The sequence below is a fragment of the Clavibacter michiganensis genome, assembly GCF_016907085.1.
Taxonomy (GTDB): domain Bacteria; phylum Actinomycetota; class Actinomycetes; order Actinomycetales; family Microbacteriaceae; genus Clavibacter; species Clavibacter michiganensis_O.
In genome coordinates this window covers 1,655,353-1,710,892 of record NZ_JAFBBJ010000001.1, presented here as the reverse complement: position 1 = coordinate 1,710,892, position 55,540 = coordinate 1,655,353, and the positions used below count along the sequence as shown (strand labels likewise).

General features: G+C 72.7%; 53 protein-coding genes and 2 tRNA genes (3 of these 55 only partly in view). 26 read left to right on the top strand and 29 right to left on the bottom strand.

Annotated elements, in window-relative coordinates; all coding sequences use genetic code 11:
- Window positions 1-8, top strand: partial view of an FABP family protein gene (locus JOE38_RS07845; RefSeq protein ID WP_204575623.1) — the 3' portion only. The gene continues 592 nt to the left of window position 1, outside the view; 8 of the gene's 600 nt are visible here — the last part of the coding sequence; its start codon lies beyond the left edge, outside the window; it ends in the stop codon at window positions 6-8.
- Window positions 1-1,152, top strand: the 3' portion of a protein-coding gene (ygfZ, locus tag JOE38_RS07840) for a CAF17-like 4Fe-4S cluster assembly/insertion protein YgfZ (RefSeq protein ID WP_204575622.1). 3 nt of this gene lie to the left of the window's left edge; only the last 1,152 of its 1,155 coding nucleotides appear in the window; its start codon lies off the left edge, out of view; its stop codon occupies window positions 1,150-1,152. The genes JOE38_RS07845 and ygfZ overlap by 11 nt, the downstream gene beginning before the upstream one ends.
- Window positions 1,136-2,257, top strand: a complete 1,122-nt coding sequence (locus JOE38_RS07835) for an FUSC family protein (RefSeq protein WP_204575621.1) — start codon at window positions 1,136-1,138, stop codon at window positions 2,255-2,257. The genes ygfZ and JOE38_RS07835 overlap by 17 nt, the downstream gene beginning before the upstream one ends.
- On the opposite strand, the gene JOE38_RS07830 is transcribed toward JOE38_RS07835, so the two are convergent.
- On the bottom strand, window positions 2,254-3,066 hold the full coding sequence (locus JOE38_RS07830) for a class I SAM-dependent methyltransferase (protein WP_204575620.1): 813 nt from the start codon (window positions 3,064-3,066) through the stop codon (window positions 2,254-2,256). The genes JOE38_RS07835 and JOE38_RS07830 overlap by 4 nt on opposite strands.
- A gap of 35 nt (window positions 3,067-3,101) precedes the next feature.
- Between JOE38_RS07830 and JOE38_RS07825 the strand changes: the two genes are divergently transcribed.
- Window positions 3,102-3,857 (top strand): phosphoglyceromutase, encoded by a 756-nt coding sequence (locus JOE38_RS07825; protein WP_104294518.1) that lies wholly within the window; start codon window positions 3,102-3,104, stop codon window positions 3,855-3,857.
- 103 nt (window positions 3,858-3,960) lie between these two features.
- On the opposite strand, the gene phoU is transcribed toward JOE38_RS07825, so the two are convergent.
- Window positions 3,961-4,614 (bottom strand): phosphate signaling complex protein PhoU, encoded by a 654-nt coding sequence (phoU, locus tag JOE38_RS07820; protein ID WP_012039182.1) that lies wholly within the window; start codon window positions 4,612-4,614, stop codon window positions 3,961-3,963.
- Window positions 4,615-4,818: 204 nt separating this feature from the next.
- On the opposite strand from phoU, the gene JOE38_RS07815 reads away from it, so the two are divergent.
- Both JOE38_RS07815 and JOE38_RS07810 read left to right on the top strand, forming a co-directional pair.
- Window positions 4,819-5,982, top strand: a complete 1,164-nt coding sequence (locus tag JOE38_RS07815; RefSeq protein WP_204575619.1) for a sensor histidine kinase — start codon at window positions 4,819-4,821, stop codon at window positions 5,980-5,982.
- Complete coding sequence (locus tag JOE38_RS07810) at window positions 5,979-6,659, top strand: response regulator transcription factor (RefSeq protein ID WP_086514252.1); 681 nt, start codon at window positions 5,979-5,981, stop codon at window positions 6,657-6,659. Before JOE38_RS07815 ends, JOE38_RS07810 begins: the two co-directional genes overlap by 4 nt.
- A gap of 81 nt (window positions 6,660-6,740) precedes the next feature.
- On the opposite strand, the gene JOE38_RS07805 is transcribed toward JOE38_RS07810, so the two are convergent.
- Window positions 6,741-7,307, bottom strand: a complete 567-nt coding sequence (locus JOE38_RS07805; protein ID WP_204575618.1) for a hypothetical protein — start codon at window positions 7,305-7,307, stop codon at window positions 6,741-6,743.
- A gap of 165 nt (window positions 7,308-7,472) precedes the next feature.
- On the opposite strand from JOE38_RS07805, the gene JOE38_RS07800 reads away from it, so the two are divergent.
- The 4 genes from JOE38_RS07800 (at window position 7,473) to rlmB (ending at window position 11,829) form a co-directional block, all read left to right on the top strand.
- Window positions 7,473-7,955 (top strand): CarD family transcriptional regulator, encoded by a 483-nt coding sequence (locus JOE38_RS07800; protein ID WP_012039178.1) that lies wholly within the window; start codon window positions 7,473-7,475, stop codon window positions 7,953-7,955.
- Between the two features lie 43 nt (window positions 7,956-7,998).
- Complete coding sequence (ispD, locus tag JOE38_RS07795) at window positions 7,999-9,231, top strand: 2-C-methyl-D-erythritol 4-phosphate cytidylyltransferase (RefSeq protein ID WP_204575617.1); 1,233 nt, start codon at window positions 7,999-8,001, stop codon at window positions 9,229-9,231.
- Between the two features lie 83 nt (window positions 9,232-9,314).
- The gene (gene cysS / locus JOE38_RS07790; protein ID WP_204575616.1) at window positions 9,315-10,769 is read left to right on the top strand and encodes a cysteine--tRNA ligase; all 1,455 of its coding nucleotides are present in this window, start codon (window positions 9,315-9,317) and stop codon (window positions 10,767-10,769) included.
- Complete coding sequence (rlmB, locus tag JOE38_RS07785; protein ID WP_204575615.1) at window positions 10,759-11,829, top strand: 23S rRNA (guanosine(2251)-2'-O)-methyltransferase RlmB; 1,071 nt, start codon at window positions 10,759-10,761, stop codon at window positions 11,827-11,829. The genes cysS and rlmB overlap by 11 nt, the downstream gene beginning before the upstream one ends.
- Before the next feature lie 70 nt (window positions 11,830-11,899).
- Here the strand turns inward: rlmB and JOE38_RS07780 are convergent, their stop codons facing one another.
- Window positions 11,900-13,204: a DUF4032 domain-containing protein gene (locus JOE38_RS07780; protein WP_204575614.1), complete on the bottom strand. Its 1,305-nt coding sequence runs from the start codon at window positions 13,202-13,204 to the stop codon at window positions 11,900-11,902.
- Between the two features lie 100 nt (window positions 13,205-13,304).
- Window positions 13,305-14,405 (bottom strand): ABC transporter ATP-binding protein, encoded by a 1,101-nt coding sequence (locus JOE38_RS07775; RefSeq protein WP_012039173.1) that lies wholly within the window; start codon window positions 14,403-14,405, stop codon window positions 13,305-13,307.
- Between the two features lie 316 nt (window positions 14,406-14,721).
- On the opposite strand from JOE38_RS07775, the gene JOE38_RS07770 reads away from it, so the two are divergent.
- Entirely contained in the window at window positions 14,722-15,639 is a 918-nt protein-coding gene (locus JOE38_RS07770) for a DsbA family protein (RefSeq protein ID WP_204575613.1), read from the top strand.
- 41 nt (window positions 15,640-15,680) lie between these two features.
- Window positions 15,681-15,753 (top strand) — tRNA-Thr (locus JOE38_RS07765).
- Between the two features lie 15 nt (window positions 15,754-15,768).
- Here the strand turns inward: JOE38_RS07765 and JOE38_RS07760 are convergent.
- Window positions 15,769-16,371, bottom strand: coding sequence for a nitroreductase family protein (locus JOE38_RS07760; RefSeq protein ID WP_204577153.1), 603 nt, complete (start codon window positions 16,369-16,371; stop codon window positions 15,769-15,771).
- 5 nt (window positions 16,372-16,376) lie between these two features.
- Window positions 16,377-16,778: a peptide-methionine (R)-S-oxide reductase MsrB gene (gene msrB, locus JOE38_RS07755; protein WP_012039170.1), complete on the bottom strand. Its 402-nt coding sequence runs from the start codon at window positions 16,776-16,778 to the stop codon at window positions 16,377-16,379.
- 236 nt (window positions 16,779-17,014) lie between these two features.
- Here msrB and JOE38_RS07750 point away from each other — a divergent pair, with 236 nt between their 5' ends.
- From JOE38_RS07750 to groL, 4 genes are all read left to right on the top strand, one after another.
- A complete protein-coding gene (locus JOE38_RS07750; RefSeq protein WP_204575612.1) occupies window positions 17,015-17,344 on the top strand; it encodes a DUF3263 domain-containing protein in 330 nt (109 codons plus the stop codon).
- 32 nt (window positions 17,345-17,376) lie between these two features.
- Window positions 17,377-17,949 carry a LytR C-terminal domain-containing protein gene (locus JOE38_RS07745; RefSeq protein ID WP_204575611.1) on the top strand — a complete coding sequence of 191 codons (573 nt, stop codon included), beginning with the start codon at window positions 17,377-17,379 and terminating at the stop codon, window positions 17,947-17,949.
- Between the two features lie 221 nt (window positions 17,950-18,170).
- The gene (locus tag JOE38_RS07740; RefSeq protein ID WP_012039167.1) at window positions 18,171-18,389 is read left to right on the top strand and encodes a cold-shock protein; all 219 of its coding nucleotides are present in this window, start codon (window positions 18,171-18,173) and stop codon (window positions 18,387-18,389) included.
- Between the two features lie 191 nt (window positions 18,390-18,580).
- Window positions 18,581-20,200, top strand: coding sequence for a chaperonin GroEL (gene groL / locus JOE38_RS07735; RefSeq protein ID WP_204575610.1), 1,620 nt, complete (start codon window positions 18,581-18,583; stop codon window positions 20,198-20,200).
- Between the two features lie 133 nt (window positions 20,201-20,333).
- Here the strand turns inward: groL and JOE38_RS07730 are convergent, their stop codons facing one another.
- The 6 genes from JOE38_RS07730 to JOE38_RS07705 form a co-directional block, all read right to left on the bottom strand.
- Window positions 20,334-20,624 carry a WXG100 family type VII secretion target gene (locus JOE38_RS07730; protein WP_015491075.1) on the bottom strand — a complete coding sequence of 97 codons (291 nt, stop codon included), beginning with the start codon at window positions 20,622-20,624 and terminating at the stop codon, window positions 20,334-20,336.
- A 46-nt stretch (window positions 20,625-20,670) separates the two neighbouring features.
- Window positions 20,671-22,431: a sensor histidine kinase gene (locus JOE38_RS07725; protein ID WP_204575609.1), complete on the bottom strand. Its 1,761-nt coding sequence runs from the start codon at window positions 22,429-22,431 to the stop codon at window positions 20,671-20,673.
- Between the two features lie 123 nt (window positions 22,432-22,554).
- The gene (locus JOE38_RS07720; protein ID WP_012039163.1) at window positions 22,555-23,247 is read right to left on the bottom strand and encodes a response regulator transcription factor; all 693 of its coding nucleotides are present in this window, start codon (window positions 23,245-23,247) and stop codon (window positions 22,555-22,557) included.
- 77 nt (window positions 23,248-23,324) lie between these two features.
- On the bottom strand, window positions 23,325-24,965 hold the full coding sequence (locus tag JOE38_RS07715) for a DNA repair helicase XPB (RefSeq protein ID WP_204575608.1): 1,641 nt from the start codon (window positions 24,963-24,965) through the stop codon (window positions 23,325-23,327).
- 20 nt (window positions 24,966-24,985) lie between these two features.
- The gene (locus JOE38_RS07710) at window positions 24,986-26,872 is read right to left on the bottom strand and encodes a helicase-associated domain-containing protein (protein ID WP_204575607.1); all 1,887 of its coding nucleotides are present in this window, start codon (window positions 26,870-26,872) and stop codon (window positions 24,986-24,988) included.
- Between the two features lie 10 nt (window positions 26,873-26,882).
- A complete protein-coding gene (locus tag JOE38_RS07705) occupies window positions 26,883-27,152 on the bottom strand; it encodes a hypothetical protein (RefSeq protein ID WP_063071391.1) in 270 nt (89 codons plus the stop codon).
- A 157-nt stretch (window positions 27,153-27,309) separates the two neighbouring features.
- On the opposite strand from JOE38_RS07705, the gene JOE38_RS07700 reads away from it, so the two are divergent.
- Both JOE38_RS07700 and JOE38_RS07695 read left to right on the top strand, forming a co-directional pair.
- Window positions 27,310-27,693: a cold-shock protein gene (locus tag JOE38_RS07700; RefSeq protein ID WP_194636117.1), complete on the top strand. Its 384-nt coding sequence runs from the start codon at window positions 27,310-27,312 to the stop codon at window positions 27,691-27,693.
- Window positions 27,686-28,351: a DUF3027 domain-containing protein gene (locus tag JOE38_RS07695; RefSeq protein WP_204575606.1), complete on the top strand. Its 666-nt coding sequence runs from the start codon at window positions 27,686-27,688 to the stop codon at window positions 28,349-28,351. The genes JOE38_RS07700 and JOE38_RS07695 overlap by 8 nt, the downstream gene beginning before the upstream one ends.
- Window positions 28,352-28,420: 69 nt before the next feature.
- Here JOE38_RS07695 and serC read toward each other — a convergent pair whose 3' ends face one another.
- Complete coding sequence (serC, locus tag JOE38_RS07690) at window positions 28,421-29,539, bottom strand: phosphoserine transaminase (RefSeq protein ID WP_204575605.1); 1,119 nt, start codon at window positions 29,537-29,539, stop codon at window positions 28,421-28,423.
- A 110-nt stretch (window positions 29,540-29,649) separates the two neighbouring features.
- On the opposite strand from serC, the gene JOE38_RS07685 reads away from it, so the two are divergent.
- The 4 genes from JOE38_RS07685 (at window position 29,650) to JOE38_RS07670 (ending at window position 34,558) form a co-directional block, all read left to right on the top strand.
- On the top strand, window positions 29,650-30,348 hold the full coding sequence (locus JOE38_RS07685) for a metal-dependent transcriptional regulator (protein ID WP_204575604.1): 699 nt from the start codon (window positions 29,650-29,652) through the stop codon (window positions 30,346-30,348).
- Window positions 30,349-30,749: 401 nt separating this feature from the next.
- Complete coding sequence (locus tag JOE38_RS15915) at window positions 30,750-31,595, top strand: C40 family peptidase (protein WP_275577768.1); 846 nt, start codon at window positions 30,750-30,752, stop codon at window positions 31,593-31,595.
- A gap of 359 nt (window positions 31,596-31,954) precedes the next feature.
- Complete coding sequence (locus JOE38_RS07675) at window positions 31,955-32,452, top strand: HNH endonuclease (protein ID WP_053775155.1); 498 nt, start codon at window positions 31,955-31,957, stop codon at window positions 32,450-32,452.
- Window positions 32,453-32,485: 33 nt separating this feature from the next.
- Window positions 32,486-34,558, top strand: a complete 2,073-nt coding sequence (locus tag JOE38_RS07670; RefSeq protein WP_204575602.1) for a prolyl oligopeptidase family serine peptidase — start codon at window positions 32,486-32,488, stop codon at window positions 34,556-34,558.
- Between the two features lie 36 nt (window positions 34,559-34,594).
- On the opposite strand, the gene JOE38_RS07665 is transcribed toward JOE38_RS07670, so the two are convergent.
- The 4 genes from JOE38_RS07665 to JOE38_RS07650 all read right to left on the bottom strand — a co-directional run bounded on the left by JOE38_RS07665 (window position 34,595) and on the right by JOE38_RS07650 (window position 38,626).
- A complete protein-coding gene (locus tag JOE38_RS07665; protein WP_204575601.1) occupies window positions 34,595-35,359 on the bottom strand; it encodes an AfsR/SARP family transcriptional regulator in 765 nt (254 codons plus the stop codon).
- Window positions 35,360-35,592: 233 nt separating this feature from the next.
- Entirely contained in the window at window positions 35,593-36,906 is a 1,314-nt protein-coding gene (locus tag JOE38_RS07660) for a hypothetical protein (RefSeq protein WP_204575600.1), read from the bottom strand.
- A gap of 221 nt (window positions 36,907-37,127) precedes the next feature.
- Window positions 37,128-37,478 carry a histone-like nucleoid-structuring protein Lsr2 gene (locus tag JOE38_RS07655; RefSeq protein ID WP_204575599.1) on the bottom strand — a complete coding sequence of 117 codons (351 nt, stop codon included), beginning with the start codon at window positions 37,476-37,478 and terminating at the stop codon, window positions 37,128-37,130.
- 365 nt (window positions 37,479-37,843) lie between these two features.
- On the bottom strand, window positions 37,844-38,626 hold the full coding sequence (locus tag JOE38_RS07650) for an L-threonylcarbamoyladenylate synthase (RefSeq protein ID WP_204575598.1): 783 nt from the start codon (window positions 38,624-38,626) through the stop codon (window positions 37,844-37,846).
- Between the two features lie 210 nt (window positions 38,627-38,836).
- On the opposite strand from JOE38_RS07650, the gene JOE38_RS07645 reads away from it, so the two are divergent.
- Window positions 38,837-40,438 (top strand): DUF4041 domain-containing protein, encoded by a 1,602-nt coding sequence (locus JOE38_RS07645; RefSeq protein WP_204575597.1) that lies wholly within the window; start codon window positions 38,837-38,839, stop codon window positions 40,436-40,438.
- A gap of 9 nt (window positions 40,439-40,447) precedes the next feature.
- Here JOE38_RS07645 and JOE38_RS07640 read toward each other — a convergent pair whose 3' ends face one another.
- From JOE38_RS07640 to JOE38_RS07620, 5 genes are read right to left on the bottom strand one after another with little or no spacing between them, the layout of a single operon-like run.
- Complete coding sequence (locus tag JOE38_RS07640; protein ID WP_204575596.1) at window positions 40,448-42,016, bottom strand: PucR family transcriptional regulator; 1,569 nt, start codon at window positions 42,014-42,016, stop codon at window positions 40,448-40,450.
- Window positions 42,013-43,107 carry a DUF917 domain-containing protein gene (locus JOE38_RS07635; protein WP_307838845.1) on the bottom strand — a complete coding sequence of 365 codons (1,095 nt, stop codon included), beginning with the start codon at window positions 43,105-43,107 and terminating at the stop codon, window positions 42,013-42,015. Before JOE38_RS07635 ends, JOE38_RS07640 begins: the two co-directional genes overlap by 4 nt.
- 35 nt (window positions 43,108-43,142) lie before the next feature.
- Window positions 43,143-44,258 (bottom strand): DUF917 domain-containing protein, encoded by a 1,116-nt coding sequence (locus tag JOE38_RS07630; protein WP_204575594.1) that lies wholly within the window; start codon window positions 44,256-44,258, stop codon window positions 43,143-43,145.
- Entirely contained in the window at window positions 44,251-45,810 is a 1,560-nt protein-coding gene (locus JOE38_RS07625) for a hydantoinase/oxoprolinase N-terminal domain-containing protein (RefSeq protein WP_204575593.1), read from the bottom strand. The genes JOE38_RS07630 and JOE38_RS07625 overlap by 8 nt, the downstream gene beginning before the upstream one ends.
- Window positions 45,807-47,174, bottom strand: a complete 1,368-nt coding sequence (locus JOE38_RS07620; protein WP_204575592.1) for a purine-cytosine permease family protein — start codon at window positions 47,172-47,174, stop codon at window positions 45,807-45,809. Before JOE38_RS07620 ends, JOE38_RS07625 begins: the two co-directional genes overlap by 4 nt.
- A gap of 160 nt (window positions 47,175-47,334) precedes the next feature.
- Here JOE38_RS07620 and JOE38_RS07615 point away from each other — a divergent pair, with 160 nt between their 5' ends.
- Complete coding sequence (locus JOE38_RS07615) at window positions 47,335-47,937, top strand: hypothetical protein (RefSeq protein ID WP_204575591.1); 603 nt, start codon at window positions 47,335-47,337, stop codon at window positions 47,935-47,937.
- Between the two features lie 24 nt (window positions 47,938-47,961).
- Here the strand turns inward: JOE38_RS07615 and JOE38_RS07610 are convergent, their stop codons facing one another.
- The 3 genes from JOE38_RS07610 to JOE38_RS07600 all read right to left on the bottom strand — a co-directional run bounded on the left by JOE38_RS07610 (window position 47,962) and on the right by JOE38_RS07600 (window position 51,366).
- Window positions 47,962-49,092: an LLM class flavin-dependent oxidoreductase gene (locus JOE38_RS07610; protein ID WP_204575590.1), complete on the bottom strand. Its 1,131-nt coding sequence runs from the start codon at window positions 49,090-49,092 to the stop codon at window positions 47,962-47,964.
- Window positions 49,093-49,280: 188 nt separating this feature from the next.
- Window positions 49,281-50,819, bottom strand: a complete 1,539-nt coding sequence (locus JOE38_RS07605) for a DNA/RNA helicase domain-containing protein (protein ID WP_374191160.1) — start codon at window positions 50,817-50,819, stop codon at window positions 49,281-49,283.
- A 226-nt stretch (window positions 50,820-51,045) separates the two neighbouring features.
- On the bottom strand, window positions 51,046-51,366 hold the full coding sequence (locus JOE38_RS07600) for a nucleotide pyrophosphohydrolase (protein WP_204575588.1): 321 nt from the start codon (window positions 51,364-51,366) through the stop codon (window positions 51,046-51,048).
- A 108-nt stretch (window positions 51,367-51,474) separates the two neighbouring features.
- Between JOE38_RS07600 and JOE38_RS07595 the strand changes: the two genes are divergently transcribed.
- Window positions 51,475-52,587, top strand: a complete 1,113-nt coding sequence (locus JOE38_RS07595) for a type I restriction endonuclease (RefSeq protein WP_204575587.1) — start codon at window positions 51,475-51,477, stop codon at window positions 52,585-52,587.
- Between the two features lie 10 nt (window positions 52,588-52,597).
- Here the strand turns inward: JOE38_RS07595 and JOE38_RS07590 are convergent, their stop codons facing one another.
- The 3 genes from JOE38_RS07590 to JOE38_RS07580 all read right to left on the bottom strand — a co-directional run bounded on the left by JOE38_RS07590 (window position 52,598) and on the right by JOE38_RS07580 (window position 53,502).
- Window positions 52,598-52,930: a HepT-like ribonuclease domain-containing protein gene (locus JOE38_RS07590; RefSeq protein ID WP_043583298.1), complete on the bottom strand. Its 333-nt coding sequence runs from the start codon at window positions 52,928-52,930 to the stop codon at window positions 52,598-52,600.
- Window positions 52,930-53,391, bottom strand: coding sequence for an XRE family transcriptional regulator (locus JOE38_RS07585; RefSeq protein WP_043583301.1), 462 nt, complete (start codon window positions 53,389-53,391; stop codon window positions 52,930-52,932). Before JOE38_RS07585 ends, JOE38_RS07590 begins: the two co-directional genes overlap by 1 nt.
- 39 nt (window positions 53,392-53,430) lie before the next feature.
- Window positions 53,431-53,502: transfer RNA gene (locus JOE38_RS07580), tRNA-Arg, on the bottom strand.
- Between the two features lie 234 nt (window positions 53,503-53,736).
- Between JOE38_RS07580 and JOE38_RS07575 the strand changes: the two genes are divergently transcribed.
- Window positions 53,737-55,540, top strand: partial view of a DUF4011 domain-containing protein gene (locus JOE38_RS07575; RefSeq protein ID WP_204575586.1) — the 5' portion only. It continues 1,922 nt past the right edge of the window; 1,804 of the gene's 3,726 nt are visible here — the first part of the coding sequence; its start codon is at window positions 53,737-53,739; its stop codon lies beyond the right edge, outside the window.

Sequence of the window (55,540 nt, the reverse complement as noted above, 5' to 3'; positions counted from 1 at the left end):
TCGACTGACCCGGATCCCGCCGTCGCCCGCTCGCCCTTCCTCGACCTTCCCGGCGCCGTCGCCGCCGACGGACCGGACGCCGGGGTTCCCGCGCACCTCGGATCCCTCGTGCAGGAGCAGCGTGCGCTCGCCGCGGGGACCGCCATCGTCGACCTCTCGCACCGCGCCGTCCTCTCCGTCACGGGGGAGGACCGGCTGACCTGGCTCGACTCCATCACCAGCCAGTCGCTCCGCGGCCTCGCGCCGGGCGACTCGGCCGAGACGCTCTTCCTCGACCAGAACGGGCGCCTCGAGCACGCGGTCGGCGTGCTCGACGACGGCGTCACCACGTGGCTCCTGCTCGGCGCGGGCGACGCGGACGCGCTGCTCGCCTACCTGCAGCGCATGCGCTTCATGCTCCGGGTGGAGCCCGCGGATCGCACGGCCGAGATGGCCGTCATCGGCACGATGGGCGAGCCCGACCTCCCCGTCGCGGCCCCTGTGGGCGTCCCGCTCGTGTGGCGGGACCCGTGGACGCATGTCGTCCCCGGCGGCCACCAGTACGCGGCCGCCGCGCCGCACCCGGGTGAGGGCTGGACCTGGAGCGAGCGCCTCGTGCCGCGCTCCGAGCTGCCGGGCGTCGTCGCGCGGGCCGCATCCGGCGACCTGCCCGTCGCGGGCGTCCTCGCGGCCGAGGCCCTGCGGATCGCCGCGTGGCGCCCGCGGTTCGCCACGGAGGTCGACGACCGCACCATCCCGCACGAGCTCGACTGGCTCCGCAGCGCCGTCCACCTCAGCAAGGGCTGCTACCGCGGCCAGGAGACGGTCGCCAAGGTGCACAACCTCGGACGGCCGCCGCGCCGCCTCGTGCTGCTCCAGCTCGACGGATCCGACGCGGTCCTGCCCGGCGCGGGATCCGAGGTGCGGCTCCCCGCCGCCGCCGATGGCGCCGCGGGCGAGGTCGTGGGGGCCGTCACCTCCAGCGCGCTGCACCACGAGCTCGGCCCGGTCGCGCTCGCGGTCGTCCGGCGCAACGTCGACCCCGCCCTCCAGCTCGAGGTCGTCGCCGACGACGTGCGCGTGCAGGCCATGCAGGACGTCATCGTGCCCACCGACGCCGGCCGCTCCGCCGACGTCCCCCGCCTCCCTCGGCTCGGTGCGGTCCGCCGCTGAGCGCGCGCGGGAGCGGTCGGCCCGTGCCGCCCGCACCCTGAGGCACCGGGCGGATCCGCGCGCCGCGCTCCTGCGCCTGTGGGGATCCGCGCCGGCCGCCCTGCAGATCGCCATCGCCGCGACGGGCGGCTGGGCCTTCGCGCACCACGTGCTCGGCCACGACACCCCGCTGCTCGCGACGACCGTCACGATCACGAGCCTCGGCTTCGTCCGCGACGCGCGGCCCGTCCGGGTGCTCGAGACCGCGATCGGCATGACCGTCGGGATCACGCTCAGCGAGGTGCTCCTGCTCGGCATCGGCCGCGGCGCGTGGCAGCTGTTCGTCATCATCCTGGCGACGCTGCTGGTGGCGCGGCTCCTGTCGTCGAACGCCGCGTTCGCGGTCGCCGCCGGGGTGCAGGCCGTGCTCGTCGCGCTGCTCCCCGCGCCGCCCGGCGGCGTCTTCGTGCGCAGCGTCGACGGGCTCGTCGGCGGCGCGGTGGCGCTGCTCGCGACCGCGCTCATCCCGCGGGATCCCCGGCGGCAGGCCCTGCGCGAGGCCCGCCGCGTCTTCTCCGAGTGCTCGTACGCGCTCACCTCGCTCGTCACGGCGCTGCGGCTCGGCGACGCGACCGCCGCCGACCGCGCGCTCGACCGGCTCCGGCGCACGCAGCCGCTCATCGACGCGTGGAGCGCCGCCGCCGACTCGGCCCTCTCCATCGCGCGGATCTCCCCGTTCCTCCGCCGCCACGTGCCGGAGCTGCGCGAGCAGCGGCGCGTGCTCGACGGCATGGACCTCGCGGTGCGGAACCTGCGCGTGATCTCGCGGCGCATCGACTTCCTTGTGGTCGACGGGGTGCGCCGTCCGGTGCTCGCCGAGCTGCTCGCCACCGTCTCGAACGGCGTGAACCTGCTCGGCCAGAGCCTCTCGGATCCCTCGGCCGCGCCCCTCGCGCAGCAGAACCTCGTGCTCGTGGCGGTGCGGCTGGATCCGCGCGAGCTCATCCCCGGCGCCCCCGTCGGCGAGGTGATGCTCGTGATGCTGCTGCGGCCTCTGCTCGTCGACCTCCAGGTGGCGGCGGGCGTCGACGCGGCGACCGCACGTGCCGCGCTGCCCGAGGTCTAGGCCGGCGCCACCGCCGACCACGGCACCGTCAGCTCGCCCAGCCGCCATCGTGCCGAGCCGCCCTGGACCGGGACGCCGGCGTCGCGCAACCGGGCGACCGCGCCCAGCCACTGCTGCCGGGGGCCGTACACGCCGAGCGGGGCGCTGAGGATCCAGCTGCGGTCGAGGAGGGCGAGCACCTCGTGCACGCGCTCGCCGGGGACGTTGCGGTGGATGAGCGCCTTCGGCAGCCGCTCGGCGACGATCGACGGGAGCTCCAATCCCGCCAGCCGCAGCGAGATCGTCAGGCTGCGCGGCCCGTCCGCCCGCACGTCGATCCAGCTCGCGACCCGGCCGATCTCGTCGCACGTGCCCTCCACCACGGATCCGCCGGGGGCGAGCCGCGCGGCCATGCGCGCCCACGCGGCGGGCACCTCGGCCTCGTCGTACTGCCGCAGCACGTTGAAGGCGCGGATCACGGTCGCGCGCTCGCCGCCGGGCAGCGGCACCTCGAACCCGCCGCGCACGAAGGAGATCCGCTCCCGGGCCTCCGCGTCGGGCCACGCCGCGAGCTGCTCCCGGGCGCGCGCCACGCGCCCCGGCTCGATCTCGACGCCCACCACGCGCACGTCGGGCCGCGTCGCGCGCAGCCGCCGGTGCATCTCCAGCGCCGTGATCCCGCTCGCCCCGTAGCCGAGGTCGACCACGAGCGGGTCGGCCGCGGTGCGCAGGCAGTCGAGGGTCGCGATCCACCTGTCGACGCGCCGGAGGCGGTTCGTGTTGGTCGTCCCGCGCGTCACGGAGCCGACGGGGGAGGCGGGGGCCGGCATGGGATCAGTCTCCCATCGCTCGATAGGCTGATCGCATGGCTGAACCCCGCACCCTCGTCCTGCTGCGTCACGGCAACAGCGACTGGAACCAGAAGAACCTGTTCACCGGATGGGTGGACGTCGAGCTGAGCGAGCAGGGCGTCGCGGAGGGGCAGCGCGCCGGCGAGCTCCTCGCCGAGTCCGGCATCCTCCCCGACGTGCTGCACACCTCCGTCCTCATCCGCGCCATCGACACCGCCAACATCGCGCTCAAGCGCGCCGGCCGCTCGTGGATCCCCGTCCAGCGCACCTGGCGCCTCAACGAGCGCCACTACGGCGCGCTGCAGGGCAAGGACAAGGCGCAGACCCTCGCCGAGTACGGCCCCGAGCAGTTCGCCACGTGGCGCCGCTCGTTCGACGTGCCGCCGCCCCCCATCGCCGACGACGACGAGTACTCGCAGTCGCGCGACCCCCGCTACGCGGACCTCGGCGACGCCCTGCCCCGCACGGAGTGCCTCAAGGACGTCATCGAGCGGATGCTGCCCTACTGGGAGTCCGACATCCAGCCCGACCTCGCCTCCGGCCGCACGGTGCTGGTCACGGCGCACGGCAACTCGCTCCGCGCGCTCGTGAAGCACCTCGACGGGATCTCCGACGCGGACATCGCGGAGCTCAACATCCCCACCGGCATCCCGCTCGTGTACCGCCTCGACGAGGACTTCCGCCCGATCGTCCCCGGCGGCGAGTACCTCGACCCGGAGGCCGCAGCAGCGGGCGCCGCCGCCGTCGCCGCGCAGGGCAGCAAGAAGTAGGTCCACCCGCGCGTACGACGAGAGCCCGACCGGATCATCCGGTCGGGCTCTCGTCATGTCACCGCCATGCGGCGGGCCGGCGCGATGACGGCGGGGACGCGGATCAGGCGTCGGCCTGCACCCAGTCGCCGGTCGCGAGGTACTGCACGGTCTTCGCGATGGACACCGCGTGGTCGGCGAAGCGCTCGTGGTAGCGGCTGGCGAGCGTGGAGTCGACCGTGTCGACGGCCGCGCCCTTCCAGGTCTCGCCGAGCACCTTGTCGAAGACGCTGAGGTGCAGCTCGTCGATGCGGTCGTCGTCGTTGCGGATCTCCTCGGCGAGCTTCGGGTCCTCGGTGGTGAGGAGGTCGGTGAGCTTGCGGGCGATGGCCACGTCGAGCTGGCCGAGCTCGAGGAAGGTGGGGCGCAGCGACTTCGGGACCACCTTGTCCGGGAAGCGGTAGCGCGACAGCTGGGCGATGTGCTCGGCGAGGTCGCCCATGCGCTCGAGGGACGCGCTGATGCGGAGCGCGCTCACGACGATGCGGAGGTCGCGCGCCACCGGCTGCTGGCGGGCGAGGATGTTGATCGCGAGCTCGTCGAGGCTCGTGGCGAGCTCGTCGATGCGGCGGTCCTGCTCGATGACGGTCTCGGCGAGGCTGACGTTCGACTCGTTGAACGCGCGGGTCGCGTTCTCGATGGAGATGGCGACGAGCGCGGAGATCTCGATGAGACGCTCCTGGACCTCGTGGAGCTCCTGCTGGAACACTTCGCGCATGGGGGACGTCCTTTCAGGCCGCCCCGCTGCGAGGGGCGGGGTGGTTCTCGGGCACGGCGGACCCCGGGTGACGGGCCCACATCCTCCGACTCTGGTCATGCGAGGTTAACGCACGGTGCCGGCGAGCTGAATTCGCGGCCCCGTGGCGCGGATGTCGGGGCCGGACGGCCGGGACGCTCCGACGCCGTCTCCTAGTGTGGGCGCATGGACACCGGTGCGTTGGTGCTCGTCTGCCTCCTCATCGGATTGGCGGTCGGCGCGGGATTCGTGTGGCTGCTGAACCACGCGGCGGACCGCGGCGACCGTGCCGTCGAGATCACGAACCCGGTCGTCCCCGACGGCGTCGACCAGGTGCTCGAGGCGCTCGAGTCCGCGGGCATCGTGCTGGACCCCTCCAACAACGTCATGAAGGCGTCGCCCGGCGCCATCTCCTCCGGCCTCGTCTTCCACCAGGCGCTCGTCCACCCCGAGCTCGTCTCGATGGTCGACCGCGTGCGTCGGTCCGGCGAGCCGCTGGCGGAGGAGGTGTCGCTCGCGCGCGGCCCGTTCGGCGCCGCCGAGTTCCAGATGCACGTGCGCGTCGCCCGCCTCGGCACCCGCTACGTGCTCCTCCTCGCGCAGGACCGCACCGAGTCCCACCGCCTCGACCAGGTGCGCCGCGACTTCGTCGCGAACATCAGCCACGAGCTGAAGACGCCCATCGGCGCGGTCGGGCTCCTCGCGGAGGCGCTCGACTCGTGCGCCGACGACGCCGTGCAGGTGCGGCGGTTCGCCGCACGGCTCACCACGGAGTCGGCCCGGCTCGCGCGCATCACGCAGGAGATCATCGAGCTCTCGCGGCTCGAGGCGGCCAACGCGCTGGAGAAGGCGGAGCCCGTCGACGTCGACCACGTGATCAGCGTCGCGCTCGACCAGGTGCGCCTCGGCGCGGAGCTCCGCGGCATCGAGCTCGCGCGCGGCAAGCGGTCGCGCTCCACCGTCTACGGCGACGAGGCGCTCCTCGTGGTCGCGGTCGCCAACCTCCTGAGCAACGCCGTGAACTACTCGCCCGACGGATCGCGCGTCGGGATCGGCGTCATGGTCGACGACGGCGCCGTCGAGGTCGTCGTCACCGACCAGGGCATCGGCATCCCCGAGGACGAGCAGAGCCGGATCTTCGAGCGCTTCTTCCGCGTCGACCAGGCCCGCGCCCGCGACACCGGCGGCACCGGCCTCGGGCTCAGCATCGTCAAGCACGTCGTGCAGAATCATGGCGGCGACGTGCGCGTCTGGTCCCGACCGGGCCGCGGCTCCACCTTCACCATCCGCCTCCCCGAGGCATCGCAGACGCCGGCGCTCGCCGGTACGGACATCGGAGAACCCACGTGACACGCATCATGCTCGTCGAGGACGAGGCGTCGCTCAGCGAGCCGCTCGCCTTCCTGCTCCAGCGCGAGGGATACGAGGTGGACGTCGTCGAGGACGGCCCCGCCGCGGTGGCCGCGTTCGACAAGGACGGCGCCGACCTGATCCTGCTCGACCTCATGCTCCCCGGCCTCCCCGGCACCGAGGTGTGCCGGGAGATCCGCACGCGATCGGCCGTGCCGATCATCATGCTCACGGCCAAGGACTCCGAGGTGGACATCGTCGTGGGCCTCGAGCTCGGCGCCGACGACTACGTCACGAAGCCGTACTCGACGCGCGAGCTGCTGGCGCGGATCCGCGCGGTGCTGCGCCGCCGCGTGGAGGTGGACGACGAGCCGCTCAACGTGCTCGAGGTCGGCTCCGTGCGCATGGACGTCGAGCGGCACACCGTCGAGGTCGACGGCCGCGAGATCGCGATGCCGCTCAAGGAGTTCGAGCTGCTCGAGCTGCTGCTGCGCAACGCGGGGCGGGTGCTCACGCGCGGCCAGCTCATCGACCGGGTGTGGGGATCCGACTACTTCGGCGACACCAAGACCCTCGACGTGCACATCAAGCGGATCCGCTCCAAGATCGAGCGCGAGCCGTCCGACCCCGTGCTCCTCGTCACCGTCCGCGGGCTGGGCTACCGCTTCGAGGCGTAGCGGCCCGCCGGCACGACGAAGGCCCCGTCCCCCCGAGGGGCGGGGCCTTCGTCGTGCGGGGTCGCGAGCGCGAACCGCGGCCTAGTTCGTGCTGTCCCCGAGGCCCTCGTCGCCCTCGGTGGTGCCCGGGGTGGTGGTGACCGTGGTGTCCGGGGTGGATCCGGTCTCGCCGGGGACCAGGTTCGTGTACGTCTCCTGGTCGCCGTTGAGCACGGGGACGTCCATCTCGACGCCCTCGGCGTCGCCGTACTGGATGTAGATCTTGGTGAGCGACCCTGGGGTCGGGTCGACCGAGTCGAAGGTGATGCGCTGGGAGTCCTCGGCGCCGAACTTCGTGAGACCGGGGGCCGCGGTGACGGTGCGCGTCTCGCGGTCCGCGCTGCCCTCGGTGAGCTCGTGCTGGAAGGAGACGCGCTGGCTGTCACCCGAGTTGTTGACGAGCGTGACGACGAGGCTCGCGCCGGCCGCGGATCCGCCCTCGGTGAGGAGGATGGCGTTGCGCACCTCGATGTCGCCGACCGTGGCGTCGAAGCCGTCGCTCGGGAAGTAGGAGATCTGCGTGGCCTGGGGCGTGATGAACGTGCACGACGACGCGCCGACCGCGATCAGGGCCGCGAGGACGATGGACGATGCGGTACGCGCTCTCACGGGACCCTCCGGTTGTCGCGCGGGCCGGCGCCGGGGCGTCCGGAGGCGTCCGCGCTGGATCAGCTGACCCGCTCAGCCTACGGGATCAGGTGGCGCCCGACCGCCCGGGAGCGCGCCGGACCCGGCTGGTATCCTGGAGGGACACGTCCACAGAACGGGGAACCCATGCTCTTCGAGGTCGGCGAGACCGTCGTGTACCCGCATCACGGTGCCGCGACCATCATCGAGGTGAAGAAGCGCGTCATCCGGGGCGAGGAGAAGCTGTACCTCAAGCTCGACGTCAACCAGGGCGGTCTGCAGATCGAGGTGCCCGCTGAGAACGTCGACATGGTCGGCGTCCGCGACGTCATCGGGCGCGAGGGCGTGGAGAGCGTCTTCGCGGTCCTGCGCGCCGAGTTCACCGAGGAGCCCACCAACTGGTCGCGCCGCTACAAGGCGAACCTCGAGAAGCTCGCGTCGGGCGACGTGCTGAAGGTGGCCGAGGTCGTGCGCGACCTGTGGCGCCGCAACCAGGACCGCGGCCTGTCCGCCGGCGAGAAGAGCATGCTGCAGAAGGCCCGCGGCATCCTCGTGGGCGAGCTCGCCCTCGCCGAGAAGACGGACGAGGAGCACGCGTCCACGCTGCTCGACGAGGTCCTCGCCTCCTGATCCGCCCGGCGTCGGCGCGCGTCGCCGCCGGTAGCCTGACCGCATGAGCCACGACCTCGTCGCCCCGTCCGCCCGCGCGATCCCGGACGGCGCGGCGGAGGGACCGCGGCTCGGAGTGGTCGTCGTGGCCGCGGGCAGCGGCACGCGGCTCGGCGCCGGGATCCCGAAGGCGCTCGTCGAGGTCGGCGGCGCCTCGCTGCTGGCCCGCTCCCTGTCCTCGGTCCTCGGCCTGGCGGAGGAGGCGCACGTCGTGGTCGTCGCCCCGGACACGCACCTGGCCGAGACGACCGCCGTCGTGGACGCCGTCGCGGGCGCGGCACGGGGATCCGTCGCGGTCGTCGTCGGGGGAGCGACCCGGCAGGGCTCGGTGGCGGCGGGACTCGCCGCGCTCGCCGGATCCGTCGACACGGTCCTCGTGCACGACGCCGCCCGCGCGCTCACGCCCACCGCCCTCTTCGCCGCCGTCGCCGACGCCGTCCGCGCCGAGGCCGCCGGGATCGTCCCGGGCCTGCCGGTCACCGACACCGTCAAGCGCGTTGACCCCGCGGGGGAGTGCCTGGGCACCGTCGACCGCAGCGACCTGGTCGGGGTCCAGACCCCGCAGGGCTTCCCGCGGGCCGACCTCGACGCCGCGTACGTCCGCGCCGACGCCGAGCACACGGACGACGCGGCCCTCTTCCAGGCGTCGGGCGGCCGCGTCCGCGTGATCCCCGGCGACGCGCTCGCCTTCAAGGTCACCACCGGGTGGGACCTCCGCCGCGCCGAGGAGCTCGTCGCGCGGGACGAAGGCAGCGGATCCACCGCCTCGCGCCTGCGCTCCGGCATCGGCACCGACGTCCACGCGGTCGACGCGACCCAGCCGCTCTGGCTCGCGGGCCTGCACTGGCGGGGCGAGGCGGGTCTCGCGGGCCACAGCGACGGCGACGCGGTCAGCCACGCGATGTGCGACGCGCTCCTCTCCGCCGCGGGCCTCGGCGACATCGGCGGCGTCTTCGGCACCGACGACCCGGAGCTCGACGGAGCGCACGGCGAGGTCTTCCTCCGGCGCACTGCCGAGCTCGTGCGCGGCGCGGGGTACCGGATCGTCAACGTCGCCGTGCAGGTCATGGCCGTCCGCCCCAAGCTGTCGCCGCGGCGGGCGGAGGCCGAGCGGATCCTCTCGGCCGCCGTCGGCGCGCCCGTCTCGCTCGCCGGCACCACCACGGACGGGCTCGGCTTCACGGGGCGCGGCGACGGCGTCGCCGCGGTCGCGACGGCCCTCGTCGAGCGCCTCTGACCGCGTCGTCACGCCGGTCGTCGACCGCCGTCCCGGCCCGTCATCCGGCGGGGGCGCGGATGCGCGCTGACTAGGATCTCTCTGTGACCCTGCGCCTCCATGACTCCCGGACGCAGTCCCTCCGGGACTTCGTGCCGCTCGTCGACGGCAGGGTCGGCATCTACGTCTGCGGTCCCACGGTGCAGTCGGCGCCGCACATCGGCCACCTCCGGAGCGCGCTGGCGTACGACCAGCTGCGCAGATGGCTCACCCACCGCGGGCTCGACGTGACGCTCGTCCGCAACGTCACCGACATCGACGACAAGGTCATCGATAACGCCCGGCGCGGCCAGGAGGCCGGCGGCACCGAGGAGTGGTGGGCGCTCGCCTACCGCGTCGAGCTCGCGTTCTCCCGCGCGTACGCGGCCCTCGGGATCCTCCCGCCCAGCTACGAGCCGCGCGCCACCGCGAGCATCGGCGAGATGCAGGAGATCATCCGGCGGCTCGTCGAGCGCGGCCACGCGTACGCCGCCGACGACGCATCGGGCGACGTCTACTTCGACACCGCCTCCTGGCCCGAGTACGGCGAGCTCACGCGCCAGCGCGCCGCCGACATGGAGGCCGCCACGGACGCGGACCCGCGCGCCAAGCGCGACGTGCGCGACTTCGCCCTCTGGAAGGGCGCGAAGCCCGGCGAGCCCGCGAGCGCGTCGTGGCCGTCGCCGTGGGGCGCCGGCCGCCCCGGGTGGCACATCGAGTGCTCGGCCATGTCCACGCGCTACCTCGGCGCCGAGTTCGACATCCACGGCGGCGGCCTCGACCTCCGCTTCCCGCACCACGAGAACGAGCTCGCGCAGTCCCGCGCGGCGGGGGATCCGTTCGCCCGCTACTGGCTGCACAACGGCCTCGTCGCCGTGGCCGGCCAGAAGATGAGCAAGTCGCTCGGCAACTCGCTCTTCGCCGCCGACCTGCTCGCCTCCGCGCGGCCGGTCGTGGTCCGCTACTTCCTCGGATCCGCGCACTACCGGTCGACCCTCGAGTTCCACGACGGAGCCCTCGCCGAGGCGGAGGCCGCTCTCGACCGCATCGAGACCTTCCTCGACCGCAGCGCCCGCCGCCTCGCCGGCACGCGCTTCCAGGCCGTGCCCGCCGCGACGGACGGCGCGCCCGCGGCCGTCCCGCAGGAGTTCGCCGAGGCGATGGACGACGACCTGAGCGTCCCGCAGGCGCTCGCCGTGCTGCACGACGCCGTCCGCGCGGGCAACGCCGCCCTCGACGCCGGCGACCTCCAGGAGGCCGCGTCGCTGCGCGCCGACGTCTCCGCGATGGTGGGCGTGCTCGGGATCGACCCGCTGGCCGACGAGTGGCGCACCGCGTCCGACCAGCCCGCGCGCCGTGCGCTGCAGGCGCTGGTCGAGCACCGGATCGCCGAGCGACAGACCGCGCGGGAGGCCAGGGACTTCGCCCTCGCCGACCGCATCAGACAGGAGCTGGCCGAGGCCGGCATCACGATAGAGGACTCGCCTGGCGGGTCGCATTGGAGCATCGATGGCGAATAAGCCCAGCCGCTCAGGCGCGGTACGGAAGACCAAGAAGGGCCCGCTCAAGGGGTCGGGCGGGCAGGGCAGGCAGGCCCTCGAGGGCAAGAAGCCCACGCCGAAGGCCGAGGACCGGCCGTACCACCCCGCCGGCAAGCGCAAGCTCGCGAAGGACCGGTACGAGGCGGCGTCCGCGGGCGCCAACCGCGGCCGTGACGAGCGCGCCGAGCGCTCCGCCGCACCCCGATCCGCGGCGCCGCGCGCCCGCGCGACCGACCGCCCCGCCGGCGCCGACGCCCCGCGCGCCCGCCGCGCGAAGCAGCAGGACGAGTCCGAGGTCGTGACCGGCCGCAACTCGGTCGTCGAGGCGCTCCGGGCCAAGATCCCCGCGACCGCGCTCTACATCGCGTCGCGCATCGAGTACGACGACCGCGTCAAGGAGGTGCTGTCGCTCGCCACCGGGCGCGGGATCCCCGTGCTCGAGGTCATGCGCCCCGAGCTCGACCGCATCGCCGGCCACGACGCCGTGCATCAGGGCCTCGCGCTCAAGGTGCCGCCGTACGAGTACGCGGACGCGATCGAGCTGCTCGACAAGACCATCTCGCGCGGCCAGGTGCCGCTCATGGTCGCCCTCGACGGCATCACCGACCCGCGCAACCTCGGGGCGATCATCCGCTCGGTCGCCGCGTTCGGCGGCCACGGCGTGATCGTGCCGCAGCGCCGCTCGGTCGGCCTCACCGCCAGCGCGTGGAAGACCTCGGCGGGCGCCGCCGCGCGCACGCCCGTCGCCATGGCGTCGAACCTCACGCAGACGCTCAAGGCGCTCAAGCAGCGCGGCGTCTTCGTGGTCGGCCTCGACGGCGGCGGCGACATGTCGCTGCACGAGTTCACGCTCGCCGACCGGCCGATCGTGGTCGTCGTCGGATCCGAGGGCAAGGGCCTCTCGCGCCTCGTCACCGAGACGTGCGACACCGTCGTCTCCATCCCGATCGGCGCCTCCACCGAGTCGCTCAACGCCGGCATCGCCGCGAGCGTCACGCTCTACGAGATCGGGAAGCTGCGGGCCGCGACGCGGAAGTAGCGCCGCACGCACGAGGAGCCGGGACCCCAGGGTCCCGGCTCCTCGTCGTCGTGGCCCGCGCCACGGCGGGTCAGACCTTCGTGCGCCAGTCCTCCGCGGCCTCGGCCTCGGTGATCGGCACGTCCGACTCGTCCTCGATGACGCCGATCGACTCGGTCGGCGGGTCGATGACCGTCGCCTCGTCGCGCCGGTGCCGGAGGATGTCCTGCACGTACGCGGTGACGGCCTCGGCGAGCGGGATGTCGCGGCTCAGCTTCTGCGACATGTACCAGCGGTGCTCGAGCAGCTGGTGGAAGATCTCGGCGGGCTCGAGCTTGCCGCGGAGGTCGCGGGGGATCGCCCGCACGACGGGCTCGAAGACGCGCGCGACCCACTCGTGAGCCACCATCTCCTCGTCGAGGTCCTGCTTGTCGAACGTCGCCGTGTACGAGTCGAGGTCGTTGAGCAGGCGACGCGCCTGGTTCTCCTGCGCGTCGACGCCCGTGAGGCGCAGCAGCCGGCGCTGGTGGTGCCCGGCGTCGACGACCTTGGGCTGGATCCGCACCTGCGAGCCCTCCGCGGTCGTGCGGATCGCGAGCTCCTCGATGTCGAAGCCGAGGTCGTTGAGGCGGTCGACGCGCTCGTTGATCCGCCAGCGCTCCGAGGTCGGGAACTCCTCGCGGCCGGTGAGCTCCTTCCAGAGCGTGCGGTACTGGGCCACGATGCGCGTGCTGGTCTCGAGCGGATCGAGGCCCTCCTCGATCCGGCCCCCGGCCTCGAGGTCCATGAGCTCGCCCGCGATGTTGACCCGGGCGATCTCGAGGTCGTTCTCGCGCTGGCCGTTGGAGAGGCCGCCGTTGAACAGCTTGCCGGTCTCCGCGTCCACCAGGTAGGCGGCGAACGCGCCCGCGTCGCGGCGGAAGAGAGTGTTGGAGAGCGAGACGTCGCCCCAGAAGAAGCCGATCATGTGCAGCCGCACGAGCAGCACGGCCAGGGCGTCCACGAGGCGCGTCGCCGTGTCCGGTCGCAGCTGCTGCGAGAAGAGCGCCCGGTAGGGGAGCGAGAACTTGAGGTGCCGGGTGACGAGCACCGACTTGAGCGGGTCGCCGTCCTCGTCGGTGCGGTTCGTGATCACCGCGACGGGCTCCACGCACGGGATCTCGAGCCGCTGCAGCGTGCGCAGCATGTCGTACTCCCCGCGGGCCATCTCGTCGGTCGTCTCCTTGATGGCGATGACGTAGCCGGACAGGTTCGCGAAGCGCACGAGGTGCCGCGAGATGCCCTTCGGGAGGGTCGCGATGGCCGAGGAGGGCCACTCGTCGAGCGGCAGCTGCCACGGCAGGTCGAGGAGCGCGGGATCGACCGTCGCCGAGGTGATGTTCAGGGATCCGGCCATGCTGCGACCCTACCCGACCCCGGAAACGCGGCTGCCGCGGCCCCCGGTGCTCCCGTCGAGGGAGCGTGGGGACCGCGGCAGCGGTCGTGCGGGAGGTCGATCAGCTCGCGGCGACCGGCGCGTTGAGGCGGAGGCCGCTCTCGGCGTCGAAGGCGTGCAGGTGACCGGGCTGCGGCGTGATGAAGACGGTGTCGCCGGCGTTCGGGTGCAGGCGGCCGTCCACGCGCGCGACGAGGTCGGTGCGCTTGCCCTCGATGTCGGTGTGGCCGTAGAGGTAGCCGTCCGCGCCGAGCTCCTCGACGAGGTCGACCGTGACCGAGAGGCCCTGGCCCTGCGAGGTGCTGACGACGACGTCCTCGGGGCGGACGCCGATGGTGACGGATCCGCCGGTCGCGTTGGTGAGCACGTCGCGCTCGACCGGGACGACGGCCGTGCCGAACTGCACGCCGCCGTCGACCACGTTCGCGGTGAAGAGGTTCATCGCGGGCGAGCCGATGAAGCCGGCCACGAACACGTTCTGCGGCTTCTCGTACAGGTCGCGCGGGGTGCCGACCTGCTGGAGGACGCCGTCCTTGAGGACCGCGATGCGGTCGCCCATGGTGAGGGCCTCGGTCTGGTCGTGCGTGACGTAGACCGTGGTGACGCCGAGGCGGCGCTGGAGCGAGGCGATCTGGGTGCGGGTCTGCACTCGGAGCTTGGCGTCGAGGTTCGACAGCGGCTCGTCCATGAGGAACACCTGCGGCTGGCGCACGATGGCGCGGCCCATGGCGACGCGCTGGCGCTGGCCGCCGGAGAGGGCCTTGGGCTTGCGGCTGAGGTAGGGCTCGAGGTCGAGGAGCTTCGCGGCCTCGAGGACGCGGGTGGCGCGCTCGTCTTTGCCGACGCCGGCGATCTTGAGCGCGAAGCCCATGTTCTCGGCGACCGTCATGTGCGGGTACAGCGCGTAGTTCTGGAAGACCATCGCGATGTCGCGGTCCTTCGGCGGGACGTCCGTGACGTTGCGGTCGCCGATGAAGATGTTGCCGTCGTTGACCTCCTCGAGGCCCGCGAGCATGCGGAGGGTGGTCGACTTGCCGCAGCCGGACGGGCCGACGAGGACGAGGAACTCGCCGTCGGCGACCTCCAGGTCGATCTGGTCGACCGCGGGGCGCGTCGAGCCCGGGTACAGGCGCGTGGCCTTGTCGAAAGTTACAGATGCCATTTCGGTGTTCTCCTTCACGGGCAGGTACGTGCCCGACGATCCGTGGTGATGGATGTGATGCTCATGGCTCATCGCTGTGGGCGACGACGACCACCCGATGAGTATTGCACGCGGGTCTGTGGGCGGGAAGCCCGGCACGATGCCGATCGGCGGCTATTCCCTCACCCGGGGACAGGGTGCGGCGGCCCTGTATCGTCTCCTGCGGCGATGCACCCGCGCCCGACGCGTCACCGCTTTCCCAGACTGGCCGCCTAGAGTCCTGAGGTCGTCCGGGAGCCCGCCCGCACCCGACTCCCATCCCCCTGAGCGAGGACCCATGAGCAGCACGCCGCCCGCGCACGAACCGCACGGCGGTCACCGACGACGCCGCGAGGCCGCGCGCGAGAAGGCGCGGCTCAACCGGATGAAGCAGCGGCGGCGGGACGTGTTCGGCCGCTACGCCATCCGCGGCGGCATCGCCGCGGCTCTGATCGCGGTGGTCGTGGTGGTGGGGCTCGTCGTCGTCCAGGGCGCCCGACCCGCGGGACCCGGCCCCCAGAACATGGCGAGCGACGGGATCCTCATCGGCAAGGACCTCGCCGCGGTCCCCACGCAGGCGCTCGACCCTGAACAGGATCCGGTTCCCACGGAGTCGGATGCGGCCGGCGTCGCCCGCATCCGCGTCTACGTCGACTACCTCTGCACCGCGTGCAAGGAGTTCCAGGACACCAACGGCGCGCAGATGGAGGGCTGGCTCCAGTCGGGCGCCGCCACCGTCGAGATCCACCCCGTCGCCATCCTCACCAGCAAGTCGCAGGCCTACTCGCTGCGTGCGGCGAACGCCGCCGCGTGCGTCGCCGACTCCGCGCCCGACGACTTCTGGGCCTTCAACTCCGCCCTGTTCGCGGAGCAGCCCGCCGAGCAGAGCACGGGCCTCAGCGACGATCGCATCGTCGAGCTCGCCGGGCAGGCGGGGGCGGGATCGGCCGACGTCGCGAAGTGCGTCTCGGACCAGCGGTTCCAGTCGTGGGTCAACGCCGCCACCGATCGCGTCCTCGACGGCGAGATCCCGGACTCGAACGTCGACAAGGTCGTGGGCGCGCCCATCATCGTGGTGGGCGACCGCCAGTACACCGGCCAGCCCGACGACGCGAAGGCGTTCGCCGCGTTCGTGCTCCAGGCCGCGGGCCAGGACGCGACGACCACGCCCACCCCGACGCCCGCGCCGTCCGAGACGCCGACGAGCGCGCCGTAGCGCTGCTCGTATGATGGAGCGACGGTCCGCGAGGTCCGTCGGCCGGCCTGGCGCAATTGGTAGCGCACCGCACTTGTAATGCGGCGGTTACGGGTTCGAGTCCCGTGGCCGGCTCTCGATGCCGGTCGCTCAGTCCAGGACGGTGATCATCCGCTCGCCGTCGACGGTCGACCGGGGGCCCTTGTCGTCGGCCGCGACGTCGCCGACGTAGAGCCAGCCGAGCAGGTCCTCGCCTTCGCGCAGACCGTGCATGCGCCGTACGGGTTCGCTGCGCGTCAGGCCGCCCGTGCGCCAGAAGACGCCCCATCCCCGCTCCTCGAGCAGCAGGGTGACCGCATGCGCGACGCCGGCGGCGACCGCCTCCTGCTCCCAGTCCGGCACCTTGCGGCTCGGGGTGCGGCAGACGACGACCGCGACGAGCAGGCTCGCGCGGTGGGTCTTCTTGCGGTGCTTGCCGGACCCGGGATCGCCCGCGGCCTCGTCCATGGCCGCGCCGAGGCGGTCGCGCGCGCCGCCGCGGATCTCGATGACCCGCCACGGGCGGAGCGCGCCGTGGTCCGCGAGCCGGGAGGCCGCCTCGACGAGCGGCACGAGGTCCTCGTGCGTCGGAGCCGCGTCGCCCACGGACGAGCGAGACCGCCGATCGCGGAGCGCCTCCAGCACGGGTCCGGAGTGCGCGGGGATGCCGGGCCCGGACGGGTCGGCGGTGCCGCCCGCCCGATGCCGCGGCACGCCGGTCACTCCGCGGTGCGGAACGACATGGAGACCGAGTTCATGCAGAACCGGTCGCCGGTGGGGGTCTGCGGCGCGTCGTCGAACACGTGCCCGAGGTGCGAACCGCAGCGGGCGCAGACGACCTCGACGCGCTTCATGCCGAGGCTCGTGTCGGTGTACAGCTTGACGGCGTCGCTCTCCTTGGGCGCGTAGAAGCTCGGCCACCCGCAGTGGGAGTCGAACTTGGTGTCGCTCGTGAAGAGCTCGGCACCGCAGGCCTTGCAGCCGTAGACGCCGGTGCGCTCCTCGTCCAGCAGCTCGCCGGTCCAGGGGCGCTCGGTGGCCTGCTGGCGCAGCACCGCGTACTCCTCCGGGGAGAGCTCCTGGCGCCACTCGTCGTCGGTCTTCTCGATCTCGTAGGCCATGTGCGGGTCCTTTCTCGCTGGTCGATCCTAGGGGCGGCGTCCCAGCGCGCCTCCATGGTCAACCGCTGGCGGGCCCCGTCGATTCCTGCATGCGGGGGACGATCCGGCCCGGGACGCGAGCGGATGCGGGCCCGGGTCGCGCTGCCGGTCGCGTCGCGCGGACACCCCGGGGACCTGCGCGGGGCGCTCAGCGAGCCGCACCTAGTATGTGGGGGATGTCGGGGAAGGAGCATGCCGTGGACCAGCGCGAGACCCGTCCCGCGACCGCTCCGGCGGCCGGGACGCACCCCGTCGTCGAGCTCGACGCGCGCGGCCGCGCGGTCCTCGACTTCGAGCGGGATTGGACGCGCCACGCCGGGGCGAAGGAGGAGGCCATCCGCCAGACCTTCGGCCTCTCCGCCACGCGCTACTACCAGCTGCTCGGGTCCCTCCTCGAGACGCGTCAGGCCCTCGCCTACGACCCCCTGCTCGTCGGACGCCTCCTGCGCCTCCGCGAGACGCGCGCCGCCGCTCGAGCCGCCCGCGCCCTGCCCACCGGTCTCCCGCACCGACCGACCGCGCGCTGACCCGCGCCCCACCGAGGAGACACGAGACCCGCATGCCCTCCCACGCTCCCGACCGCTTCGACGAGGTCCCCGGCGACCTGAGCCGAGTGGGCGCGCACCGCGCGCCCCGTCCGCGCCACCACCGCTTCCGCGCCTTCGCCTGGGCGGCGCTCGCGACCGGCCTGCTCGTGGGCCTCGGCGTCGTGGGGCTCTTCGTCATCGACGATCGCGTCTCGTTCACCGACATCATCCCGAGCGGCGGCGCCTCGGAGGAGGCGGCGCCCACGGAGGAGCCGACCGTCGCTCCCACCACCGTGCCCGGCATGGTCGTGACGGTCCTCAACGGCACGAGGACATCGGGTCTCTCCGCCCGAGCCGCGACCGCGCTGCAGACGAAGGGCTGGGCGATCGGATCGCGTCTGAACGCGAGCTCGACCGACATCGCCACCACCACCGTCTACTACTACGACGCGGCGGACGAGGGCGCTGCCCGGGGCCTCGTCGCGGAGCTGGGCGTGGGGGACGTGGCGCAGTCCGAGCAGTTCCGCCCGGCGGCGGGCGCATCGGGCACCCAGGCGTCGAAGCTCACGGCCGTCCTCGGCGCCGACTACGCCGCCAAGCGCTGATCCGCCTCGACGCGGTGTGCGGAGCCGTGTCCGTGGAGTAACGCGACGGGGCACCGCCTGCCCTGTCTATCGTGCTGCCTGGTCGCACGCCCACCGCGTACCAGGTGCTGCGCGCCGTACGTCCCGAGGGCGTGGCGCGGGGTCGATGCAGGGCTCCGCGGCCGACCCGGGGGTGGCGGCACCGCGCTCCCGACACCGCGCATTCGCACATGGAGAAGCACATGGCCAACGGCACCGTGAAGTGGTTCAACGGGGAGAAGGGGTTCGGGTTCATCACCGTGGACGCCGTCGAGGGCGGTCCTGCCCAGCAGGACGTCTTCGTCCACTACTCGGCGATCGAGATGTCCGGCTACAAGGTCCTGGAGGAGGGGCAGCGCGTCGCCTTCGAGATCGGCCAGGGCTCCAAGGGCCTGCAGGCGGAGAACGTCACGCTGGCCTAGGGCGCATGCCACCACGACGACGCCGTCGCCCGTCCGGGCGGCGGCGTCGTCATGTCGCGGCCGGTCCCCGCCTGTGAGCGGCTCGCTTGCACTCGCGTAGGGCGAGTGCCAGAATCGTCCCTGGCACTCCCTCACGGGGAGTGCTAGACGACTGCCTTTTTCCTGACGTCCGGGAGGGACGAGAGATACACATGGCTAAGATCATCGCTTTTGACGAAGAAGCCCGCCGCGGCCTCGAGCGCGGCCTGAACATCCTGGCCGACGCGGTCCGCGTGACCCTCGGCCCGCGTGGCCGCAACGTCGTCCTCGAGAAGAAGTGGGGCGCCCCCACCATCACGAACGACGGCGTCTCCATCGCCAAGGAGATCGAGCTCGACGACCCGTTCGAGAAGATCGGCGCGGAGCTCGTCAAGGAGGTCGCCAAGAAGACCGACGACGTCGCCGGTGACGGCACGACCACCGCGACCGTCCTCGCGCAGGCCCTGGTCCGCGAGGGCCTCCGCAACGTCGCCGCGGGCGCCGACCCCATCAGCCTCAAGCGCGGCATCGAGAAGGCCGTCGCCGCCGTCACGGAGGAGCTCAAGTCCGCCGCGAAGGAGATCGAGACCAAGGAGGAGATCGCCGCCACCGCGTCCATCTCCGCCGGCGACTCCACCATCGGCGCCATCATCGCCGAGGCGATCGACAAGGTCGGCAAGGAGGGCGTCGTCACCGTCGAGGAGTCCAACACCTTCGGCACCGAGCTCGAGCTCACCGAGGGCATGCGCTTCGACAAGGGCTACCTGTCGCAGTACTTCGTCACCGACCCCGAGCGCCAGGAGGCCGTGTTCGAGGACGCGTACATCCTGATCGTCAACTCGAAGATCTCGAACATCAAGGACCTGCTGCCGATCGTCGACAAGGTCATCCAGTCGGGCAAGCAGCTCCTCATCATCGCGGAGGACGTCGACGGCGAGGCCCTGGCCACGCTCGTCGTGAACAAGATCCGCGGCATCTTCAAGTCGGTCGCCGTCAAGGCCCCCGGCTTCGGCGACCGCCGCAAGGCGCAGCTGCAGGACATCGCCATCCTCACCGGTGGCCAGGTCATCGCCGAGGAGGTCGGCCTCAAGCTCGAGAACGTCACCCTCGACCTGCTCGGCACGGCCCGCAAGGTCGTCATCACCAAGGACGAGACCACGATCGTGGAGGGCGGCGGCGACGCCACCGAGATCGCGGCCCGCGTGCAGCAGATCCGCAACGAGATCGGCAACACGGACAGCGACTACGACCGCGAGAAGCTCCAGGAGCGCCTCGCGAAGCTGGCCGGCGGCGTGGCCGTCATCAAGGCCGGTGCCGCGACCGAGGTGGAGCTCAAGGAGCGCAAGCACCGCATCGAGGACGCCGTCCGCAACGCGAAGGCCGCCGTCGAGGAGGGCATCGTCGCCGGTGGTGGCGTCGCGCTCATCCAGGCCGGCAAGCTCGCCTTCGAGAAGCTCCAGCTCGAGGGCGACGAGGCGACGGGCGCGAACATCGTCCGCGTCGCGGTCGACGCTCCGCTCAAGCAGATCGCCCTCAACGCGGGCCTCGAGCCCGGCGTCGTGGCCGAGCGCGTCCGCAACCTCCCCTCGGGTCACGGCCTCAACGCCGCCACGGGCGAGTACGTCGACATGCTCGCCGCGGGGATCAACGACCCGGTGAAGGTCACGCGCTCGGCTCTGCTGAACGCCGCGTCCATCGCCGGTCTGTTCCTCACGACCGAGGCCGTCGTCGCCGACAAGCCCGAGAAGAACCCGGCCCCGGCCGGCGACCCCACGGGTGGCATGGACTTCTAGTCCGACCGGGCCGGAGCGTCAGCGCTCCGGCCCACCAGCACGATCAGCACGACGAAGCGGGCGGTCCCTCACGGGGCCGCCCGCTTCGTCGTGCGCGGACGCTCCGGCAGCGGATGACCGCCGCCGTATCGCGCTAGTGCGCGAACATTCGGGCGTTGCCCTCCTCCACCTCCGCGTACTGGCGTGCGGCGGAGCTCAGCGCCTGGTTGATGCTCGCCAGCGCCTCCTCGACGCGCTGCTGCGTGCCCTTCCACTCCGCGACCACGCCCTGGAACGCCGTGGCCGCGCTCCCGGACCACGACCCCTGCAGATCGGCGAGCTGGCCATGCAAGCCCGCCACCTCGGCCTGGATGCGGCCGATGCTCCCCTGGACGGCCGCGGTCGCCGACAGGACGGCCTCGCTGTCCACCTGGTACCTCGTCATGCGTCTCCTCCTTCTCGTCGTCGGACGGGCGGAGGCTACGTGGTGGTCAGGAGGCGGGGGTCGCCGGAGCGCTGGCGGTGGGCGTCGCGGGATTCTCGGAGCTGGGGAGGAGGGGCAGGATCACGCGGAAGGTGGCGCCGCCGCCCTCGGTCTCCACGACGTCGACCCTGCCGCGGTGCGCGGCGACGATGGCGGACACGATGGCGAGCCCGAGCCCGCTGCCGCCCGTCTCCCGGGTGCGCGACGTGTCGGCGCGCCAGAAGCGCTGGAAGATCTTCTCCCGGATCTGCGGGGGCACGCCGTCCCCGTGGTCGCGGACCTCGATGCGCGCCTCCCGTGCGGCCTCGTCGACGACGGTGGCGAGCTCGATCGGGCTGCCCGCGGGCGTGAAGCGCACGGCGTTGCCGATGAGGTTGGTCACCACCTGCCGGATCTTGTTCTCCTCCGCCTGGACCATGGCGAACCCCTCGGCGGGGACGCGCGCGTCGTCCTCGCCGGGGCGGGCCGGGGCGAGGGCGTCCGTCGCCGTCTCGCCGGGGCGGCGCGAGCGGCGGGCGCGGAACCGGGACAGGGTGGCGCCGGCGAAGGCGATGGGCCCGGTCGCGTCGGTGCCGGACGGCGCCCCGGCGCCGCGCGACGCGTCCGGCGAGAGCTCCTGGGTGGGTTCGAGGCCGTCGGCGTCGAGAACGGGGCCGACGGGGTTGACGAGCACCGGCGGGAGCGCGGTGACGGTGCGGGTCTGCGAGGACGCCATCGCGTCGAGGGCGGCGTCGCGGGCGATGGGGTAGAGGTCCACGGGCGCCAGCTGCAGCGGCTTCGTCTCGTCCAGCCGCGCGAGCTCCAAGAGGTCCTCCACCAGCCCGCCCATGCGGATGGCCTCCTTCTCGATGCGCTCCATGGCCTGCGACACGTCCTCGGGCGTCTGCAGCGCCCCCATGCGGTACAGCTCGGCGTAGCCGCGCACCGAGACCAGCGGAGTGCGGAGCTCGTGGCTGGCGTCGCCGACGAAGCGGCGCATCTGGTCGATGGTCTTGGCGCGGTCGGCGAAGGCGCGGTCGATCCGGCTGAGCATCATGTTGAGGGAGCGGTTGAGGCGCCCCACCTCGGTGTTCGGGGTCGCGCCTCCGAGGCGCTGGCTGAAGTCGCCGCCCGCGATGGCGGCCGCGGTGCGCTCGACCTCGCGGAGGGGGCCGAAGGTGCTGGTGACCAGCATGCGGGTGACCGCGGCGCCGAGCACGACGACGGCGAGGCCGAAGCTCGCGAAGATCACGATGTACGTGGCGACGAGGTCGTCCACCTGCTCGAGCGGCCGGGCGACGACGAGGGTCGAGTACTCCATGGCATCCGGCGAGGCGTTCTGCGAGACCCGGACGATGCCGTGCCAGGCCTTCTTGCCGGAGTTGTCGGAGAAGACGACGATCTCGTTGTTGATCTGCGAGGCGCGCGCCAGGTCGAGGCCGAAGACGCGGGGGTGCTCGGCGGAGTCGCCCGTCCAGTTGTCGGCGAGGACGTCTCCCTGGGCGTCGAGGAGCACGACGAACCAGGCGGGATCCGCGGTGGCCACGTCGTCCTGCGTGAACGTGTCCGGCATCGACGCGTCCGTGTTGAGGACCTTCGGGAGCTGCGTGATCGTGACGCGGAGCTGCGCGTCGAGCTGGCTCACCATCTGCTGGCGCAGAAGGTACATGGTGCCGGCGCCGGAGACGAGGAGGCCGAGCAGGAGCAGGAGCACCGTGACGCTCGTGATCTTGGTGCGCAGGGAGACGTTGTTCCACTTCTCCGACACGTAGTCGTGCACTGGCCGCACCTCGTGTTCCCGTCTCGCTGACCTGAGTCACGAGGATAGGCGACCCAGCATGTGCGAACGGCCGGGCGCTCGGGGAGCGTCCGGCCGTTCGGGTGGTGCGGAGCCCTCAGGGGCCCGGCAGGGTCAGGACTTGGCGGCCTTGAGCATGTAGCCGAAGCCGCGCTTGGTCTGGATGACCGGCTCCGAGGAGTGCTGGTCGAGCTTGCGCCGCAGGTAGGAGATGTACGACTCGACGATGCCGGCGTCGCCGTTGAAGTCGTACTCCCACACGTGGTCGAGGATCTGCGCCTTCGACAGGACGCGATTCGGGTTGAGCATCAGGTAGCGCAGGAGCTTGAACTCGGTGGGGCTGAGCTCGATGGGCTCCTCGCCGACGAGGACCTCGTGCGTGTCCTGGTCCATGGTGAGCTCGCCGGCGCGGATGATCGCGTCCTCGTCCGCGTGCATCGTGCGGCGGAGGATCGCCTTGATGCGCGCCACGATCTCGTCGAGGCTGAACGGCTTGGTGACGTAGTCGTCGCCACCGACCGTGAGGCCCGTGATCTTGTCCTCGGTGTCGTCCTTCGCCGTGAGGAAGAGGATGGGCGCCGTGTAGCCGGCGGCACGCAGGCGCTTGGTGACGCCGAAGCCGTTCATGTCCGGCAGCATCACGTCGAGGATGATGAGGTCGGGCTCCTCCTCCAGGACGGCCGAGATGGCCTGGGCGCCGTTGCCGACGGCGCGGACCGCGAACCCGGCGAACCGGAGGCTCGTGGTCAGCAGGTCGCGGATGTTGGGCTCGTCATCGACGATAAGGATCTTCGGGCCATCGCTCATGGGATGAAGTATCTGCGCGCTCGCTGGGAGCAGCCTGGACGCGCGCGACAGGCTGTGGACATGGGCAGCCCGGGCGGTCAGGCAGCGATGCCCGCCGCATCGAGGATCGTGTAGCTGTAGCCCTGCTCGGCGAGGAAGCGCTGGCGGTTCTGCGCGAAGTCCTGGTCGACGGTGTCGCGGGAGACGAGCGTGTAGAAGCTGGCCGACAGGCCCGACGCCTCGGGTCGGAGCAGGCGGCCGAGGCGCTGGGCCTCCTCCTGGCGGGATCCGAACGAGCCGGACACCTGGATCGCGACGGTGGCGTCGGGCAGGTCCACCGAGAAGTTGGCGACCTTGCTGACGACGAGCACCCGCTCCGTGCCGTCGCGGAACGCCTGGTAGAGCCGCTCGCGCTCGGCGACGGGCGTCGCCCCCGTGAGCTTGGGGGCGCCGAGCGCCTCCGCGAGTTCGTCGATCTGCTCCAGGTACTGCCCGATGACGAGGATGCTCTCGCCGCGGTGCCGCTCGACCAGCGCGCGCGTCACGGCGAGCTTGGCGGGCGCCGTGGCGGCGAGGCGGTAGCGCTCGTCGTCCGCGGCGGCGGCGTAGACGAGGCGGTCGTCGTCGGGGAGGTCGATGCGCACCTCGAAGCACTCGGCGGGGGAGATGAAGCCCTGGGCCTCGATCTCCTTCCACGGCGCGTCGAACCGCTTCGGGCCGATGAGGCTGAAGACGTCGCCCTCGCGGCCGTCCTCCCGCACGAGCGTGGCCGTGAGGCCGAGGCGACGGCGGGCCTGGAGGTCCGCGGTCAGCTTGAAGACGGGCGCGGGTAGGAGGTGCACCTCGTCGTAGACGACGAGGCCCCAGTCGAGCGCGTCGAGGAGCGCCAGGTGGGCGTACTCGCCCTTCCTCTTGGCGGTGAGGATCTGGTAGGTCGCGATGGTCACGGGCTTGACCTCGCGGGACTGGCCCGAGTACTCGCCGATCTCGTCCTCGGTGAGCGTCGTGCGCTTGAGGAGCTCCGAGCGCCACTGGCGGGCCGAGACGGTGTTCGTGACGAGGATCAGCGTGGTCGTCTTGGCGCGGGCCATGGCGGCTGCTCCCACGAGCGTCTTGCCGGCGCCGCAGGGGAGGACGACCACGCCGGATCCGCCGTCGAGGAAGTGGTCGACCGCGTCGTTCTGGTAGCCGCGCAGCGCCCAGCCGTCCTCCACGAGGGCCATGTCGTGGGGCGTGCCGGGCGTGTATCCGGCCAGGTCCTCGGCGGGCCAGCCGATCTTCACGAGCTCCTGCTTGAGCTGGCCGCGCGCCCAGGCCTGCACGCGGTAGGTCGTCGCGTCGACGCGCTCGGTGAGCAGCGGTGCGATGCGGCGGGAGCTCGCGACCTCCGAGAGGACCGCGGACTCGGTGCTCGAGATCTGCAGCCCGCCGTCGGCGTCGCGCCCGATGACGAGGCGGCCGTAGCGGCCCACGGTGTCGGCCACGTCCACCGTCACCGACTGCGGGACGGGGAACCGGGAGTAGCGCTCGAGGGTGGCGAGCATGTCCTCGGCGGTGTGGCCGGCGGCGCGCGCGTTCCAGAGGCCGAGGCGGGTGATCCGGTACGTGTGGATGTGCTCGGGTGCGCGCTCCAGCTCGGCGAAGACGGCGAGGTCGTGGCGCGCGTCCTCCGCATCCGCGTGAGCCACCTCGAGGAGGACGGTGCGGTCGCTCTGGACGATGAGGGGGCCGTCGGGCATGCCCGCCAGCCTAGGCGCGCTCACGCGGTCGCCGGCGCGGGGGAGATCGCGACGACGCTCGACAGGGGCAGGGTCCGCTCCACGTCGGCGACGCGGTCGCGGGCGCGCAGCCGTCCGCCGGCGACGCTGGAGGGCTCGAGCAGGTGGTCCACCTCGCGGCCGTCCGGCATGCGGACGCGGACGCGGAGGGCGGCCTTGGCGCGGATCGCCACCTCGAGCTGGCGCGTCGTCCACGCCGCTCCGTCGTCGGGGCCGTCGGCCGCCCGGACGCGGGCGACCAGGGTGTCCGCCCCGTCGGGATCGGGATCCGCGGTGGTGTGCGGCGTCGGAGCGGTCGCCCGGGCCGGTGCGATGCGGCGTCCCTCGGCGTCCTCGCGGACGGGAGCGAGCCGGGCGGCCGCCAACGCGCGCTCGACGGCGTCGGGCGATGCGGCGGAGGTGAGCAGCGTGGCGCCCGCGCGCACGAGCCGCAGCGGCGCGAGGTCGCGGTCGACGAGGAGGGTGGCGAGCAGCGGCCCGTCATCGGAGAGGACCGCTGTCCGGGCGTCCGGGACCCCGTCGGAGGGCGACGCCGGCCGGACGAGGATGCGGCCGAAGCGGCTGGCGGCCTCGTCGATGAGGTAGTCGAGGGGCTGGGGGATGCCGGTCAGGGAGACGTCTGCGAGGAAGGAGCGGATGGCGTCGACCGTCCCGCCCGACGCGAGGGCGCGCGTCACGGACGCGGCGGAGATCCGATAGGTCGCGGCCAGTCCCCGACCCTCGGCGTCGGCGACCTCGAGCAGGCGCGACTCGATGGCCGGATCGAGCGGCCCGGGCGACACGACGGTGAGGTCGTGCTGCAGGTAGACCCGGTCGACCTCGGCGGGCAGATGCGGGGCGAGCGCGGCGGCCGCGGCACCGGATCCCGTCGTGAGGAGGGCGCGGCCCGCCGAGCTCGGGACGCCGCCCGTCGTGATGCCGAGGAGGCCGGCGTCGCGGGTGAAGGCCGTGATGCGCTCGCCGATCCAGGCGGATCCCCCGGGGAAGCGCCAGAGGACGCTGTCGACGAGCCCCGCTCCCCATGACGCGTCGGCGCGCTCGGCGAGGATGCCGCGGGTCGCGGGCGCCAATGCGTCGAGCCACGCGGCCGCGAGGGCCTCCCATCGCCCGGCGGTCGGTCGCGCGGACCACGCGGACGCCGCCACGGCCGTGGACCACGTGCGGCCGGATAGGGCCACGAGCGCCGCGCGCTCGGCGAGGGACAGGTAGACGGGGACGTCGTCGAGGTCGGAGCCGAGCGCGGCGGCCAGCCGACGCGCGTCGGGCAGGGACATGCCGCCTCGGCTCAGCTCGCGCGCGGGCTCCCGCACCAGCTCGTCGACGAGCGCGGCGACGGCGACCACGGAGCGGAAGGCGCTCTCGCCCGCCCTCCGGTCGACCTCGTCGGCGTCGACGCGGGGGACGGCGGCGAGCGAGGCGGGCGGAGCGAGGCGGGCGAGCTCGTCCGTCCCGGGAAGGCCGGCGGCGGGCCAGGCGGCGAGGGCGGCCGCGACCTCGGGATGCGTCGTGATGCCGGCGTCGGCGACGGCGGCCAGGAGGGTGCCGGCGGCGCGGTGCGCGGCGTCCGCCACGGTTGACGGATCCAGCGGATCCTCGCCCGAGCGGCGGGAGAGCGCGTCACGGAGCGCGCCCAGGGCGACAGGGCCCGCGGTCGCCCCCTCCTCGGCGGCGACCGCGAGGACGGCCAACGCCGTGCGGTCGAGCTGCTCCAGCGCGCGCGCGACGGCGTCCGGGACGAGCAGCGCGTCCGCGAGGTCGAAGAGGTCGGCGATGCGCGCGGCGTCGATCCCGCGGTCGCGGACCAGGGCGGCGAGCACCGTGTCGTCGAGCGCGCGGAGGCGGGCCGCGAGCACGAGGGAGTCGGTCATGGTCGTCCCGCTAGCGGGACGTGCCGTCCATGCGACGTCGGCGCCGGACGCTGATGATCAGGATCGCGATGAAGAGGAGCGCGGCGATGGGGATGCCCACGGCCGGGAGCAGCAGGATGACCTGCCACAGGGGGGTGCTGTACTGGGACGCGTCGACGGCGATGAGCGGCGCCAGCAGGATCGCGAGGATGCTCAGCACGGCGACCAGCAGGATCCCGGCGAGCATGTACGCGAGGATGCGCTCGGCCCGGCCCTCGCTCGGTGCGGTCTCGGATGCCATCCGCTCAGACTACGCCGTGGCGCGCGCCCGGGCGCGTCGCACGGGCGGCGGGTGGCCGGTCGTGCGCCGCCGTCACCGGGTCCGGCGGGGTCCCGGCGAATAGACTGGACCGCCCACCAGCACATCGAGCCCCTCCGGGGCGAGGGAAGAGGATCGCATGCCCACCGGCAAGGTGAAGTTCTACGACGAGGACAAGGGGTTCGGGTTCATCAGCTCGGACGACGGCCAGGAGGTCTTCCTGCACGCGTCGGCCCTGCCCTCGGGCGTCGCCGGCGTGAAGGCCGGCACCCGGCTCGAGTTCGGCATCGCGGACGGCAAGCGCGGCGCGCAGGCCCTCTCCGCGCGCATCCTCGACGCCCCGCCCTCGCTCGCTCGCATGTCCCGCAAGCCCGCCGACGACATGGCCGTCATCGTCGAGGACCTCGTGAAGGTGCTCGACGGGATCGGCACCGGTCTCAAGCGCGGCCGCTACCCCGACGACGCGCACGGCCGGAAGATCGCGGCGCTGCTGCGCCGGGTCGCGGAGGAGCTCGATGCCTGAGCCGCGGGACGAGATGACGGACGTGGACGAGACGACCGTGGCCGCGACTGATGCGCTGGCCGGCGACGTGACGACCGACGACACGGCGACGGAGGCCGAGGCGCCCCGGGAGCCGGCCGTCCCCGACGCCGAGCTGCTCGCGGCCGTGGACCTCGCGCGTGCCGCCCTGCTGGAGATCACGCCGGCCGAGACCGTCGGGCCGCCTGCCGGTTCGATCGTCGAGGGCGACCGCGTGCTGTCGCTCCTCTTCGCGAACACGATGCCCGGGTACCCCGGCTGGTTCTGGACCGTCACGCTCGCCCGCGTCGACGACTCCGCCCCGACGGTGCTCGAGGCCGAGCTGATGCCCGGCGAGGGCGCCCTGCTCTCGCCCGAGTGGCTGCCGTGGTCCGACCGGCTCGCCGGAATCGAGGCCGACCAGGAGGCCGAGCGCATCGCGGCAGAGTCCGACGACGACGACGATGACGAGGACGACGATTCCACGGAGGACGCCGAGGACACGGACGACGTCCTCGACGGCGTCGACTTCGAGGCGCCCGCATCGGACGACGACGACGACGATGACGACGACGACGACGATGACGACGACGACGACGACGACGACGATGACGACGATGACGACGACGACGACACGGGGTTCGACGGCGCCGATCGCTGATCCGCGTCGCGCATGACGACGGCGGCGGCCCCCGAGGGGACCGCCGCCGTCATCATGTGCAGAGGAAGGTCAGCCCGCGCCCTGCTCCACCACGAACTCGATGCAGCGCACCAGGGCGCGCACGTCGTCCGGCTCGATGGCCGTGAACGTCGCGACCCGCAGTTGGTTGCGCCCGAGCTTCCGGTACGGCTCGGTGTCGACGACGCCGTTCGCGCGGAGCGTCTTCGCGATGGCGGCGGCGTCGATCGAATCGTCGAAGTCCATCGTCACCACCACCTGCGAGCGGTGCGCGGGATCCGTCACGAACGGCCGCGCGTACTCCACGCGCTCCGCCCACTCGTAGAGGACGGACGACGACTCGCGCGTGCGGGCGTCCGCCCACGCCAGGCCGCCGGCGCGCTCGATCCAGTCCAGCTGGTCCTCGAGCATCAGCAGCGTGGCGAGAGCCGGGGTGTTCAGCGTCTGGTTCAGGCGGGAGTTGTCGACGGCGTTCTTGAGGCTGAGGAACTCGGGGATCCACCGGCCGGACGCCGCGATGCGCTCCACGCGCTCGAGCGCGGCGGGGGAGAACAGCGCGAGCCAGACGCCGCCGTCGCTCGCCAGGTTCTTCTGCGGGGCGAAGTAGTAGACGTCGGCCTGTGCCGCGTCGAAGTCGATCCCGCCCGCCGCGCTCGTCGCGTCCACGACCGTGAGCGCGCCCTGGTCGCCGTGGACGCGCGTGACGGGCGCCATGACGCCGGTGGAGGTCTCGTTGTGCGGCCACGCGTAGACGTCGACGCCCTCGACCGGGTTCGCGGAGGCGCGGCTGCCGGGCTCGGCGCGGATCACGTCGGGCGCCTCGAGGAACGGCGCGCCCGCCGCGGTCGCGAACTTGCCGCCGAACTCGCCGAACACGAGGTTCTGGCTGCGGCGCTCGATGAGGGAGAAGGCCGCCGCGTCCCAGAACGCGGTCGAGCCGCCGTTGCCGAGCACGACCTCGTAGCCGTCGGGCAGGCGGAAGAGCCGGGAGAGACCGTCGCGGACACGGCCGACCATGTCCTTCACGGGCGCCTGGCGGTGGGAGGTGCCGAGGATCTGCGCGCCCGCGAGCGCGAGGTGGTCGAGCTGCGCCTGCCGGACCTTGGACGGCCCGCAGCCGAATCGTCCGTCGAGGGGCAGCAGTTCGGTGGGGATCTTCGTCGTCGGCATGCGGCAATGCTAGGGGACCGTCCGCGACCGGCCCTGGCCCCTCCCACGCTCCCGCGCCGGTCATCCGGCACCCGGGGAAGTAGGCTGGTCCCTGGCGCAAGGGAGGCCCGATGACTGATCTCGTGGACACGACGGAGATGTACCTCCGCACCATCCTCGACCTCGAGGAGGAGGCCATCGTCCCCCTGCGGGCGCGGATCTCCGAGCGCCTCGGTCACTCGGGTCCCACCGTCTCGCAGACCGTCGCCCGCATGGAGCGCGACGGCCTCGTCATCGTCAGCGGCGACCGGCACCTCGAGCTCACCCCCGAGGGCCGCAGCAAGGCCGTCCACGTGATGCGCAAGCACCGCCTCGCCGAGCGGCTCCTCAGCGACGTGATCGGCCTCGAGTGGGAGTTCGTCCACGACGAGGCCTGCCGGTGGGAGCACGTGATGAGCGAGCAGGTGGAGCGCAAGATCCTCGACCTCCTCGGGCACCCCACGGAGTCGCCGTACGGCAACCCCATCCCCGGGCTCGACGAGCTGGGCGACTCGCCCGCCGTGGCGTTCATGGCCGGCGTCGTGAGCATCGTCGAGGCCTCGCTCGGCACCACGGAGGACGCGCCCGCGCGCGGCGTGATCCGCCGGCTGGGCGAGCCCGTGCAGTTCGACCCCGAGCTCCTCTCGCAGCTCAAGCAGGCCGGCGTGCTGCCGGGCGCGACCGGATCCTTCTCCCGCGAGGGCGCCTACGTGCTCGTCCGGGCGGACGGCGCGGGCCCGGGGCTCGAGCTGCCGCTCGAGGTCGCGGGGCACATCTTCATCGAGCGCTGACCGGACGCGGTCCGGCGTCCGCGTCAGGCGGATCCCCAGGACCACCCCCGAACGGGGTGCCCGACGAGGGCACGCCGCTGTCACCGGGGGTTCTGTCCCGCATCCGTCGCGAGGATGACGTCTGCCGTTATGGATTCGTTAGAAATATGGTCCCTCAGGATGACAAACGGGTGCGCGTCCCTTACTCTCGAACAGGCCCGACCGACCACCACAGAGGTTCCGGGCCCGGTGCAGGGCGTCTCGACACCCGTCCCCTGCATGAGTACCCCTCGACGACCTTGGAGGGACGGGGCGCCAGCATGTCCGGCGTCGAGACGCAGGAGGTTGACAACTTGGCCCATGGTGACATCAGCGGTTCCGTCGGGAACCCGTCCGACCCGACTCGACCGCCCGCACCCGGGATGGATCGTCTGCCCACTCGCCGCGAGCTCCGTGCCGCCGAGAGCGCCAAGGTCGTCCGCCCGCGTCGCGACTCCGCGACCCGCACTCTCCAGGCTCCCGCGCCCCGCGTGACCCCGGCCCCCGCACCCGCCGGCCGGTCGCGCCGCACGAAGGCCGCCAACGCCGTCGTGATGACCTTCGTCACCGGCCTCGTCGGCGTCATGGCGATCCCGGCGTACGCCGCCGGATCCTCGCTCGAGCACACCTCGTCCGCCGAGGGCGCCTCGCTGCAGGACTACACGGCCGCCAACGCGCAGGTCGTGACCGCGGACAACGCGTCCTCGGCGCCGGTCCAGGAGGAGGGCTTCACCGCCACCTCCGTCGCCGACCTCAACGCGCAGAAGGCGGCCGCCGCGCGCGCCGCCCTGGCCGAGCAGCGCCGCACGCAGCTCGCCTCCTCGGCGACGAGCTACACGGGCGCGTCCGCCTCCCAGCTCGCCCAGAACCCGATCTACCCGGGCACCTCGGCCACCGGCGTCGCCGCCGTCGCCCGCCAGTACCTCGGCGTGCCGTACGTCTTCGGCGGCAACACCCCCGCGGGCTTCGACTGCTCGGGCCTCGTCCAGTACGTCTTCGCCCAGTTCGGCCTCAACCTCCCGCACTCGGTGCGGGCACAGGGTGCGGCCGGCGTCACGGTCCCCGCCTCCGAGGCGCGCGCCGGCGACATCGTGGTCTGGAACGACGGCAGCCACGACGGCATCTACACCGGCAACGGCATCATGATCGACGCGCCGAAGCCCGGCGACCACGTCAAGGAGCGCCCGGTCTGGAGCTCCAACGTGCACTACGTCCGCCTCCTGGGCTGACGACCGGCACGAGATCGACCGGGAGGCCGGCGGCATGCATCCTGTGGGATGCGCCGCCGGCCTCCTGCGTTCCCCGGGACAAACGAGGGGCGCTGGGTTACCCTGTCCGGTGAGACGTCCCTCGACCCGTCCGGGAGCCCCGATGACCACCGCACCTGACATCCGCACCATGGATGCGCACGTGCGCCACGGCCATCGGCACCATCCCCGGATGGGCATCCACCTGGTCCACCCGAGCGGTCACCCGCTCTCCTAGAAGGCATCGTCGTTCATTCGGCGGTGCCTTCGCGTGTTCTGCGGGGGCGGGACGCCTCATTCGGATTCCTGGAAGCCGTCCAGGCCGGTCTGAGAGGGATGTCGTGCGCACACTGGTACTCAACGCGGGCTTCGAGCCGCTCGCCGTCGTGTCGTTCAAGCGGGCCCTGGTGCTCGTGCTGAGCGGCAAGGCCACCATGCTCGCCCAGGACGAGGAGCACCCGATCCTCGGCAGCGGCGGTGCGTGGGGCCGCCCGTCCGTGATCCTGCTCACGCGGTACGTGCGGATCCCGCACGCGCGTCGCGTGCCCGTCTCGCGGCGCGGGGTGCTGCGGCGCGACGGGGGCCGGTGCGCCTACTGCGCCCGCAACGCGACCACCATCGACCACGTCCTCCCGCGCTCGCGCGGCGGGAAGGACACGTGGGAGAACCTCGTGGCCTGCTGCCTGTCGTGCAACAACCGCAAGAGCGATCGCACGCCCGAGGAGATGGGCTGGACGCTGCGCACGTCGCCGCGGGCCCCGCAGGGGAGCGGCTGGGTCGTCAGCGGCATGGAGCGGCCCGCGCCCGGCTGGGACGAGTTCCTGGCGCCGGCGGCCTGATCGCGGCGCCCTTCGCCTCCGTAGGCTGAGGAAATGACCGCCGACGCTCGCGACTCCTCCGCTCCTGACGATCCGTTCCTCTGGCTGGAGGAGATCCACGGCGACCGCGCCCTCGCGTGGGTGCGCGCGGAGAACGCACGGACGCTGGGCCGGTCGCCGGAGGAGGCCCGCGCGGAGCTCACGGGCGAGCTGCTCGAGGTGCTGGAGTCGGACGAGCGGATCCCGTACGTCACGCGGCACGGGGAGCACCTCTACAACCTCTGGCGCGATGCCGAACACGTGCAGGGGCTGTGGCGGCGCACGACGCTCGACGAGTACGAGGCGCCGGCGCCCGAGTGGGAGGTGCTGCTCGACCTGGACGCGCTGGGCGCGGCCGAGGGGATCCCGTGGCAGTTCTCACGGGCGCAGCTGCTGTCGCCCGCGCGCGACCGGGCGCTCGTGTCGCTCTCGCCCGACGGCGGGGACGCGGTGGCGGTACGGGAGCTCGACCTCACCACCGGGTCCTTCGTCGAGGGCGGCTTCGCGGTGCCGGTCGCGAAGACGATGGTGTCGTGGATCGACCGGGACACGGTGTTCGTCGGCACCGACTTCGGGCCGGGCAGCCTGACCGAGAGCTCCTACGCCCGGACCGCTCGGCGGTGGAGCCGCGGTCAGGCGCTGGCGGACGCGCCGGAGGTCCACGCCGTGGCCGCCACCGACATGCTCGTGCACGTGACGCACGACCCCACGCCCGGCTTCGAGCGGGACGTGGTGCGCGAGGTGCCGGACTTCTTCACGTCGCGGACGCTCCTGCTGACGGACGAGGGGACCGTCCCGATCGACGTGCCCGAGGACGTGGACGTCGACCTGCACCGCGAGTGGCTCGTGCTGCGGCCGCGCACCGACATGGAGATGGGCGGCGTCGTGCACGCGGCCGGCTCGCTGCTCGCGGCGCGCCTCGACGACTTCGTCGCTGGATCCCGCGAGCTCGTCGTGCTGTTCGCGCCGACCTCGTCGCGGAGCCTGGAGGACTGGGCGTGGACCGCGGGGCATCTCGTGGTGACGCTGCTGGAGGACGTGGCGAGCCGGATCCGCGTCCTGACGCCGCCGACCGCCGACGGGCCGGCCGGGTGGCGCGAGGAGGACGTGCGCGTGGGGACGCCGCTCGCGTCCGTCTCCGTCGTCGCCACCGACCGCGAGACCGACGAGTACTGGCTCGCCGTGACCGGGTTCCTCACGCCGCCGACGCTGCTGCACGGGGCGGTGGGCCAGGGTGCGCCGCGACCGGTCAAGGAGCAGCCCGCGTCCTTCGACGCCGACGGGCTCGAGGTGCAGCAGCACTTCGCCGTGTCGGACGACGGGACGCGCGTGCCCTACTTCCAGGTGGGACCGCGTGACCTGCCGCTCGACGGATCCGCGCCCACGCTCCTCTCGGGCTACGGCGGCTTCGAGAACAGCCGCCTGCCGTCGTACAGCGGCGTGGTGGGACGCGGCTGGCTCGCGCGCGGCGGCGTCTACGTGCTCGCCAACATCCGCGGCGGCGGCGAGTACGGGCCGGCCTGGCACCGGGCAGCGCTGCGGGAGGACCGGCACCGGGCGTACGAGGACTTCGCCGCCGTCGCGCGCGACCTCGTGTCCCGCGGCGTGACCGTGCCGGCCCGCCTCGGCTGCGAGGGCCGGAGCAACGGCGGCCTGCTGGTCGGCAACATGCTCACGACCTACCCGGAGCTGTTCGGCGCCGTGATCTGCGGGGTGCCGCTGCTCGACATGCGGCGGTACACGAGGCTCTCGGCGGGGGCGTCGTGGATCGCCGAGTACGGGGACCCGGACGTGCCGTCCGACTGGGAGTTCATCCGGACCTTCTCGCCGTACCACAACGTCCGACCCGGGGTCGCGTACCCGCCGACGCTCGTCTACGCGGCCACGAGCGACGACCGGGTCGGCCCGGTGCAGGCCCGGAAGATGGTCGCCCTGCTGCACGAGACCGGGGTCGAGGACGCCTGGTACTTCGAGAACACCGCGGGCGGCCACGGCGGATCCGCGGACAACCCCGCGACCGCGCGGCTGCAGTCGCTCATCCACGCGTTCCTCTGGGAGCGGCTCGGGGGCGCGGGGGCGGGCGTCTGAGCCGGCCGGCGACGTGACGGGCAGCTGCCCGGGGCGTCAGCCGGCGCGCCGCGCCGTGACGCGGGGACGCAGGGCGGACACGAGGCCGGTCAGCATCACCGTCGGCTCCAGGCCCACCTCGCGCTCGAGGCGCGTGCGGTAGATCTCGTAGGCGCGCAGGGCGTCGGACTGGTTGCCGGCGGCCACGTGCACGGATATCAGGCAGCGCTGCGCGGTCTCGCGGAGCGGATCCACGTCGATGGCCCGTCGGGCGGCCGACGCCGCCTCGTGCAGGCGCGAGCGGGTGAGGAGCGCCTGGGACTGGGCCTCGAGCGCGTTGACGCGCAGGTGGCGCCACTCCTCGGCCGCGGGCTCCAGCCAGGCGTCGAACCAGTCGGGCAGGAGGTCCGCGCTGAAGAGGGCCACCGCGGCCGGCGAGATGTCCGCGTCGTCCGGCTCCTCCTGTCGCGGCTCGAGCAGGCGGGCGGCCGTCGCGCGAGCCGTCCGCAGGTCGACGGCGACCGCGTCGTGCAGCATCAGGCCGCCGGGTGCGGAGCCGACGATCTCGCGTCCCCCGTCGCCCAGGCGGGCGATGGCGGAGCGGAGGCTCGACGCGGCGCGGCCGTCCAGCGCGTCGGGCCACAGCTGGCTGGCGAGGGTGCCGCGGTCGGTGGGGCGGGCGCGGATCGCGAGGGCGGCGATCAGGCGCCTGGTCCCGTCGGAGAGGGCGGCCCCGCCGGGATCCTGCCCGGGCGAGGCCGATGCGGGATCGGCGCCGAGGCCCGCGATGCGGAAGCCGCCGAGCACGTCGACGCGGATCATGATGGCGTCTCGGTGGGCGTCGGGCGACCGGCGAGGGGGCGAGCGGGGGCAGGCGCACGGCGCGCCGAGCGGAGGGATCCCGCGTCGACTCGCTGATGCATCCGGCACCTCCATCGCGGCCACCGTATCCGTTCGACGACGAAAGCCCACCATGGACGTGCTTTTGGGGCTATGCACGACGGATCGCCCGGCGACGCGTCGTCGGGCGATCCGTCAGGCGATCCGCGGGGCGGCTACCGCTGGGCGGACCGGCGTCGGACGTTCCATCCCAGTCCCAGCGCACCCAGGACGAGGGCGGCCAGGCCCCAGCCGATCGTGGGCGTGGGGTCGTAGCCCGTCACCGGGAGCGATCCGCCGGGAGTGGTGCCCCCGGGGACGATCGGCGCGGCGGTGGTGCTCGTCGGCGTGGGCGTGCCCGCGGTCGGGGTCGGCGTGCCGGCAGTCGGCGTCGGGGCCGTCGCGGTGGGGGTCGGGGCCGTCGCGGTGGGCGTCGGGGCGGTCGCCGTCGGCGTGGGCGCGGTGGCCGTCGGCGTCGGGACCGTCGGGGTCGGGGTGGGAGCCGTGGGCGTGGGGGTCGGCGCCGTGGGCGTCGGGGTGGGAGCCGTCGGGGTCGGGGTCGGCGCCGTCGGCGTGGGCGTCGGGGCGGTCGGCGTCGGCGTCGGCGCGGTGGGCGTCGGCGTGGGGACCGTCGGGGTGGGGGTCGGCGCCGTGGGGGTGGGCGTCGGCACCGTGGGCGTCGGCGCGGGCGTGGTGGGCTCGACCGTGGGGGTCGCGGTGGGCGTGGCCGTGGCCGTCGGCGTCGGCGTCACGACCGCGGTGACGAAGTTGCTGATGTTCGTGGCGCAGGTGACGGTCGCGCCGCCGCCGTTGCCGGACCCGTTGCACTGGTTCACCGTGACGAGGAGAGCGGAGGTCTCGGTGGACGTCGGGACGGTGCAGGTGACGCGACCCGCGGCGCCGCCGCCGTTGCCGGAGCCGTTGCACTGGGTGACGTCGGCGCCCGTCGTGTTGGAGACGGGCGAGCAGGCGGTGCCGCCGGCGGCGCCGTCGGTCGCGGAGCCGATGCACTGGTTCACGGTGGCGGGCGTGGTGGTGCTCTCGCCGACGATGTTGTTGGTGATGTCGACGTTGCAGATGACATTGCTGCCGCCGCCGTTGGCGACGCCGTTGCACTGGTCGACCGCGGTGATGATGATCCCGTCGCGCTGCGACACCGTCGTGGTGCAGAGGGGAGCCGCTCCTGCGGCGCCGGCGCACACGCGGGTGGTGACCGTCGAGGATCCGGTCTGCGTCGCGACGTTCAATTCGTTGACGACCGTCACGTCGCATTCGACCTGGTCGCCACCGCCGTTGGGGGTGTCGTTGCACTGGGACGTCGTCGTGGGGGAGACGGCCGCCGACGCGGACTGCATCTGCCCGGTCAACCCGACGACGGCGACGAGCGCGATGAGCGCGGCGCCCGCGGAGGCGAGGATGCGCTGGGTGATGCGACGACGGGGGCGGCGAGCGGGAATTGCGGTCCCGGGTGATGCGAGGTGTTTCGGCACGGTGCTCCTTCTTCCCGGCCAGCGTGCTCGCGCCCCCGCGACGCATCCGCGACGCGGGCGTGACGCGCGCGTGACACCCGGCGCGGCGCGCACGCCGGGCCCTGGTATTCCGGGGGCCGCGTAATTCATTACGGCGCGCCCGTGGGACGACGAAGAGGGCCGATCCGGTGGTGGATCGGCCCTCTTCGCACGTGCTGCGCGCGATGCGCGCGTCGTGTCGCCTACTTGTTGGCGCGGTACTCCTCGAGCAGGTCGGCGGAGATGCGGCCGCGCTCGGAGACCTTGTGGCCGTGCTCGCGCAGCCACTCGCGGGCGGCGCCGAGGTCCTCCTTCGGAGCGCTGGAGGACGAGCGGCGCGAGCCGGACGAACGGCCGGTAGAGGCGCGGCCGACGCGGCGGGCGCGGTCGACGTACGTGTCGAGCGCCTCACGCAGCTTCGCGGCGTTGGCGTCGCTCAGATCGATCTCGTAATTCACGCCGTCGAGCGCGAACGGGACGGTCTCGCCCTTTCCCTCTTCGATGACGACGCCGTCGATGTCGTCGACGAGCGTGGTGACAACCTTGCGAGCCACGTCTGTTCCTCTCATTGCAGATGGTGCATCAGATGATGCGGCGAGAACCACGATACCCGGTGCGCGCGGGAAATCCGACATCGTTCGTGAATCGGTGACGGAAATCGGCTGACAATCCGCGGGAACATGGTCTCCTGATACGTCTCCACGGCCGCGCCGTGCGCATTCCGTCTCGTCCGCGGGGCGTCGACGGCCGTGTTTCCCCTGCGTCGCGGCCCGGTCGGGCGCGCATATCACGGAGGAATGCGACGCCATCTCCCCGCCTATGGAATTAGAGGGGCGCGGCGCCGACCGCCGCGGGGGAATGCCCGAGGGCCCGCGGAGACGTGCTCCGCGGGCCCTCGTGGATGCTGATCAGGACGGGATCAGTAGTACTCGCCGTGCCGGTAGTCCCACGACGGGAACGACCGGGCGAGCGCCGACATTATGACGTCCACCGCGAGGCCGCGGCGGATGAGCGTCGGGTTCGGGGTCACCGAGCGCTCGCCGCGCTGCTCGGGGATGAGCGCGCCGGACGCGTCGACCATGGACACCATGACGCCCTGCTCGTGGCGGCTCGTCTCGTCGAGGCCCGGCTGGATGGAGGCGACGTAGTCGTCGGCCGCGACGATGACGTCGGCCTGCTGCTCGATGCGCTCCCCGATGCCCTCGACGCGTCCGCGGTTGCCCTTGCCCGACGGGTTGGCCGAGCTCGCGAAGGACAGGCGGCGGCTCTCCCACAGGCGCTGGGCGAGCTGCTCGGCGGGGCGGCCGAAGCGGATCACGAAGCAGCTCGTGCCGCGGCGGTCCATGGCGAGCTGGCCGGCGACCTCGTCGGGGATGAGGTGCTTCGCGTCCTCGCGCCAGGGGAGGATGCAGCCGAGGAGCACGTCGGCGTCCCAGTGCTCCTGGTAGAAGGCGAGGATCTCGTCGTTGAGCACGGCGAGCTCCTGCAGCTGCGCGATGCTCGTGCAGAGCACCACGCCCGGCTTGTCGCGGTTGCGCTGCTTGGCGTCGAACTTGCGCTCGAGGCCCGTGCCGTCCGTCGTCATGAGGATGTAGCCGACCTTGGTGGCGGCGACGACGAGGCCTCCCGGTGCCTCGAGGGCCTGGGCCGCGCGCTCGTCGAGCGTGCCGTCCCAGGGGATGGTGCGGGTGGTGTCGGTCATGGGCGCGTGCCTCTCGTGCGTGTCGGAGTGGGGCCGCCGCGCGCACCTGCGTCGGGCCGGGGTGCGCGCAGCCGCGCGTGCGGCGGATGAGCGGTGATGTCGACGGTAGGCGCGGCGGCTGGGTGGAGCGGGTGAGCGTCCACAGGGAGGGGCGACGGCCGCCTCGAACGGGGGCTCCTGGCGGCCGGGGCCGCTGCCTAGCCTGAGGGGATGAGCGCTGCCGCCGGCTGGTACGACGACCAGGATCCCCGCTACGTCCGCTGGTGGGACGGCGAGCGCTGGACCGAGCACGTGCAGCCGCGGCCCGGGGTCGCGCCGCCGGAGGTGGAGCCGGACGCGCCCGCCGCGCCGCCCGTCGACCGCCTCTCGAAGCGCGAGGCCCGGGAGCGCGCCGCGGCCGCCGAGGCGCACATCGCCCAGCTGGAGGACCTGATCCGGCGGCACGGCATGCGCGAGTTCGCCGAGGTGGACGACTACCGCGAGCGCGCGGCGGCGGAGGCGGAGTCCGCCCGGCGCACCGGGGCCGAGGCCGCGTCCGCGCTGGTGGCGGCGGCGCGGGAGGAGCGCGACCGGATCCTCGCGGAGGCCGGGGCGGAGCGCCTTCGGGCCGAGGCGGAGGCGGGCGCGACCCTCGAGCGGGCCGCGGCGGACGCCCGAGCCGCGCGCCTGCGGGCCGAGGCCGAGCTCCAGGCGGTGGACGAGGCCGTGCACGAGCGGATCGAGACCCGCCGCGCGCTCGACGCCGAGCTCGCGACCGCCCGCGCGGAGCTCGTCGACGTGACCGCGACGGCGGGGCTGCAGGGCGTGGGCCTGTTCGACTACGACCACCCGGCGGAGTCCTCGGCCGAGCTCGCATCGCGCCTGGAGGCGCTGCGGTACACGATCAAGAACGCCGTCCGGGACAAGCGGGCGGTGACCGCCACGTCCGGGTTCACGTTCAACGGATCCGAGGCGCAGGGGCGGCGATTCGTGAGCGACATGTCGAAGGTGCTGCTGCGCGCCTACAACGCCGAGGCGGAGAACGCCGTGAAGGCGACCAAGGCGGGCAACCTGCACGTCGCCCAGAACCGGCTGACCCGGGCGGCGGAGCAGATCGCGAAGAGCGGCACGATGATCGACCTGCGCATCGAGGACGGATATCACGAGCTGCGGCTCGAGGAGCTCCAGCTCGCGAGCGCGCATCTTCGCGTGCTGCAGGCGGAGAGGGAGATGGAGCGGGAGCGCCGGGCGGAGCTCCGCGAGCAGGCCAAGGCGACGGCGGAATTGCAGGCCGAGCGGGATCGCCTCGACAAGGAGCGCGCCCATTACGCCGCGACGCTGGCCGCGCTGGAGAGCAAGGGCGACGTCGAGGGCGCGGCGCGCATGCGGGACCGGATCGACGACGTCGACCGCGCGCTCGTGGACGTGGACTACCGCGCGGCGAACGTGCGCGCCGGATACGTCTACGTGATCTCCAACGTGGGGGCGTTCGGCGAGCGGATGGTGAAGATCGGCATGACGCGGCGGCTCGAGCCGATGGACCGGGTGGTCGAGCTCGGCGACGCGTCCGTGCCGTTCCGCTTCGACGTCCACGCGCTGTTCTTCGCCGACGACGCGGTGGGCGTCGAGGCCATGCTGCACCGGACCTTCGCGGAGCACCGCGTGAACCGGATCAACCTCCGACGCGAGTTCTTCTACGTCACGCCCGACGAGGTGCTCGAGGCCCTGCGGGCGCACGCGGTGGAGATCGTCGAGTTCGCCCTCCACCCGGCGGCCGAGGAGTACCGGGCCAGCCGCGCGCTCGACGGGGCGGAGCCGGCTCCGGCGGCCTGACGGTCGGCGCTAGGCCCCCGCCGCCAGCACCGTGCGGCAGGCCAGGTGCAGGGCGAGGCGCGTCTCGGCGTCCTGGAGGTCGACCTGCAGGATGCGTTGCACGCGCTGGATCCGCTCGGCCACCGTGTTGCGGTGCACCGCGAGGATCGAGGCGGTCTCCGCGACCGACGACTCCGCGTCGAGGTAGGTCGCGAGCGTCGTGAGCAGGTCGCCCGTGGTCTGGCGGCGCAGCGGCGCCAGCAGCTCGAGGGCCGCGGGCTGGAAGGTGTCCGTCTGGGTCCAGGCGAGGAGGAGCTGGGCGAGGCCCAGGCGGTCGACGTGCAGGAAGCGGCCGGACTGCGGGCGGGACGCCGCGAGGCGGGCGGCGTCCGCGGCCTCCGCGAGCGAGCGGGCGATGCCCGCGGGGCCGCGGTGCACGCGGCCGACGCCGACGTCGCTCGGCAGGTCGTCGTCCCAGCGCTGCTGGGCGCGGCGGACCGCGCGGGCGGCGTCGTTCGCGGTCGGGACGTCGGGCTCGAGCGCGAAGGAGATCCACGCGGCCCAGCCGTCGCCCTGCTCGACCACGGCCACGTCGAGGCCCTCCGCCGCCAGCGCCTCGATGAGCTCGTAGCGGCGGCCGACGATGTCGGCGTCCTGGCGCGACACGACGCGGATCCCCATGTGCCAGCCCTCGACGCGCCAGCCCAGCTCGAGCGCGCGGCGCAGGAGGCCGGCGCCGGGGGAGTCGCCCGCCTCGAGGAGCTCGCCGAGGAGGGCGATGCGCCAGCGGGCCTCGCGCTCGTCGACCACGCGGCGGAGCGACAGCCGGTGGCCGACCGCGAGGGCGACGACCGGGAGCGCGGCGGAGACGGCGTCGACCTCGGCGGCGACGGATCCGGGCACCTCGACCGCGAGCCAGCTCGGCGCCATGAGCCCCGAGTCGACGGGTGCGGTGACGAGGGTTCCGCGCTCGCCGACGGGGCGCGCGTCGACGTGGCCGGCGAGGCCGGCGGCGATGGCGGCGTGCGCGGCGGGGGAGGGCGCGGCGCCCTCCGGGGCGAGCACGCGGCCGGAGGAGTCGACGAGGAGGGCGGGGCGCCCGAGCGTCGCGGCGGCGGCGCGCAGGGCGTCCGCCGGATCCCGGCCAGCGTCGGCCACCGCGGTGACGGCGTCGCGCGCGGCGCGACCTGCGGCGGCCCGGGCGTCGCCGAGGCGGTCGTGCAGCGCGATCGAGGTCGCCCACGCGTCGTCGCACGCCAGCACGACGAGGCCGAGGCGGTCGGCGAGGAGCGTCGTCGCGGGATCCACCGCCACGGCCGCGTCGAGCACGACGGCCGCGACGCCCCGGTCGGCGAGGCGACGCAGCCGCGCGTCGAAGCGCCACGTGGTGCGCTCGGCGCGGTCGAGGACGACCACGACGTCGGCGTGGGCGCCCAGCGCGCCCGGCGCGGCGTCGTCGCCCGCGGTCGCGTCCGCCGGCGCGTCCATCCGCACGCCGCGGACGCCGGAGACCGCGGGATCCGCGGTCCCCGCCACCCGGCGCACGTCCGCGAGCGACGCGTGGTCGAGCAGCGCGGAGAGGGGGATCGGCCGGATCACGCGCGCGCCCCGCCCGCGACGGCGTCGACGTCGACCCGCCCGAACCCGAAGGCGGCGGGCGAGACGGCGGCCAGGCGCTCGGGCGTCGCGGTCCACCACGCGGGCGCGTCGAGGGCCACGACGACGACGCGGGCGCCCGGTCGCGCTTCGTCGACGAGGAGCACCCGGGCCCCGGCCACGGAGGTGCCGGGGACGCCGATCACGGCGATGAGGTCGGGGACCGTGGCGACCGGCCGGCCGTCCACGAGCGCGATCACGAACTCGTTCTCGGCCTCGAGCCGGATGACCGCGCCGGTCGTCTCGTCGACCACGCTGACCGTCGTCACGTCGAAGCGGCCGGGGCGGGGCGAGGTGACCACGTCCACGATGCGGCCGTGCCCGAGGAGCGTGCCGCCGAGCGCCGTCGCGAGCCCGGCCGGGGTGCCCGTGCCGTCGGCGGCGCGGAGGGCGCGGCCGAGCTCGATGGCCCGCTCGGCGGTGCCGGCGATCGCCGTCGCGCGGAGGTCGGCGGCTCGCTGCGGCGGCAGGGCGAACGCCGCCCAGCCGGAGGAGTGCGCGATGACGAGCCGGAGCAGCCCCTCGACCTCGGCGGGCGTGACGCCGTCGAGCAGCATCGTGCGGCCTCCCGGCTCCGTGACGGCGCACGGCGAGATGGCGCGGCCGGAGACGACGAGGCTCGACTGGTCGATGCGGGGGAGCGCGCGGCCCGTGAGGTCGGCGTCGAGGAGCGGGAGGCCGAGCGTCGAGGCGGCGGAGAGCGGTGCCAGGCCGTTGACGCCCGCCATCTCGAGCGCCATGAGGGCCGCGGGCGGCGTGCCCGTCCAGCGGGTGAGCGCCTCCACGGCCTCGGCCAGCTCCGTGCCGGACGGGAGCTTCTCGCGCAGCACCGACGTGGATCCGATGTAGCCCACCGCCACCACGAGGTCGTCGGCGTCGAGGTCGTCGAGCCCGATGCCGCGCACGGGCGCGTCCCGCAGCTGGCGGGCGGTGGCGGCCGCGAGGATCCGCGGGTCGCCGCCCCCGCCCGAGCCCAGCAGGAGGAGACCGCCGACGAGGTCCGGGAGGTCGTCGACTCCCAGATCCCGGCTCACGGGCGTCACGGTAGCACCCGGGTCCCGGCCCTCCCCTAGCGGGGGAACGCGTCGACCGGCGAGCGGACAGGGTCGATGTCGTAGCCGAAGTAGCGGGGCCCCGCGAGCTCGATGCCGCCCGGGCTATGCCACCGCTCGTCGGCCGGCGCGGAGACCACGCGCACCCGCTGGCCGAAGCGCAGCGTCTCCGTCGTGATCGGCTCGCCCGTCTCGCTGTCGAGCACCATGATGAGGTCCGGCGTCGAGGCGACCGGCACCCCGTCGATCGACGCGAGCAGCATCTCGTTCTGGAACCCGAGCACGATCTCGCGGCCGGCGTCGGCGCCCGTGCCCTGGATCCGGGCCTCGCCCCGCGCGAACCCCGCGACGGTGCGCCGCGCGACGTCCACGACCTTGCCGCCCAGCAGCACCGCCCCGCCCAGCCGCGCGGCCACCGCCTCGACCGGGTCGACGAGCGCGTCGCGCGCCTCCTCCACGAGCGTGCCGAGCTCGTGGCAGAGCGACAGCGTGTGCGGCACGAACGACGCCTTGACCTGCGCGCCCGTCATGGCGTAGTTCGACATGATCATCGAGCTGCCCATCTGCACCGCCACCGGCCGCGTGAGGCGCTCGGCCCACGCGTTGTCGATGGTGTCGACGACGCCCGTGTTGCCCTTCTCGTCGGCGAAGGACATGGGGGTGGCGCGGATCCCGTCGATGGTGGGGATCACCATCTGGATCTCGGGGAACGCCCGCCCCATCCCGTCGCCGTCCACGATCGGCAGGCCCATGCGCGCGGCCGCGACCATCGGGATGGTGGAGTTCGCGCCGCCCACCTCGATGCACGCGACGTGCGTGGGCGTCACGCCGAGGTAGCGCGCGAGCGAGAGGATCGCCCCCTGCAGCTGCTCGACCGTGGGCAGCTTCTCCACCATCACGGTGGGCGCGCCCATCATCGCGACGGGGATCACGACGGCGTCGTCCGGCAGGTCGAACGGGTCGGCGAGCGGGATGGGGCCGAGCTCCTTGATCGCCTCGCCCGCGAGCAGCCGGCCGATGTACGGGTCGCCGCCGCCGCCCGTGCCGAGGATCGCCGCGCCGCGCGCGATGGCGGGCAGGTGCTCGAGCCGGATCTCGGTGAGCCGGGTGCGGGACGCGGTCGTGTCAGACATGCGCGGCCTTCCTGATGTCGAGGTCGCCGACGGCCTTGGCGCGGATGCGGATCGCGTTGCCGGGCAGGTACGGGATGGGGAGCTCGTCGAAGTCGACGATCTCCACCGTCGAGGGGGAGGCGCCCGCGGCGACCGCGCGCTCCACGGCCTCCTGCCGGGCGTCGTCGAGGGCCTGCTGGCGGGATCCCTCGCTCACGCTGTAGACGCGGTCGAGCTCGCCGGAGACCTGCGCGATGGCCGCGCCGACCGCGTTCGCCACGGCGAAGTTCTCCGGCCGATGCACCCGGCCGAGGCCCTCGAGCTCCTCCGGCAGCAGGATCGACCCGCCGCCGACCGCCACGACGGGCAGCGGGGCGGACGACGTGCGCATCCGCTCCACGACGTCCGCGACGCGCATCGCGATGGTGTCGAGCGCGCGCCGGACGAGCTGCGGCGAGAGGTGCGCCACGCATGCCGGGTCGCCCACGTCGACCATGCCGGCCGCGACCGCGATGTCCGTGGTCGTGAGGGTGTCGCCGCCGAAGACGAGCGCGCGGCGGCCGAGCTCGTAGCCGACGGAGTCGGGGCCGACCAGGTCGCCGTCGCCGCGCACCAGGGATCCGCCGCCGATGCCGATGGAGAGCACGTCCGGCATGCGGAAGTTCGTGCGGACGCCGGCCACGCTGATCTCCGCCGTCGCCTCGCGCGGGAACCCGCTCGCCAGGACGCCGACGTCGCTCGTGGTGCCGCCGATGTCGACGACCGCGCACGTGCCGAGGCCGGAGAGCAGCGCCGCGCCGCGCATCGAGTTGGTGGGGCCGGAGGCGAAGGTCGCGACCGGGTAGCGGCGCGCGAAGTCCACGCCCATGAGCGTGCCGTCGTTCTGCGACAGGTAGAGGGGAGCGGTGATCCCGTGCCCGCGCACCGCCTGCTCGAGCCCGCCGACGATCTGGTCGGCCAGCTCCCGCAGCGACGCGTTGATGATGGTCGCGTTCTCCCGCTCCAGCAGGCCGATGCGGCCGATCTCGTGCGAGAGCGAGATGGCGACGTCCGGCCCCAGCTCGGCCGCGAGCACCGCGGCCGCCTCGACCTCGAACTCGCTGTTCACGGGCGCGAAGACGCTGGAGATCGCGACGGACCGGAGCCCGCGTGCGGCGATGTCGGCCGCGTGCCGCTTGAGCTCGTCGTGGTCGAGCGGGGCGATGACCCGCCCGTCGAACTCGTGGCCGCCGTGCGCCAGGTAGCCCGTGCCGCGCACCGCCGCCACGAGCTCCTCGGGCCAGTCGACGAAGGGCGGCAGCGAGGCCGTGGCCGGCAGCGCGAGCCGCACGGCGGCCGTGGGCGCGAGCCGCCTGGCCTCGACGAGCGCGTTGATGAAGTGGGTCGTGCCGATCATCACGCCGTCGATGTCGGCGGGGTCGAACGGGTGCTGCCGGTCGAGCTCCGCGAGCGCGCCCACGATGCCGCTCGTCACGTCCTGCGTGGTCGAGGACTTGATCCCGACGACCACGCGGTCGCCGTCCATGAGCACGGCGTCCGTGTTGGTGCCGCCGACGTCGATGCCGATCCTCATCGGGCCGCCACCTTCCCTGCCGTGGCCGCGTCCGGCGCCGCGACGCCGTGCGCGGGCTGGTCGGCCGTCTCCGTGCGCACCTCGCCGACGCCGCGGATCAGCCCCGCCTTGCCGAGCACCGCGTAGAGCACGAACGCCGTGATGACGGCGTTGAGGCTGCCGAGGCCGAAGGTCGCGTAGTAGCCGACGAGCGCCGACACGACCCAGATCGCGAGGCTCACGGGCACCCAGCGCGGGGCGCTCGCCGGCAGGGCGCCGGCCTCGCGCGACGCGTCGAGCGCCGGCCGCCAGTTCCTGACCACGAAGTACTCGGCGATCATGATCCCCACGATGGGCGGGAAGGCCACACCCAGCAGGATCAGGAACTGCGTGAACTGCCCGAGGATCCCGGCCGCCGCGAGCACCGACCCGATCACGCCGACGACCACCGTGACGAGCGCCCGGTTGACCCGCCGCCCGAACACCGTGTCGATGAAGTTCACGATGCCGAGGCCCGACGAGTACAGGTTCCAGTCGTTGATCTTGATGGTGCCCAGCAGGATCACGAGCACGCCGACCCAGCCGACCGACGACAGGATGATGGCCGAGACGTCGGCCGTGCGCACCGCGTGCGCGAGCAGCACGCCGGAGAGGCCCGTGAGGTACTCGCCGACCGTGATGCTCACGACCGTCTGCTTCACGACGTCCGCGGCCGACCGGTTGTACCGGGTCTGGTCGGGCGAGATGAGCGCGCCGACGATGAAGCCGCCGGCCACGATCGAGGCGCCCGCGATGATCGACATCTGCGGCCCGGGCGCCGGCTGCGTCACGAGCTCCGAGATGTCGTGCTTCTGCAGCTCGATGACGACGGCCCAGCCCACCAGCAGCAGGAAGAGGGGAACGGCGACGTTCGCGACCCACTGCATCCCGTGGAAGCCGAGCATCACGACCGCCGTGATGATGAGGCCGAACGCGAGCGACCAGGCCCACACCGGCAGCCACGGCATGATCGAGTTCAGGCCGGAGGCGGAGACGCCCGACTGGATACCGAACCAGCCGATGAGGCTGATGCCGATGGCCAGGCCGATGAGCGCCGACCCGTTGTGGCCGAATCCGGTCCAGCGCGACAGGATCGAGGTGTTCAGCCCCTCGCGCTGCCCGATGAGGCCCGTGAAGATGCAGACGACCTCGAGGATGACGGCGCCGATGGTGATCGCCAAGAAGGCATCCCAGAAGCTCATGCTGAAGCCGAGCGTGGCGGCGACGACGAAGGCGCTCAGCGCGGAGAGCTGGCCGACGCGCTGCGTGGCGATCTGGAACCAGTGGTAGCGCGCCTCCTGCGGGACCCGCGCGAGCGCGTAGTCGTCGGGTGCGGTGGATGCCATGGGGAGTCTCCTCGGGTGTGGCGACGGGTTGACACAGCGTAGGGATCCGCCCGCGGAGGGCACCATGTGCAGAGTGTCGTGTCGGGGGCGTGAAGCGGGGCGGAGTGCTGGGGGAGGGTCTCGGCGAGGTCCCGGCGGCTCGACGAGAGTGGACGACCTGATGACATCGGATCGACCACGCGACCCCGAGGCGTGGGAGCCGCCCGGCTTCGGCCCGGCGCTCCTCGGGCATCTCGTCCTCGGAGCCGTCAAGGCGCCGGTCGTGCTCGTGCTCCTCTGGCTCGCGACTCTCCTGCCGGGCGTCCCGTCGCGGGGAGCGGGTGACCTGGTGGCGCTCGTCGCCGTGGCCGTCGGCATCGGCGCGCTGATCGAGGTCCTGGTCGAGGATCCCTTCGCCCGGCGGCGGAAGCTCTCGTCGCCGGGCGGCTGGGACTTCGCGCTCGTGCCCCCGCTCGTCGCGCTTGTCGCGGTGGTGGCCCTCGGCTGGCTCATGAGCGGCTCGTTCGTGATGGGCGCGGCGATCGGAGCGGCGTGGGCGCTCATCGAGGCCGCGGAGATCGCCTGGTCGCGCCCGTGGGAGCCCGGCATGACGCAGGACGAGTTCGACGCGAAGTACGCCGAGCTGAAGGACATGACCCGCGAGACCTTCGCGCCTGACGTGGAGGAGATCCGCCGCCGAGCCGGGGAACGATCCATGCGGAGGTACCGCGACGTGATCGAGCGGAAGCGCCGGGAGGCGGGTGGGGACGGGGGCCCGCGCTGATGCCGTGCACCGGCGCGGAACCGCTCAGAGGCCGCGCGGCCCCCATGCCTCGGCCAGCAGCTCGTAGGAGCGGACCCGGGCGGCGTGATCGTGGGCGGTCGTCGTGATCAGCAGCTCGTCGGCACCCGTGACGCGCCGGAGCGTCTCCAGCTCCCGCACGACCGTCGCGGGATCCCCGACGATGCGCGTGTCGAGGCGGTCCTGCACCTGCGCGAGCTCCGCGGTGTCGAGCGGTGCGGCGGCCTCGTCGTCGGGGGCGGGGTAGGGGATGGCGCCGCGACCCGAGCGGATCGAGAGCACCCAGCGCGCGAAGCCCGAGGCGAGGCGTCGGGCCTCCGCGTCGGTGTCGGCCACGAGCACGTCGGCCGAGACGATCACGTGCGGGGCCGCGAGCACGCCCGGGACGAAGTGCTCCCGGTAGGCCGTGACCGCGTCCAGGACGCCCCACGGGGTCGAGTGGTAGTTGGCGCCGAAGGGGAGGCCGCGGGATCCGGCGACGCGGGCGCTCTCGCCGGCGGACGACCCGTGGATCCACACCTCGACCGCGGACCCGTCCGACGGGGGAGCCGCGACCGGCCCGATCTCCGGATCCGCGTACGTCCCGTCGAGGAAGGCGAGCAGGTCGTCCACGGTCTCGCCGAAGGGCGCGATCTCGGTGTCGCCGCGACGGAGGAGCCGGGCCTGCAGCTGCGCCCTGGACCGGTCCTTGAACATCACGGCGCGTGCGGGCACCAGGAGTCCGTCGACGACGCGGGCCTCGGCGTCGGCATCGGCTCCCGCCCCCGCCGGTCGCTTCGGCGGCATCGGGCTGCGGCCGAGCCCGAGGTCGAACCGCGGCCCGTAGAGCCCCGTGACGGTGCCGAACGCCTCGGCCACCTGCAGCGCGCTGTGGTTGCCGATGAGGGTCGCCGCCGAGCCGACCCGGATGGAGCGGGTCGCCGCGGCGACCGCCGCCAGCATCGCGTGCGGGCTGGATCCCGCGAGCCCGGGGTTCATGTGGTGCTCGGCGAGCCAGTACCGCGCGTAGCCGGCCGCCTCCGCGCGCACGGACAGGTCGACGCTGTCGCGGAGGGCCTCGGCGGACGACGATCCGGCGGAGACGGGGACCAGGTCGAGGACGGAGAGCGGGGCGCGGTGTGAGACGGATGCACTCATCGCGCACCCGCTGCCACCAGGTCGAGGCTCGGGCTCGGGGTGTCGAGGTTCTGGTCGCGCATGCTCGGGGCTCCTCTCGGTGGTGATGTCGACGCCGATCCGTTGCGGCCGAGCGGCTCCTCATTCTCGGTCGCGGTGACGGATCCCGAGCAGGCTGTCCACCGCGAGGGGCCGCGCTGCGGCCGCGTTCACGAGCTGCGAGGGAGAAGGCGCTGCAGGTGCTCGCGCAGAGCGGGATCGACGATGTGCACGAATGTGCCGCGGATCCCACGCGTCATGAGCACCGCGTAGACGTTGCTGATGAGCAGGCGCAGGTCGTCGTCGGAGAAGGTGATGCCGAGCGTCGGGTTGTTCTCCTGGCCCTTCTTGTCGAAGTAGGAGTCCCGATCCATGAACAGGCGGCCGGCCTCGGGGTCGTAGCGGAGATCCGGGCCGATGATCACGCCGGCGTAGTTGAGGTCGTAGCCCTGCACCGTGTGTATCGACCCCACTTCCTCCAGCGCATTCGCCGACGCGATCCAGTCGCGCTGGGTGCTGTTCCATCGCGCACGGTATGCACCGATCTCGATGTCGAACGCCTGGGGGTCCTTCTTCGACACCCACTCCCACGCGTAGCCCGCGACCATGCGCGCGAGCCCGTGCTCCCGATCGCGGTCGCGGATGGCAGCGTGCATGTCCCTCGCATCGTCGAACACGCGGAACTCGTATTCGCCGAGAGCATCCGCGGTCAGCGGATTCTCCGGAGTCGGACTCGGCGTCGCGCCGAGGACGCGGCGGATGTACCCGATGTAATCCGTCCCCGCTCTCACACGCATCTGCGACATGAGCGGCTGCCAGCGTCGATCGCGTCGTGCCTCCGTGATGACGCCCTCGATGGTGGCCGCGCCGAGGTCGGCGGGCCTGACGCTCTGCGCGGGGTCGATCATGAGGATCTGGTGGGTGCTCTTCGCTCGGATCCAGTCGAGCTGCGTCTTCTGCTTGTCGTCTTCCCCGAAGAGGGCGACCGTGATGTCCTCGAACTTGCGGTTCAGCGGCCCTGACGCCTGGTTCGCCCGGCGGTTCAGGCGATGCGCCTCATCGACGATCAGGAGGTCGAAGCGTCCGGCGCTCTCGCCGACCTGGAAGGGCGTCAGGACCTCGACGCCCTGCAATCCGGGGGTCCGGGTGAACACCTTCTTGACGCTCTCGCGCAGGGACTGCTGCGGGATGACGAGCCCGGTGCGCATCCACTTGAGCGCTTTGCGATTCTCGCCGAGGAAGAAGTCGGCGAACAGGGAATCGCTGTCGAGCGCGTCGTCGACCGGGAGCCGACCGACGTCCGCGATCAGCTTGAGCAGGTAGATCCCCACCACGGTCTTGCCGGTGCCGGGCTCGCCCTGGATCACCGTCGTGCTCCCGATCCCCGTCTTGCGGTCCGCGACGAGCCCTTCAAGGACCTGCTCCACCGCGACCTCCTGGTCGGGGGAGAGCGCCTTGAAGGGGGACAGCTTGAAGAGGTCGCCGTTCTCGATCTCCGCGATGGAGCGGTGGAAGAGCCCTTCGGCTCGGAGCTTCTCGAAGACCCGCTCGAATTCTGCGGTGTAGGTGACGCGGTCGTAGTAGTCCGCGTTGGTGATGCCGATGTTCCGATTCAGGAGGGTGTACACGCCTTCGCCGGAGAAGAGGTTGATGAGCCGCGACTCGAAGTCGAGGCACACGGACTTGTTGAAGTTCTCGCCGACGACCACCCGGGCGGTCGCGAGATGACCGCGTGCGTCGGACTTGAGGTGCTGGGCGAGGCGTGCGGCAGCCCGCAGCGATTCCCCTACGTAGAGATCGTCTGGTGCGCGACCTCTCGCCCGCTTCCCTGCGGGCGGCCCGTCGAGGACGTAGACCACCGGCCAGTTCGAGTTACGTGGGTGCTCAGCTCCCCATCGTGCGACCGCGTCGCTGGATAGCGCGACGTGACGGACGTCAAAGTGCGTCATACCGGGTGCTGCGTCCGCGGGCTTTCTCGACGGGGTACTTCGTCCGCGTGACGGCCAGCTTGGCCTGCACGATCTCGTCGGGATCGAGGCCCAGCCGTTCGGCGAGCAGCAGGCAGTATGTGAGGACGTCGGCCAGCTCGGCCTTCACCTGCTCGGGGTCGCCGGCGGCATCCCACTGGTAGCACTCCAGCAGCTCGCCCGCCTCGATGGCGATGCTCTTCGCGAGGTTCTCCGGTGTGTGGAACTGCGCCCAGTCCCGCTCGGCGACGAACGCCGCGAGCTCGTCGCGCACGTCTCGGCTGGCCATGCGGTCACGGTAGCAGGCAGGCTGCAGGCCCGAAATGGGGGCAGGTGGTACTCCATTACGACGCATGGACGCCCGTATCGTCTTGATCACCGAGACGAGGGAGTCCCCATGGAATTCGCCGAACGACTGGCCGCCCTGGCCCTGAAGGTGCGCAACCAGCGCGACGCCATCCAGACGGAGGAGGCGACGAAGAACGCGTTCATCATGCCGTTCATCTCCACGATCCTCGGATACGACGTCTTCAATCCGCTCGAGGTGGTCCCCGAGTTCACGGCGGACCTCGGCCTCAAGAAGGGCGAGAAGATCGACTACGCGATCATGCGCGACGGCGAGGTGCAGATCCTCATCGAGTGCAAGAAGTCGACGGAGCCGCTCAAGATCGAGCACGCCTCGCAGCTGTTCCGCTACTTCGCCGTGACGAACGCGCGGATCGCCGTGCTCACGAACGGCGAGACGTACCACTTCTACACGGACCTCGATGCGCCGAACCGCATGGACGATAAGCCGTTCCTCGTGCTCGACCTCGCCGACATCGACGAGACGCTGCTGCCCGAGCTGATGAAGCTCACGAAGGACGTCTTCGACCTCGATTCCATCATCAGCGCCGCGGGCGAGCTCAAGTACGTCGGTGCGCTGAAGCGGGCCATCGCCGCCGAGTTCCGCGAGCCGACCCCGGAATGGGTGAAGCTCCTCACCCGCCGCGTGTACGAGGGCTCGTTCACGGAGAAGGTGCGCGACCAGTTCACGACCCTCGTGGGCAAGGCGTCCAAGCAGTACCTCAACGAGCAGGTGAACGACCGTCTGAAGACCGCGCTCGGTGCGCCCGCGTTCCCCTCGGCGCCGACCGCGGCATCGGCCGACGTGATCACCAGCGAGGAGGTCGTGGAGGCGGACCTCGATCGCGACACCGAGATCGAGACGACGCTCGAGGAACTCGAGGGCTACCAGATCGTCAAGGCCATCGCCTGCAGCGAGGTGAAGCCGCAGCGCGTGGTGCACCGCGACGCGAAGTCGTACCTCGCGATCCTGCTCGACGACAACAACCGCAAGCCCATCGCGCGCCTCCACTTCAACGGCAAGAAGCAGAAGTACCTCGGGCTATTCGACGCGCACAAGGTCGAGACGCGCCACCCGATCGGATCGCTCGACGAGATCTACGCGCACGCGGACACGATTCGCGAGGCCATCCGCATCCACGCGGGGGAGCCGGTCGGCGCCTAGCGCGGAGCGCTCACCCGAGCAGCGCCCGCGCCACCCGCGGGAACTCCACCGCCACCGCCTCCCAGAGGATCTCCTGATCCGTCCCGGCGTAGTCGTGCGCGATGAAGTTCCGCACCGCGCGGATGCCGTTCCAATTGACCTCCGGGTGCGCCTCGCGGAACGAGGGCGGCAACCGCGCCGCCGCGGTGGAGAGATCCACCACCAGCGAGCACGCGATCCGCCGCTGCTCGTCGTCGTCGGGGTCGGTGAATCGGGCGTGTCCGCGTTCCGCCACTCGTCGTGCGGAAGCCGCGAAGCGCGCGATGTCGGCGAGCAGTGCGGGGACCCGTTCCTCGTCGAGCATCAGAGGGCGACGGCCTCGGCGCGGATGCGGTCCATGACCGGCCCCGTGCCTCGATCGGAGACGACGTCGACGTGGATCCCGAGCAGCTCGGTGACCTCTGCCATGAACCCCGCCACGTCGAATATGGACGCGTCCGGCTTCGGGTGCACGAGGAGATCGACGTCGGACCCCGCTGTGGCGTCCCCCCGTGCGACGGATCCGAACACGCGGACGTCGTCCACCCGGCAGCGGGCCGCGACCTCGAGGATCCGCTCTCGCGACGCCCGCACCCGCTCGAGCGACGGGATCCGCAGCACCGCGCCCAGCCGCTCGAGCGTCTCGGGGGTCGGCTGTCGGCGACCGCTCTCGTACGCCGCGATGTTCGGCTGCGGCACGCCGGTCGCCGCGGCGAGCTCGCGCTGCGAGAGCGCGGACTCCCGGCGCAGCCGACGCAGCTCCTCGCCGACGGACGGATCGCTCATGGCCGTGATGATAGCGGGTCGATATCGCGAAACGGAGGGTGCCCCTGGAGGGACTCGAACCCCCAACCCTTTCCTTAGGACGGAACTGCTCTTCCATTGAGCTACAGAGGCTGACCGGCCCATGGTAGCGGCAGCGGGGGGCTCCCGCCGAGGTCGAGCCCTCCGGCGACGAGCCCGAGCCCGACCGCCGCCGCGCCCCGCAGATCCGGCCCCGCGCGGCCCCGCCTGCCGGTTTCCCCACCCGCCGCGTCGTACTGTTGCCGGGTGTGGCGTGCCAATGAACGATCCGACGACGACGACGACCTGCTCTCCGGGTTCGCCGCCGAGCCTCTTGAGGACCCCCACGTGAATGCTTCCCACAACAGCACCAGCCCCCATGACCTGCGGGTCGGCGACGTGCAGCTCGGCAGCGGCAACGTGGCCGAGCCCCGCTGGCGCGAGTGGCGCGAGCAGCTGGCCGGCATCGGCGGCACCTCTCCTCTCCTGCACTTCGTGGACGCGCCCGGCTCCCGCATCGAGCTGAGCACCACGCACCCGGGCGGCCTGGCGCAGTTCATCACGGGCAAGACGACGCTGCTGTCCTCTCTCATCCGCGACGACCTCGCGCTCCGCAGCGCCCGCAAGGCCGCGAACCGCATCACCCAGAAGGGCATCGAGCTGGTCTCGGCCCGCGGCATCGAGTCGATCCACCTGGCCATCGGCCTCGCCGAGTGGCGCTTCGCCGACGAGCAGTTCCGCGCGCCCGTGCTCCTGCGCCCGCTCGCGATCCGCCGCCACGGCAGCGACTACGAGGTGCGCCTCAAGGGCCAGCCGTTCCTCAACCCGGCGCTCGCCCGGGCGCTCGAGGAGCAGTTCCAGATCACGCTCGACGCCGAGTCGTTCGTCGCGCTCGCCGTGCAGAACGGCGCGTTCAAGCCCCAGCCGGTCATCGACCGCCTGCGCGGCCTCACCTCGCACCTGCCCGCGTTCGCCGTGCAGCCGCGCCTCGTCGTCTCCTCCTTCGCGGAGGTGGGCCAGGCGCTCGCCGAGGACGCCGAGCACCTCGACCACCTCGTCATCGACGCCATCGCGGGCAACCCCACCGCGAAGTGGGGCGTGGGCGAGGCGTACGCGCCCGTGGATCCGATCCCGCAGGACCAGCGCCCGCCCGTCACCGACACCCTGCTGCTCGACGCGGATCCCGAGCAGGAGTACGTCATCGCGCAGATCAACGCGGGCAACTCGCTCGTGGTGACCACGCTCCCGGGCACCGGCGGCACGCAGACCATCGTCAACTCGATCGGCTGCCTGGTCGCGCAGAACAAGCGCGTGCTCGTCGTGAGCCCGCGCGCCTCCTCGCTCAAGGGCATCGGGCAGCGGCTCGCCGACGTGGGGCTGCCGGGCCTCGCGGTCGCGCCGAAGTCGCTGAAGCGGGACGTCGTGCAGTCCATCGTCCGCAACGAGAAGGCCGCGCCCGCGCAGACCGCCGAGGTCGACGACGCGCTCGTGCGCCTGCGCCACGTGCTCCTCGACTACCGCTTCGCGCTCGGCCGTCCGGACAAGGACCTCGGCGTCTCCGTGCTCGACGCGCTCGGCGAGCTGTCCCGCCTGGCGCTCCTGCCGGATCCGCCGGCCACCACCGCGCGCCTCACCCGCGACGCCGTCGTCGCGATCGCGCACGACCGCGCGAGCGCCGCAGCCTCCCTCGTCAAAGCCGCGAGCCTCGGCGAGTTCCGCTACGGCCCGGGCGACTCGCCCTGGTACGGCGCCACGTTCTCCACGAGCGCCGCCGCGACCCACGCGCACGACCTCGCGAAGTCGCTCTCCGCCGACGGCCTGCCGCGCCTGCTCGAGCGCGCCGACGAGCTCATCGGCCAGACGCGCATGCGGGCATACACGTCCATCGACGAGCTCGGCGTGTACCTTCGCCTCCTCCTCGACGTGCGCGAGACGCTCGACAAGTTCCAGCCCGTGGTGTTCGACCGGTCGCTCAGCGAGATCATCGCGGCGACCGGATCACGCCGCGACGCCCCCGAGATGACGAGCATCACCCGCCGTCGCCTCCGCAAGCTCGCGCGCGAGTACGTGCGCCCCGGCGTCCACATCTCCGACATGCACGAGAGCCTCAAGGCCATCCAGAAGCAGCGGATCCTGTGGCAGCGCTACGTCG

Bases quoted from the DNA above. Each gene is read 5' to 3' on its own strand.
- JOE38_RS07830 (WP_204575620.1), bottom strand. From the start codon at position 3,066: ATGCCGGCCCCCGCCTCCCCCGTCGGCTCCGTGACGCGCGGGACGACC.
- JOE38_RS07825 (WP_104294518.1), top strand. From the start codon at position 3,102: ATGGCTGAACCCCGCACCCTCGTCCTGCTGCGTCACGGCAACAGCGAC.
- phoU (WP_012039182.1), bottom strand. From the start codon at position 4,614: ATGCGCGAAGTGTTCCAGCAGGAGCTCCACGAGGTCCAGGAGCGTCTC.
- JOE38_RS07815 (WP_204575619.1), top strand. From the start codon at position 4,819: ATGGACACCGGTGCGTTGGTGCTCGTCTGCCTCCTCATCGGATTGGCG.
- JOE38_RS07800 (WP_012039178.1), top strand. From the start codon at position 7,473: ATGCTCTTCGAGGTCGGCGAGACCGTCGTGTACCCGCATCACGGTGCC.
- ispD (WP_204575617.1), top strand. From the start codon at position 7,999: ATGAGCCACGACCTCGTCGCCCCGTCCGCCCGCGCGATCCCGGACGGC.
- rlmB (WP_204575615.1), top strand. From the start codon at position 10,759: ATGGCGAATAAGCCCAGCCGCTCAGGCGCGGTACGGAAGACCAAGAAG.
- JOE38_RS07780 (WP_204575614.1), bottom strand. From the start codon at position 13,204: ATGGCCGGATCCCTGAACATCACCTCGGCGACGGTCGATCCCGCGCTC.
- JOE38_RS07775 (WP_012039173.1), bottom strand. From the start codon at position 14,405: ATGGCATCTGTAACTTTCGACAAGGCCACGCGCCTGTACCCGGGCTCG.
- JOE38_RS07770 (WP_204575613.1), top strand. From the start codon at position 14,722: ATGAGCAGCACGCCGCCCGCGCACGAACCGCACGGCGGTCACCGACGA.
- msrB (WP_012039170.1), bottom strand. From the start codon at position 16,778: ATGGCCTACGAGATCGAGAAGACCGACGACGAGTGGCGCCAGGAGCTC.
- JOE38_RS07745 (WP_204575611.1), top strand. From the start codon at position 17,377: ATGCCCTCCCACGCTCCCGACCGCTTCGACGAGGTCCCCGGCGACCTG.
- JOE38_RS07740 (WP_012039167.1), top strand. From the start codon at position 18,171: ATGGCCAACGGCACCGTGAAGTGGTTCAACGGGGAGAAGGGGTTCGGG.
- groL (WP_204575610.1), top strand. From the start codon at position 18,581: ATGGCTAAGATCATCGCTTTTGACGAAGAAGCCCGCCGCGGCCTCGAG.
- JOE38_RS07730 (WP_015491075.1), bottom strand. From the start codon at position 20,624: ATGACGAGGTACCAGGTGGACAGCGAGGCCGTCCTGTCGGCGACCGCG.
- JOE38_RS07720 (WP_012039163.1), bottom strand. From the start codon at position 23,247: ATGAGCGATGGCCCGAAGATCCTTATCGTCGATGACGAGCCCAACATC.
- JOE38_RS07715 (WP_204575608.1), bottom strand. From the start codon at position 24,965: ATGCCCGACGGCCCCCTCATCGTCCAGAGCGACCGCACCGTCCTCCTC.
- JOE38_RS07710 (WP_204575607.1), bottom strand. From the start codon at position 26,872: ATGACCGACTCCCTCGTGCTCGCGGCCCGCCTCCGCGCGCTCGACGAC.
- JOE38_RS07705 (WP_063071391.1), bottom strand. From the start codon at position 27,152: ATGGCATCCGAGACCGCACCGAGCGAGGGCCGGGCCGAGCGCATCCTC.
- JOE38_RS07700 (WP_194636117.1), top strand. From the start codon at position 27,310: ATGCCCACCGGCAAGGTGAAGTTCTACGACGAGGACAAGGGGTTCGGG.
- JOE38_RS07695 (WP_204575606.1), top strand. From the start codon at position 27,686: ATGCCTGAGCCGCGGGACGAGATGACGGACGTGGACGAGACGACCGTG.
- serC (WP_204575605.1), bottom strand. From the start codon at position 29,539: ATGCCGACGACGAAGATCCCCACCGAACTGCTGCCCCTCGACGGACGA.
- JOE38_RS07685 (WP_204575604.1), top strand. From the start codon at position 29,650: ATGACTGATCTCGTGGACACGACGGAGATGTACCTCCGCACCATCCTC.
- JOE38_RS15915 (WP_275577768.1), top strand. From the start codon at position 30,750: ATGGATCGTCTGCCCACTCGCCGCGAGCTCCGTGCCGCCGAGAGCGCC.
- JOE38_RS07670 (WP_204575602.1), top strand. From the start codon at position 32,486: ATGACCGCCGACGCTCGCGACTCCTCCGCTCCTGACGATCCGTTCCTC.
- JOE38_RS07665 (WP_204575601.1), bottom strand. From the start codon at position 35,359: ATGATCCGCGTCGACGTGCTCGGCGGCTTCCGCATCGCGGGCCTCGGC.
- JOE38_RS07650 (WP_204575598.1), bottom strand. From the start codon at position 38,626: ATGACCGACACCACCCGCACCATCCCCTGGGACGGCACGCTCGACGAG.
- JOE38_RS07645 (WP_204575597.1), top strand. From the start codon at position 38,837: ATGAGCGCTGCCGCCGGCTGGTACGACGACCAGGATCCCCGCTACGTC.
- JOE38_RS07630 (WP_204575594.1), bottom strand. From the start codon at position 44,258: ATGTCTGACACGACCGCGTCCCGCACCCGGCTCACCGAGATCCGGCTC.
- JOE38_RS07625 (WP_204575593.1), bottom strand. From the start codon at position 45,810: ATGAGGATCGGCATCGACGTCGGCGGCACCAACACGGACGCCGTGCTC.
- JOE38_RS07620 (WP_204575592.1), bottom strand. From the start codon at position 47,174: ATGGCATCCACCGCACCCGACGACTACGCGCTCGCGCGGGTCCCGCAG.
- JOE38_RS07615 (WP_204575591.1), top strand. From the start codon at position 47,335: ATGACATCGGATCGACCACGCGACCCCGAGGCGTGGGAGCCGCCCGGC.
- JOE38_RS07610 (WP_204575590.1), bottom strand. From the start codon at position 49,092: ATGAGTGCATCCGTCTCACACCGCGCCCCGCTCTCCGTCCTCGACCTG.
- JOE38_RS07600 (WP_204575588.1), bottom strand. From the start codon at position 51,366: ATGGCCAGCCGAGACGTGCGCGACGAGCTCGCGGCGTTCGTCGCCGAG.
- JOE38_RS07595 (WP_204575587.1), top strand. From the start codon at position 51,475: ATGGAATTCGCCGAACGACTGGCCGCCCTGGCCCTGAAGGTGCGCAAC.
- JOE38_RS07590 (WP_043583298.1), bottom strand. From the start codon at position 52,930: ATGCTCGACGAGGAACGGGTCCCCGCACTGCTCGCCGACATCGCGCGC.
- JOE38_RS07585 (WP_043583301.1), bottom strand. From the start codon at position 53,391: ATGAGCGATCCGTCCGTCGGCGAGGAGCTGCGTCGGCTGCGCCGGGAG.